This is a genomic window from Streptomyces sp. NPDC050703, assembly GCF_040654435.1.
GTDB lineage: Bacteria > Actinomycetota > Actinomycetes > Streptomycetales > Streptomycetaceae > Streptomyces.
Map to the genome: position 1 here is coordinate 281628 of NZ_JBFAHX010000001.1, position 56151 is coordinate 337778.

54 protein-coding genes and 1 riboswitch (2 of these 55 running past the window's edge) are annotated in these 56151 nt (G+C 72.9%); of the genes, 17 read left to right on the top strand and 37 right to left on the bottom strand.

The features are described from left to right. From sepF to rsmH, 14 genes are all read right to left on the bottom strand, one after another. A protein-coding gene (gene sepF / locus AB0I16_RS01315) for a cell division protein SepF (protein ID WP_363247207.1) crosses the window boundary here: on the bottom strand, positions 1–524 show its 5' portion. It extends 103 nt beyond the left edge of the window; only the first 524 of its 627 coding nucleotides appear in the window; its start codon is at positions 522–524; its stop codon lies beyond the left edge, outside the window. Between the two features lie 125 nt (positions 525–649). After that, positions 650–1369 (bottom strand): YggS family pyridoxal phosphate-dependent enzyme, encoded by a 720-nt coding sequence (locus AB0I16_RS01320; protein ID WP_363247208.1) that lies wholly within the window; start codon positions 1367–1369, stop codon positions 650–652. Positions 1370–1375: 6 nt separating this feature from the next. Then, positions 1376–2107: a peptidoglycan editing factor PgeF gene (pgeF, locus tag AB0I16_RS01325; RefSeq protein WP_363247209.1), complete on the bottom strand. Its 732-nt coding sequence runs from the start codon at positions 2105–2107 to the stop codon at positions 1376–1378. A 16-nt stretch (positions 2108–2123) separates the two neighbouring features. Then, the gene (gene ftsZ / locus AB0I16_RS01330) at positions 2124–3365 is read right to left on the bottom strand and encodes a cell division protein FtsZ (protein WP_363247210.1); all 1242 of its coding nucleotides are present in this window, start codon (positions 3363–3365) and stop codon (positions 2124–2126) included. Positions 3366–3640: 275 nt separating this feature from the next. Next, positions 3641–4432 carry an FtsQ-type POTRA domain-containing protein gene (locus tag AB0I16_RS01335; protein ID WP_363247211.1) on the bottom strand — a complete coding sequence of 264 codons (792 nt, stop codon included), beginning with the start codon at positions 4430–4432 and terminating at the stop codon, positions 3641–3643. A gap of 14 nt (positions 4433–4446) precedes the next feature. Then, a complete protein-coding gene (gene murG, locus AB0I16_RS01340; RefSeq protein WP_363247213.1) occupies positions 4447–5541 on the bottom strand; it encodes an undecaprenyldiphospho-muramoylpentapeptide beta-N-acetylglucosaminyltransferase in 1095 nt (364 codons plus the stop codon). A gap of 6 nt (positions 5542–5547) precedes the next feature. Further along, positions 5548–6858: a putative lipid II flippase FtsW gene (gene ftsW / locus AB0I16_RS01345; protein ID WP_363247214.1), complete on the bottom strand. Its 1311-nt coding sequence runs from the start codon at positions 6856–6858 to the stop codon at positions 5548–5550. Positions 6859–6906: 48 nt separating this feature from the next. Next, on the bottom strand, positions 6907–8340 hold the full coding sequence (gene murD / locus AB0I16_RS01350; RefSeq protein WP_363247215.1) for a UDP-N-acetylmuramoyl-L-alanine--D-glutamate ligase: 1434 nt from the start codon (positions 8338–8340) through the stop codon (positions 6907–6909). Beyond that, the gene (gene mraY / locus AB0I16_RS01355) at positions 8337–9407 is read right to left on the bottom strand and encodes a phospho-N-acetylmuramoyl-pentapeptide-transferase (protein WP_030783859.1); all 1071 of its coding nucleotides are present in this window, start codon (positions 9405–9407) and stop codon (positions 8337–8339) included. Before mraY ends, murD begins: the two co-directional genes overlap by 4 nt. Beyond that, positions 9404–10819: a UDP-N-acetylmuramoyl-tripeptide--D-alanyl-D-alanine ligase gene (gene murF, locus AB0I16_RS01360; RefSeq protein ID WP_363247216.1), complete on the bottom strand. Its 1416-nt coding sequence runs from the start codon at positions 10817–10819 to the stop codon at positions 9404–9406. The genes mraY and murF overlap by 4 nt, the downstream gene beginning before the upstream one ends. Positions 10820–10823: 4 nt before the next feature. Then, the gene (locus AB0I16_RS01365) at positions 10824–12476 is read right to left on the bottom strand and encodes a UDP-N-acetylmuramoyl-L-alanyl-D-glutamate--2,6-diaminopimelate ligase (RefSeq protein ID WP_363247217.1); all 1653 of its coding nucleotides are present in this window, start codon (positions 12474–12476) and stop codon (positions 10824–10826) included. A gap of 62 nt (positions 12477–12538) precedes the next feature. Beyond that, positions 12539–14500 carry a penicillin-binding transpeptidase domain-containing protein gene (locus AB0I16_RS01370; protein WP_363247218.1) on the bottom strand — a complete coding sequence of 654 codons (1962 nt, stop codon included), beginning with the start codon at positions 14498–14500 and terminating at the stop codon, positions 12539–12541. Positions 14501–14506: 6 nt separating this feature from the next. Beyond that, positions 14507–14995: a hypothetical protein gene (locus tag AB0I16_RS01375; RefSeq protein WP_363247219.1), complete on the bottom strand. Its 489-nt coding sequence runs from the start codon at positions 14993–14995 to the stop codon at positions 14507–14509. Positions 14996–15068: 73 nt separating this feature from the next. After that, positions 15069–16028: a 16S rRNA (cytosine(1402)-N(4))-methyltransferase RsmH gene (rsmH, locus tag AB0I16_RS01380; RefSeq protein ID WP_363247220.1), complete on the bottom strand. Its 960-nt coding sequence runs from the start codon at positions 16026–16028 to the stop codon at positions 15069–15071. A gap of 427 nt (positions 16029–16455) precedes the next feature. Here rsmH and AB0I16_RS01385 point away from each other — a divergent pair, with 427 nt between their 5' ends. From AB0I16_RS01385 to AB0I16_RS01400, 4 genes are all read left to right on the top strand, one after another. Continuing rightward, positions 16456–17013: a carbonic anhydrase gene (locus AB0I16_RS01385; RefSeq protein ID WP_363247221.1), complete on the top strand. Its 558-nt coding sequence runs from the start codon at positions 16456–16458 to the stop codon at positions 17011–17013. A 231-nt stretch (positions 17014–17244) separates the two neighbouring features. Further along, the gene (locus tag AB0I16_RS01390; protein ID WP_363247222.1) at positions 17245–18267 is read left to right on the top strand and encodes a MoxR family ATPase; all 1023 of its coding nucleotides are present in this window, start codon (positions 17245–17247) and stop codon (positions 18265–18267) included. Next, the gene (locus AB0I16_RS01395) at positions 18267–19634 is read left to right on the top strand and encodes a DUF58 domain-containing protein (RefSeq protein ID WP_363247223.1); all 1368 of its coding nucleotides are present in this window, start codon (positions 18267–18269) and stop codon (positions 19632–19634) included. The genes AB0I16_RS01390 and AB0I16_RS01395 overlap by 1 nt, the downstream gene beginning before the upstream one ends. A 55-nt stretch (positions 19635–19689) precedes the next feature. Further along, positions 19690–22158 carry a DUF3488 and transglutaminase-like domain-containing protein gene (locus tag AB0I16_RS01400; protein WP_363247224.1) on the top strand — a complete coding sequence of 823 codons (2469 nt, stop codon included), beginning with the start codon at positions 19690–19692 and terminating at the stop codon, positions 22156–22158. Positions 22159–22274: 116 nt separating this feature from the next. On the opposite strand, the gene AB0I16_RS01405 is transcribed toward AB0I16_RS01400, so the two are convergent. The 3 genes from AB0I16_RS01405 to AB0I16_RS01415 form a co-directional block, all read right to left on the bottom strand. Continuing rightward, entirely contained in the window at positions 22275–22685 is a 411-nt protein-coding gene (locus AB0I16_RS01405) for a DUF3040 domain-containing protein (RefSeq protein WP_198502398.1), read from the bottom strand. 275 nt (positions 22686–22960) lie between these two features. Further along, complete coding sequence (locus AB0I16_RS01410) at positions 22961–23797, bottom strand: methyltransferase (protein WP_363247225.1); 837 nt, start codon at positions 23795–23797, stop codon at positions 22961–22963. 98 nt (positions 23798–23895) lie between these two features. Beyond that, positions 23896–24444 (bottom strand): SAV_6107 family HEPN domain-containing protein, encoded by a 549-nt coding sequence (locus AB0I16_RS01415; RefSeq protein WP_363247226.1) that lies wholly within the window; start codon positions 24442–24444, stop codon positions 23896–23898. Positions 24445–24630: 186 nt separating this feature from the next. On the opposite strand from AB0I16_RS01415, the gene AB0I16_RS01420 reads away from it, so the two are divergent. From AB0I16_RS01420 to AB0I16_RS01430, 3 genes are all read left to right on the top strand, one after another. Beyond that, a complete protein-coding gene (locus AB0I16_RS01420) occupies positions 24631–25251 on the top strand; it encodes a TetR/AcrR family transcriptional regulator (protein ID WP_363247227.1) in 621 nt (206 codons plus the stop codon). 356 nt (positions 25252–25607) lie between these two features. After that, positions 25608–26222 (top strand): DUF4126 domain-containing protein, encoded by a 615-nt coding sequence (locus AB0I16_RS01425; RefSeq protein ID WP_363247228.1) that lies wholly within the window; start codon positions 25608–25610, stop codon positions 26220–26222. A gap of 57 nt (positions 26223–26279) precedes the next feature. Further along, complete coding sequence (locus AB0I16_RS01430) at positions 26280–27782, top strand: NAD(P)/FAD-dependent oxidoreductase (protein ID WP_363247229.1); 1503 nt, start codon at positions 26280–26282, stop codon at positions 27780–27782. Positions 27783–27825: 43 nt separating this feature from the next. On the opposite strand, the gene AB0I16_RS01435 is transcribed toward AB0I16_RS01430, so the two are convergent. The 5 genes from AB0I16_RS01435 to AB0I16_RS01455 all read right to left on the bottom strand — a co-directional run bounded on the left by AB0I16_RS01435 (position 27826) and on the right by AB0I16_RS01455 (position 32291). Next, positions 27826–28704 carry a hypothetical protein gene (locus tag AB0I16_RS01435; protein WP_363247230.1) on the bottom strand — a complete coding sequence of 293 codons (879 nt, stop codon included), beginning with the start codon at positions 28702–28704 and terminating at the stop codon, positions 27826–27828. Between the two features lie 51 nt (positions 28705–28755). After that, positions 28756–29673, bottom strand: coding sequence for a methylenetetrahydrofolate reductase [NAD(P)H] (gene metF, locus AB0I16_RS01440; RefSeq protein ID WP_363247231.1), 918 nt, complete (start codon positions 29671–29673; stop codon positions 28756–28758). 198 nt (positions 29674–29871) lie between these two features. Further along, positions 29872–30528, bottom strand: a complete 657-nt coding sequence (gene thiE, locus AB0I16_RS01445; protein WP_363247232.1) for a thiamine phosphate synthase — start codon at positions 30526–30528, stop codon at positions 29872–29874. A 109-nt stretch (positions 30529–30637) separates the two neighbouring features. Next, the gene (locus AB0I16_RS01450) at positions 30638–31003 is read right to left on the bottom strand and encodes an Rv2175c family DNA-binding protein (protein ID WP_363247233.1); all 366 of its coding nucleotides are present in this window, start codon (positions 31001–31003) and stop codon (positions 30638–30640) included. Between the two features lie 70 nt (positions 31004–31073). Then, positions 31074–32291: an FAD-dependent oxidoreductase gene (locus AB0I16_RS01455; RefSeq protein WP_363247234.1), complete on the bottom strand. Its 1218-nt coding sequence runs from the start codon at positions 32289–32291 to the stop codon at positions 31074–31076. Between the two features lie 130 nt (positions 32292–32421). Further along, positions 32422–32534, top strand: a riboswitch (TPP riboswitch). Here AB0I16_RS01455 and thiO point away from each other — a divergent pair. The 5 genes from thiO to AB0I16_RS01480 all read left to right on the top strand — a co-directional run bounded on the left by thiO (position 32532) and on the right by AB0I16_RS01480 (position 38249). Then, the gene (gene thiO / locus AB0I16_RS01460; protein ID WP_363247235.1) at positions 32532–33749 is read left to right on the top strand and encodes a glycine oxidase ThiO; all 1218 of its coding nucleotides are present in this window, start codon (positions 32532–32534) and stop codon (positions 33747–33749) included. It overlaps the preceding riboswitch by 3 nt. Next, the gene (thiS, locus tag AB0I16_RS01465; RefSeq protein WP_363247237.1) at positions 33746–33958 is read left to right on the top strand and encodes a sulfur carrier protein ThiS; all 213 of its coding nucleotides are present in this window, start codon (positions 33746–33748) and stop codon (positions 33956–33958) included. The genes thiO and thiS overlap by 4 nt, the downstream gene beginning before the upstream one ends. Positions 33959–33960: 2 nt before the next feature. After that, positions 33961–34755 (top strand): thiazole synthase, encoded by a 795-nt coding sequence (locus AB0I16_RS01470; protein WP_363247238.1) that lies wholly within the window; start codon positions 33961–33963, stop codon positions 34753–34755. Between the two features lie 100 nt (positions 34756–34855). Then, positions 34856–36811, top strand: a complete 1956-nt coding sequence (gene pknB, locus AB0I16_RS01475; RefSeq protein ID WP_363247239.1) for a Stk1 family PASTA domain-containing Ser/Thr kinase — start codon at positions 34856–34858, stop codon at positions 36809–36811. Between the two features lie 553 nt (positions 36812–37364). After that, a complete protein-coding gene (locus AB0I16_RS01480) occupies positions 37365–38249 on the top strand; it encodes a deoxyribonuclease IV (protein WP_363247240.1) in 885 nt (294 codons plus the stop codon). A 13-nt stretch (positions 38250–38262) separates the two neighbouring features. Here AB0I16_RS01480 and AB0I16_RS01485 read toward each other — a convergent pair whose 3' ends face one another. Next, positions 38263–38895, bottom strand: a complete 633-nt coding sequence (locus AB0I16_RS01485) for a sulfite oxidase-like oxidoreductase (RefSeq protein ID WP_363247241.1) — start codon at positions 38893–38895, stop codon at positions 38263–38265. Positions 38896–39059: 164 nt separating this feature from the next. Between AB0I16_RS01485 and bfr the strand changes: the two genes are divergently transcribed. After that, positions 39060–39539, top strand: coding sequence for a bacterioferritin (bfr, locus tag AB0I16_RS01490; RefSeq protein WP_363247243.1), 480 nt, complete (start codon positions 39060–39062; stop codon positions 39537–39539). A gap of 19 nt (positions 39540–39558) precedes the next feature. Here the strand turns inward: bfr and AB0I16_RS01495 are convergent, their stop codons facing one another. From AB0I16_RS01495 to AB0I16_RS01505, 3 genes are all read right to left on the bottom strand, one after another. After that, positions 39559–39810 carry a (2Fe-2S)-binding protein gene (locus tag AB0I16_RS01495; RefSeq protein WP_363247244.1) on the bottom strand — a complete coding sequence of 84 codons (252 nt, stop codon included), beginning with the start codon at positions 39808–39810 and terminating at the stop codon, positions 39559–39561. A gap of 135 nt (positions 39811–39945) precedes the next feature. Next, the gene (locus AB0I16_RS01500; protein WP_363247245.1) at positions 39946–41298 is read right to left on the bottom strand and encodes a class II 3-deoxy-7-phosphoheptulonate synthase; all 1353 of its coding nucleotides are present in this window, start codon (positions 41296–41298) and stop codon (positions 39946–39948) included. A 35-nt stretch (positions 41299–41333) separates the two neighbouring features. Then, positions 41334–42275, bottom strand: coding sequence for a DUF2867 domain-containing protein (locus tag AB0I16_RS01505; RefSeq protein ID WP_363247247.1), 942 nt, complete (start codon positions 42273–42275; stop codon positions 41334–41336). Between the two features lie 54 nt (positions 42276–42329). Between AB0I16_RS01505 and AB0I16_RS01510 the strand changes: the two genes are divergently transcribed. Continuing rightward, entirely contained in the window at positions 42330–42914 is a 585-nt protein-coding gene (locus AB0I16_RS01510) for a TetR/AcrR family transcriptional regulator (protein WP_363247248.1), read from the top strand. Positions 42915–43101: 187 nt separating this feature from the next. Next, a complete protein-coding gene (locus tag AB0I16_RS01515; RefSeq protein ID WP_363247249.1) occupies positions 43102–44964 on the top strand; it encodes an anthranilate synthase family protein in 1863 nt (620 codons plus the stop codon). Between the two features lie 7 nt (positions 44965–44971). On the opposite strand, the gene AB0I16_RS01520 is transcribed toward AB0I16_RS01515, so the two are convergent. The 5 genes from AB0I16_RS01520 to AB0I16_RS01540 all read right to left on the bottom strand — a co-directional run bounded on the left by AB0I16_RS01520 (position 44972) and on the right by AB0I16_RS01540 (position 50112). After that, on the bottom strand, positions 44972–45979 hold the full coding sequence (locus AB0I16_RS01520; RefSeq protein ID WP_363247250.1) for a 2-hydroxyacid dehydrogenase: 1008 nt from the start codon (positions 45977–45979) through the stop codon (positions 44972–44974). An 80-nt stretch (positions 45980–46059) separates the two neighbouring features. Further along, a complete protein-coding gene (locus AB0I16_RS01525; RefSeq protein WP_363247251.1) occupies positions 46060–47097 on the bottom strand; it encodes a 6-phosphofructokinase in 1038 nt (345 codons plus the stop codon). Positions 47098–47246: 149 nt separating this feature from the next. Next, positions 47247–47900: a response regulator transcription factor gene (locus tag AB0I16_RS01530; RefSeq protein WP_363247315.1), complete on the bottom strand. Its 654-nt coding sequence runs from the start codon at positions 47898–47900 to the stop codon at positions 47247–47249. A 199-nt stretch (positions 47901–48099) separates the two neighbouring features. Beyond that, the gene (locus tag AB0I16_RS01535; protein WP_363247252.1) at positions 48100–49299 is read right to left on the bottom strand and encodes a DUF5931 domain-containing protein; all 1200 of its coding nucleotides are present in this window, start codon (positions 49297–49299) and stop codon (positions 48100–48102) included. A gap of 72 nt (positions 49300–49371) precedes the next feature. Next, positions 49372–50112, bottom strand: coding sequence for a lysophospholipid acyltransferase family protein (locus AB0I16_RS01540; RefSeq protein ID WP_363247253.1), 741 nt, complete (start codon positions 50110–50112; stop codon positions 49372–49374). A gap of 136 nt (positions 50113–50248) precedes the next feature. Between AB0I16_RS01540 and AB0I16_RS01545 the strand changes: the two genes are divergently transcribed. Both AB0I16_RS01545 and AB0I16_RS01550 read left to right on the top strand, forming a co-directional pair. Then, entirely contained in the window at positions 50249–51028 is a 780-nt protein-coding gene (locus tag AB0I16_RS01545; RefSeq protein WP_363247254.1) for an alpha/beta fold hydrolase, read from the top strand. Beyond that, on the top strand, positions 51021–51761 hold the full coding sequence (locus AB0I16_RS01550) for a hypothetical protein (protein WP_363247255.1): 741 nt from the start codon (positions 51021–51023) through the stop codon (positions 51759–51761). The genes AB0I16_RS01545 and AB0I16_RS01550 overlap by 8 nt, the downstream gene beginning before the upstream one ends. A gap of 32 nt (positions 51762–51793) precedes the next feature. Here AB0I16_RS01550 and AB0I16_RS01555 read toward each other — a convergent pair whose 3' ends face one another. The 6 genes from AB0I16_RS01555 to AB0I16_RS01580 form a co-directional block, all read right to left on the bottom strand. Beyond that, positions 51794–52573: an endonuclease/exonuclease/phosphatase family protein gene (locus AB0I16_RS01555; RefSeq protein WP_363247256.1), complete on the bottom strand. Its 780-nt coding sequence runs from the start codon at positions 52571–52573 to the stop codon at positions 51794–51796. 71 nt (positions 52574–52644) lie between these two features. Continuing rightward, the gene (locus tag AB0I16_RS01560) at positions 52645–53598 is read right to left on the bottom strand and encodes an ROK family glucokinase (RefSeq protein WP_363247257.1); all 954 of its coding nucleotides are present in this window, start codon (positions 53596–53598) and stop codon (positions 52645–52647) included. 52 nt (positions 53599–53650) lie between these two features. Then, positions 53651–54124 (bottom strand): DUF5304 domain-containing protein, encoded by a 474-nt coding sequence (locus tag AB0I16_RS01565; RefSeq protein ID WP_363247258.1) that lies wholly within the window; start codon positions 54122–54124, stop codon positions 53651–53653. Positions 54125–54158: 34 nt separating this feature from the next. Continuing rightward, positions 54159–55319: an ArsA-related P-loop ATPase gene (locus tag AB0I16_RS01570; protein ID WP_363247259.1), complete on the bottom strand. Its 1161-nt coding sequence runs from the start codon at positions 55317–55319 to the stop codon at positions 54159–54161. Positions 55320–55403: 84 nt separating this feature from the next. After that, positions 55404–55841, bottom strand: a complete 438-nt coding sequence (locus tag AB0I16_RS01575) for an SRPBCC family protein (RefSeq protein WP_062781084.1) — start codon at positions 55839–55841, stop codon at positions 55404–55406. An 84-nt stretch (positions 55842–55925) separates the two neighbouring features. After that, positions 55926–56151: the end of a metallophosphoesterase gene (locus tag AB0I16_RS01580; RefSeq protein ID WP_363247260.1), read on the bottom strand. 545 nt of this gene lie beyond the right edge of the window; only the last 226 of its 771 coding nucleotides appear in the window; its start codon lies off the right edge, out of view; its stop codon occupies positions 55926–55928.

Consider the following 56151-nt stretch of genomic DNA (forward strand, 5'->3'; position numbering starts at 1 on the left):
TCAATGCTCCCATGGAGACCGAAGACGAGACCGGCGGCAAAGTCGACAAGTCGCTTCGCGTCCGTGTCGTCCATCTCGGTCAAGTTCATGATCACCGGAGTGCCCTCGCGGAAGTGTTCCCCGATGGTACGGGCCTCGTTGTACGTCCGCGGGTGCAGCGTGGTGATGCGGTAGGGCTCCCGCTCGGACACGACCTTGGGCATGATCACCGGTGCGTTCTTCTCCAGGCTCTGGCGTTCAGGTGTGATGGATGCCACGGGGGCGATTCGTGCCGGACGTCCGGATTCCGCGGCCAGCGAAGTGGCATGGGCCGCCGGCTCACGGGGCGCCGGAGGCTGCACCACTCGTACCGATTCGTCCCGTTGGGACTGGTGCGGCTGGCGCGGCGGGTCGTGCCGCCTGCGCTCCCGCTCGGGCTCCGGCTCGGGCTCGAACTCGTCATCGGGATCGAACCCCGGACCGTCGTACCCATCGTCCTCCACGAGGCCGAGGTAGACCGCCATCTTGCGCATCGCGCCGGCCATGCTCTGAGTCCTCCGCTCTGTGGTGGATCGGCTGTCGTCACCAACTGCCCGCGATCCACGAGGTATCCCCGCCGGATCAGCGGGAATGACCATATTTTCTGCTGTGGTCCGACTTCTTGGCGACGTTACCCGAGCCCGGGTCGGACTCCGAGTACCGCCGTACCGACGCGTACATGTGTCGCTCCCGCCGCTACGGCCTGTTCGAGGTCCGCGCTCATCCCTGCCGACACCATGTTCGCAGCCGGATGGGTCGCGCGCATGAGGGTTGAGAATTCCCTCAGCCGCTCGAACGCCGCCTGCTGCCGCCCGGCGTAGGGCCCGGTGAGCGGCGCGACGGTCATCAGACCGTCCAGCCGAAGCCCCGGCGCCGCGGCCACGGACGCGGCCAACTCCTCGATGCCACCGGCCCCGACGCCCCCGCGCTCACCGCGCCCGTGCTCATCGGCGTCGAGCGCCACCTGGATCAGGCAGCCGATCTCGCGCTCCGCGCGGACAGCGGCCGCCGAGAGGGCCGTGACCAGCTTGGGGCGGTCCACGGACTGCACCAGATCGGCATAACCGACCACGGAACGGACCTTATTGGTCTGCAACTGGCCCACGAAGTGCCAGGTGAGTGGCAGATCCGTGCACTGGGCGGCCTTGGGCGCCGCGTCCTGGTCGCGGTTCTCCGCGACATGGCGCACACCCAGTTCCGAGAGAATGCGCACATCACTCGCGGGGTAGGTCTTCGTGACCACGATCAGGGTCACTTCCTCGCGCTTGCGCCCTGCCGCGGCGCAGGCCGCGTCGATGCGCTCCTCGACCTGCGCCAGGTTCGCCGCGAGTTCGCTTCTACGGTCCGTCATGCCCTATCAGTCCAGCCAGACATAGCCCGCCAGACGACCGGTCGTGCGGTCGCGGCGGTACGAGAAGTGGTCACCGGATTCCAGCGTGCACGCCGGGGAACGCCCCCGGTCGCGCACCCCGAGCCGTTCGAGCTGGGCGTGCACCCCCGCGGTCACGTCGACCGCCGGCGTGCCCCAACTCGTCTCGGCGTACGCCGCGGGCTCGACGGCGGCGACTTCGGCGCGCATCGCTCCCGGGACTTCGTAGCAGCGCCCGCAGACGGCGGGGCCGGTGCGGGCGACCACGCGGGCCGGGTCCGCGCCGAGCTTCACCATCGCCTCCACGGCGGCGGGAACGACGCCCGCCACCATGCCGGGGCGCCCGGCGTGCGCCGCCGCGGCCACCCCGGCCACCGGGTCGGCGAGCAGGACGGGCGTGCAGTCGGCGGTCAGCACGGCGAGGGCGAGGCCCCTGCGGGCGGTGACCACCGCGTCGACGGCCGGGACCTCGGCGCCGTGGCCCCAGGGCCCGTCGACCACGGCGACGTCACGGCCGTGCACCTGGTTCATCCAGACCACGTGGCCGGCTTCGACGCCGAGGGACTTGGCGGCCAGGGCGCGGTTGGCGCGTACCGCCTCGGGGTCGTCGCCGACGGCGCCGCCGAGATTGAGCTCCTCGTACGGAACGGCGCTCACCCCGCCCCACCGGTCGGTGAAGGCGAAGTGCGCGCCGTTCGTGGTGCTGTGCTCGCTTATCACTTCGTGAAGTCCGCCATCACTTCAGGAAGTCCGGGACGTCCAGCTCTTCGGCCTGGCTGTCCTGGTAGGGCCGGGCCGGCGGCACCTGCGGGGGCGCCACCGGCGCGGACGGGGTCTCGCCGGCCGTCGGTGCCGTCTCCACGGGCTCCGGTGCCGACGGCTCCTCGCGCGGGGTCACGCTGCCGAGACCGCCGAAGGCCGGACGGGACGATTCGACGGGCCTGGCGGGCGTCGCCGCGGGCGGCGCGGGCTCCTCGCGCTTGGCGGGGCCGGAGGCCGAGCCGAGCACGGTGTCCCGCTTGGACGGCGGCTGCCCGCCGTCGAACCCGGCGGCGATGACGGTGACCCGGACCTCGTCGCCGAGCGCGTCGTCGATGACCGCGCCGAAGATGATGTTGGCCTCGGGGTGCGCGGCCTCGCTGACGAGCTGTGCCGCTTCGTTGATCTCGAACAGGCCGAGGTCGGAGCCGCCGGAGATGGAGAGCAGCACGCCGCGCGCGCCGTCGATGGAGGCTTCGAGGAGCGGCGAGGAGATCGCCATCTCCGCGGCGGCGACCGCGCGGTCGTCGCCGCGGGCCGAGCCGATGCCCATGAGCGCCGAACCGGCCTCGGACATGACCGACTTGACGTCGGCGAAGTCGAGGTTGATCAGACCGGGCGTGGTGATGAGGTCGGTGATGCCCTGGACACCGGAGAGCAGGACCTGGTCCGCCGACTTGAAGGCGTCGAGGACGGATACCTGCCGGTCCGAGATGGAGAGCAGCCGGTCGTTGGGGATGACGATGAGGGTGTCGACCTCTTCGCGCAGCTCCGCGATGCCGTCCTCCGCCTGGTTGGCGCGGCGGCGGCCCTCGAAGGTGAAGGGCCGGGTGACCACGCCGATGGTGAGGGCGCCGAGCGAGCGCGCGATGTTGGCGACGACGGGTGCGCCGCCCGTGCCGGTGCCGCCGCCTTCGCCGGCGGTGACGAAGACCATGTCGGCCCCCTTGAGGACCTCCTCGATCTCCTCGCGGTGGTCCTCGGCCGCCTTGCGGCCGACGGCCGGGTTGGCGCCCGCGCCGAGTCCGCGCGTGAGTTCACGGCCTACGTCGAGCTTGACGTCGGCGTCGCTCATCAACAGGGCTTGCGCGTCGGTGTTGATGGCGATGAACTCGACGCCCTTGAGACCGACCTCGATCATCCGGTTGATGGCATTGACACCACCGCCGCCGACACCGATGACTTTGATGACTGCGAGGTAGTTCTGCGGTGCTGCCACGTCGAAGGCCTCTCGCCTCGAGTTACGTGTCGCCGTTTCGCTCTGACGCGATGCGACGACTGATGCCGAATGGGACGGTCCGAACGCCGACCCGAACCCTAACGCTGAAGTTTAGGGTTACCAGTGTGCCTGTTCCCTGGACTCTTCCGAACAGGACACTAAGTCGACAAGTGGCGCACGTTCAACGAACACGCCGAACCTCCCGTTTTTCTTTTCACCCTATGTGATCAGCCGTAGCGCTGCCGAATCAGGGTGCTGGCCTGCGGTGACGGCCGTCAACTCGCTGCCGAGACAGGGGCGGTGGGGACGCTCACATCGAAGTGCCCGGCCTTCGGGGTCGCTTTCATCAGCGCCGTCAGCGAGGCGGCTTTCGCCCGGCCCTTCTCGCCACTGCCCCACTCGACGGTGCGGGCGCCGCTCAACTCCAGCGAGATGGAGTCGTACGAACGGACCTTGACGTTCCGTGTATCCCGGGCGACGGATTCCGGCAGGTCGCCCGCGACCCGGACCGCCTCGCGCAGCAGCCGGGCGGTGCCGAACCTGCGCAGGCTCGCCGCCCCGCTCTTCCGGTCGAGCGCCAATTCCAGGAGCGGGACGCCCTTGGGCGCGTGCTCGACCGTGGCGAATCGCACTCCCTTGGCGTCCACTTCGATGAACTTTCGGCCCTTTTCGATGAGGAGCACCGGTTTGCGTTCCGTCACTTCCAGGCCGATTCCATGCGGCCATGACCGGCTGACCACAACCGAGTCGATTCGGGGCAATGTCGAACGGAGCCGCTCCTCAAGGGCGCCCGGATCGACCGAAACCAGTGGGTCGTCGACGGGGGCGTCCGCCGCCTCGACGACCTGTCGGGGCGTCAGGACGTCGGTGCCCGAGACCTCCACCCGCTCAAGGCGCAGCCACGGCGAGCCGTAGAGCACCCAGACGCCCCCGGCCGCGACGAGGGCGACGAGGAGCAGGAGCACGACCAGACGGCGTGCGCGCGGCGGCAGTCGCAGCCGTGCGCGCTGCGGGCGGGGCGGGCCGGACTTCTTCTGCTGCCGTTCGGCGGTGGTCGGTCCGGCCACGGTCCCCTGCCTTCTCACGCGTTGCGGCGTGACGCAATCGCCTCGTACACCATGCCGACGAGCAGCTCGTCGGCGTCCCTGCGGCCGAACTCGGAGGCGGCGCGGGACATCTCGTACAGCCGGTGCGGGTCGGCCAGGACGGGCAGGACGTTGCCCTGCACCCACTCGGGCGTCAGTTCCGCGTCGTCGACGAGCAGTCCGCCGCCCGCCTTGACCACCGGCTGGGCGTTCAGCCGCTGTTCGCCGTTGCCGATCGGCAGCGGGACGTAGGCGGCGGGGAGCCCGACGGCGGAGAGTTCGGCGACGGTCATCGCGCCCGCGCGGCAGAGCATCATGTCGGCCGCGGCGTACGCGAGGTCCATCCGGTCCACGTACGGTACCGGGATGTAGGGGGGCATCCCCGGCATCTGCTGCACCTGCGGCAGTTCGTTCTTCGGGCCGACCGCGTGCAGGATCTGGATGCCCGCGCGCTGGAGCACCGGCGCGACCTGCTGGACGACCTCGTTGAGCCGCCGGGCGCCCTGGGAGCCGCCGGAGACGAGCAGGGTCGGCAGGTTGGGGTCGAGGCCGAAGGCGGCGCGCGCCTCCGGGCGGACCCGGGCCCGGTCGAGCGTGGCGATGGTGTGGCGCAGCGGGATGCCGATGTAGCGGGAGTTGCGCAGCTTGCTGTCGGGGGTCGCGACGGCCACCCCGTGGGCGTACCGCGAACCGATCTTGTTGGCCAGGCCGGGGCGCGCGTTGGCCTCGTGCACGACGATGGGCGTCCCGGTCCGTTTGGCCGCCAGGTAGCCCGGCAGGGCCACGTAGCCGCCGAAGCCGACGACGCAGTCCGCCTTCGTCCGCTCCAGGATCTGCTCGGCCGCCTTGATGGTGCCGCGCAGCCGTCCCGGGACGGTGATCAGCTCAGGGGTGGGCTTGCGCGGCAGGGGTACGGCCGGGATCAGCGCCAGTTCGTAGCCCCGCTCGGGTACGAGTCGGCTCTCGAGTCCACGCTCCGTGCCCAGGGCCGTGATGCCCACGGTGGGGTCCTGCCTCCGCAGGGCGTCCGCGAGGGCGAGCGCGGGCTCGATGTGGCCGGCGGTCCCCCCGCCGGCGAGTACGACATGCACCGAAATTCACCGCTCTCCGGACGAACGCGCCTTGACGCGCCGTCGCATCGTGTTCCATCTCACCCGAGGTTGCCGCATGGCCAGGGCCGCCTTCGCAGCGGGGTCCGATCGCGCGAAAGCGATGAGGAGCCCGACGGCGAACATGGTCGGCAGCAGGGCCGAACCCCCGTAGGAGAACAGCGGGAGCGGGACACCGGCGATCGGCAGCAGACCGAGCACCGCACCTACGTTGATCACGGCCTGCGCCGTGATCCAGGTGGTCACGCCTCCCGCGGCATACCGTACGAAGGGGTCCTCCGTGCGTCCGGCCACGCGGATACCCGCATAGCCTAGAGCCGCGAAGAGGGCGAGCACCGACAGTGTCCCTGCCAGGCCGAGTTCCTCCCCGGTGATGGCGAAGATGAAGTCGGTGTGCGGTTCCGGCAGTTGACCCCATTTTTCCACACTCGCGCCGAGGCCGGAACCGAAGAATCCGCCGGAGGCGAGGGCGTAGATGCCGTGCACGGCCTGCCAGCACTGGTCCGAGGGGCCGGGGTCCGTGGCGCCGATGCAGGCGAGCCTGGCCATGCGGTTGGGGCTCGTTTTGATGAGGATCACACCGATGAGGGCCGCGACGCCGAGCACTCCGGCGAAGAGCCGGGTGGGCGCGCCCGCCAGCCAGAGCAGTCCGAAGAGGATCGCCGTGAGAATGATCGCGGTTCCCATGTCGCCGCCGAGCATGATGAGGCCGAGCAGCATGAAGGCGACGGGGACGAGCGGCACCAGCATGTGCTTCCACTGGGTCAGGAGCCGCTTGTCGTATTTACGGGCCAGCAGGTCGGCACCCCACAGGACCAGGGCGAGCTTGCCGAACTCGCTGGGCTGGAGCTGGAAGGGGCCGCCCAGGTAGATCCAGTTCTGGTTGCCGTTGACGCTGCGCCCTATCCCCGGGACCTGGACGAGCACCATCAGGAACACCGAGACCGCGAGGATCGGATACGCCAGCGCCCTGTGCAGCTTGACGGGCATCCGCATCGCGACGCACAGCAGCCCGGTGCCGAGGACGGCGGCCACGAACTGCTTGCGGAAGAAGTACGACGCGGGCAGGTCGAGCTGCAACGCCTGGATCATCGAGGCCGAGTAGACCATCACCAGGCCGAGCACGGTGATCAGCAGGCTGCTGCCGAAAATCAGGTAATAGGCGGTCAACGGCCGGTCCCAGGCCCGCCGGAGCCTGGTGACGAGCCGTCGCGGCCCGCTCTCGCCCGGCGGGTGGGAGGCGCCTCTGGCGCGTACGGGAGCCGGTCGTTTGGCGACCCGCACGGAAGACCTGGCCACGTTCCCTCCCAAGGATGTGCCCGGCGCCCGCCGGACCTGCGGACCCGGTCAGGCGCGCGTGGAGCCGAGTTCGCGGACGGCGTCCGCGAACGCTTCACCACGCTTGTTGTAGTTGGTGAACATGTCCATCGACGCACAGGCCGGGGCCATGAGGACGGTGTCCCCGGACTCGGCGAGCTCCGCCGCCCGCCGTACCGCCTCGGACATCGCCCCAGTGTCGGTCCGGTCGAGGTCGACGACAGGGACCTCGGGGGCGTGTCGCGCGAGGGCTTCGCGGATGAGCGCCCGGTCGGCGCCGATCAGCACGACCCCGCGCAGCCGCCCCGCGGCCCCGGCGACCAGCTCGTCGAAGGTGGCGCCCTTGGCGAGGCCGCCGGCGATCCAGACGATCGACTCGTACGCCGCCAACGAGGCCTGGGCCGCGTGGGTGTTGGTGGCCTTGGAGTCGTCCACGTAGGCGACGCCGGCCACGTCGGCGACGTGCTCGATGCGGTGGGCGTCGGGGCGGAAGGCGCGCAGCCCGTCGCGGACGGCCGTGGCCCGCACGCCGAAGGCGCGCGCGAGCGCCGCCGCGGCCAGCGCGTTGGCGATGTTGTGCGGCGCGGGCGGGCGCACGTCGGAGATCTCCGCGAGCTCCTGCGCCTGCTTCTGGCGGTCCGGTACGAACGCACGGTCGACGAGGATGCCGTCCACGACGCCGAGTTGCGAGGGGGCGGGCGCGTTCAGCGTGAAACCGATGGCGCGGCAGCCCTCTTCGACGTCGGCCCCGCGGACCAAGTCCTCCGTCGACGGCTTGGCGGTGGCGTCGGCGTTGTAGACGCAGGCCACCTGGTTGCCCTCGTAGACGCGGCCCTTGTCGGCCGCGTAGGCCTCCATGGAACCGTGCCAGTCGAGGTGGTCGGGGGCGAGGTTCAGGACGGCCGCGGAGTGGGCGCGCAGGGAGGGCGCCCAGTGGAGCTGGTAGGAGGACAGCTCGACGGCGAGCACGTCGTACGCGTCGTCGCCCTCCAGGACCACGTCCACGATCGGGGTGCCGATGTTGCCGACGGCGGCCGTGCGCAGGCCCTCCGCGTCCAGGATCGACGCGAGCATCTGCGTGGTCGTCGTCTTGCCGTTGGTACCCGTGACGGCGAGCCAGGGCGCGGCGTCGGGGCCGCGCAGCAGCCAGGCGATCTCGACGTCGCCGACGACGTCCACGCCCGCCTCGGCCGCCGCCGCGAAGAGCGGCGCCGACGGCGGCCACCCCGGCGAGGTCACCACCAGGTCGGTGCCGGGCGGCAGGGTCGCCGCGTCCCCGAGGCGTACGGAGACGCCGTCGGCCCGCAGCGCGGCGGCGCGCTCCTCGTGCCCCGCCGACGAGCCGCCGTCCACGACGGTCACCGACGCGCCGAGGCCGGCCAGGGCGCGGGCGGCGCTGACGCCGCTCACGCCGAGGCCGGCGACGGTGATGTTCTTGCCCTGCCAGTCGGACCCAGTGGTCACTTTTCGGCTGCCCATCCCGCGTAGAAGAGTCCGAGGCCGACGATCACGCACATGCCCTGGATGATCCAGAAGCGGACCACGACAAGGACCTCGGACCACCCCTTGAGTTCGAAGTGGTGCTGCAGTGGCGCCATGCGGAAGACGCGCTTGCCGGTCAGCTTGAACGAGCCGACCTGGATGACGACCGACATGGTGATCATCACGAAGAGGCCGCCGAGGAGCGCGAGGAGCAGCTCCGTGCGGGAGCAGATCGCGAGGCCGGCGAGCGCGCCGCCGAGGGCGAGCGAGCCGGTGTCACCCATGAAGATCTTGGCGGGCGAGGTGTTCCACCACAGGAAGCCGAAGCAGGCGCCCATCAGCGCGGAGGCCACGACCGCCAGGTCGAGCGGGTCCCTGACCTCGAAACACGCCTGGGGGTTGGTCAGCGTCGTGGCGTTGGCGCAGGACTCCTGGTACTGCCAGACGCCGATGAAGGTGTACGCGCCGAAGACCATCACCGAGGCGCCGGTGGCGAGGCCGTCGAGGCCGTCGGTGAGGTTCACGCCGTTCGACATCGCGAGGATCATGAACAGCGCCCAGACCACGAACAGGACCGGGCCGATCGACCAGCCGAAGTCCGTGACGAACGACAGCTTGGTGGAGGCCGGTGTCTGGTTGCGGTTGTCCGGCCAGTTCAGCGCGAGCACGGCGAAGCCGATGCCGACGATGAGCTGACCGGCCATCTTCGCCTTGGCGCGGAGGCCGAGCGAGCGCTGCTTGACGATCTTGATGTAGTCGTCGAGGAAGCCCACGAGGCCCATGCCTGCCATCAGGAAGAGCACCAGGAGGCCGGAGAGCGTCGTCTCCGTACCGGTGATGATCTTCGTGAGGAAGTACGCGATGAGCGTGGCCAGGATGAAGGCGATACCACCCATGGTCGGCGTACCGCGCTTGCTGTGGTGCTCGCGCGGGCCGTCGTCCCGGATGAACTGGCCGTAGCCCTTGCGGGCCAGCAGCTTGATCAGCAGCGGGGTGCCGACCAGGGTCAGGAAGAGCCCGATCACACCCGCGAAGAGGATCTGCCTCATCGGCCGGAGACCTGCCCCTCAGAAGACCCTGCGGCGTCGTCGAGCAGCGCCGTGGCGACCTTCTCGAGACCGACCGACCTGGACGCCTTCACCAGCACGACGTCTCCTGGGCGCAGCTCGCTGCGCAGCAGGTCGATCGCCGCCTGTGCGTCGGACACGTGCACCGACTCCTCACCCCACGAACCCTCGTTGTATGCGCCCAGTTGGAGCCAGGACGCTTCCCTGCCCCCGACTGCCACGAGCTTGCTCACGTTGAGCCGGACGGCAAGGCGTCCGACCGCGTCGTGCTCGGCGAGACCCTCGTCCCCGAGCTCGGCCATGTGACCGAGCACCGCCCACGTACGACGTCCCTTGCCCATGGCCGCGAGCGCGCGCAGCGCCGCTCGCATGGACTCGGGGTTCGCGTTGTAGGCGTCGTTGACGACCGTCACACCGTCCGGGCGCTCGGTGACCTCCATCCGCCAGCGGGACAGCGTGCCCGCCTCGGAGAGCGCGAGGGCGATCTCTTCCACGGACATGCCCAGCTCATGGGCGACGGCGGCCGCGGCAAGCGCGTTCGACACGTGGTGCTCACCGTACAGCCGCAAGGTCACGTCGCTGCACCCGGAGGGTGTGTGCAGCGTAAAAGAAGGCTGTCCGGTGCCCGTGAGCCGGACATTCTCGGCACGTACGTCGGCGTCGTCGGCCTCGCCGAAGAGGATCACGCGGGCCTTCGTGCGCGAGGCCATGGCGCGCACCAGCGGGTCGTCGGCGTTGAGGACGGCGGCCCCGTCCGCGGGCAGCGCCTCGACCAGCTCGCCCTTCGCGATCGCGATCTGCTCGCGGCCGCCGAACTCGCCGATGTGGGCGGTCCCGACGTTCAGGACGAGGCCGATCCTCGGCGGCGTCAGTTCGGTGAGGTAGCGGATGTGGCCGATTCCGCGCGCCCCCATCTCCAGGACGAGGAAGCGCGTCTCGTCGGTGGCGCTCAGCGCGGTCAGCGGCAGACCGATCTCGTTGTTGAGCGATCCGGGCGTGAAGACCGTGGGTGCCTTGCGCCGGAGCACCTGCGCGAGCAGGTCCTTGGAGCTGGTCTTGCCGACGGAGCCCGTCAGCGCCACGAGGGTCGCGCCGAGCCGCTTCACCACGTGGCGGGCGAGGGCGCCGAGCGCGGCCTGCACGTCGTCCACGACGATGGCGGGCACGCCGACCGGCCGCGAGGCGAACACGGCGACCGCGCCCGCGGCGACCACGTCGGCCGCGTAGTCGTGGCCGTCGGCCCGCTCGCCGACGAAGGCGACGAAGAGGCTGCCGGGCGCCACTTCACGGGAGTCACGGACGACCGGTCCGGTCACCATGGTGGCCGGATCCGGTATGTCGTACGTCTGCCCGCCGACGACAGTGGCGATCTCGGCGAGGGAGAGGGCGATCACAACTTCATCCCTGGGTTTGCTCGATGGCTTCGCGAAGCACGAGGCGGTCGTCGAAGGGACGCACCACCCCGGCGATGTCCTGTCCCTGCTCGTGGCCCTTGCCCGCGACGAGCACGGTGTCGCCCGGCCGCGCGCGGACCACCGCCGCGCGGATCGCGGCGGCCCGGTCCTCGAAGACGGCGACGTCGCCGCGCTCGTGGGCCGGCACGTCGGCGGCGCCGGCGAGCATCGTGGCGAGGATCGCGAGGGGGTCCTCGCCACGGGGGTTGTCGGAGGTGAGTACGGCGGTGTCGGCGAGGCGGGCCGCGGCGGCGCCCATCGGCATCCGCTTGGTCTTGTCGCGGTCGCCGCCGCAGCCGAGCACGATGTGCAGCTTGCCCTCGGTGACCTTGCGCAGCGCGCGCAGGACCGATTCGACGGCGTCCGTCTTGTGGGCGTAGTCGACGACCGCCAGGTAGGGCTGGCCGGCGTCGACGCGCTCCAGGCGGCCGGGGACGCCGGGCACCGCGGCGACGCCGTCGGCGGCCTGCTGCGGGTCGATGCCCGCGACGGCCAGCGAGACGATCGCGGCGAGGGTGTTGGCGACGTTGAAGGGGCCCGCGAGCGGCGACTTGGCGGTGATCCGCTCGCCCTTGGGGCCGACCGCGACGAACGTCGAGTCGAGCGGTCCGACCTCGACGTCCTCGGCGCGCCAGTCGGCGTCGGGGTGGCCCTCGGCGGAGAAGGTGGTGACGGGCACCTCCGACTCGGTGATGAGCCGGCGCCCGTACTCGTCGTCGAAGTTGACCACGCCGAGGCGCGAGCGGCGCGCGGTGAAGAGCTGCGCCTTGGCCCGGAAGTAGTCCTCCATGTCGGAGTGGAACTCCATGTGCTCCGGGCTGAGGTTGTTGAAGACGGCGACGTCGAAGACGCAGCCGTCCACCCGCCCGAGCACCAGGGCGTGGCTGGAGACCTCCATCGCGACGGCCTCGACGCCGCGCTCGCGCATCACCGCGAACAGCGCCTGGAGGTCGGTGGCTTCGGGGGTCGTGCGCTCCGACTTGATGCGCTCGTCCCCGATGCGCATCTCGACGGTGCCGATGAGCCCGGTCGACCGCACGCCCTTGAGGCCGCCCTCGATGAGGTACGCGGTCGTGGTCTTGCCGGAGGTGCCGGTGATGCCGATCTGGAGGAGGTCGCGGCCGGGGTGGCCGTAGACCGTGGCCGCCAGTTCGCCCATGACGGCGCGGGGGCTGTCGACGACCAGGACCGGGAGGCCGGTCACCGCGGCGCGTTCGGCGCCGGTCGGGTCGGTGAGGATGGCCGCGGCGCCGAGGTCGGCGGCCTGCGCGACGAAGTCGGCCCCGTGCATGCGGGCGCCGGGCAGCGCGGCGTAGATGTCGCCGGGGCGTACCGCGCGGGAGTCGTGCGTGATGCCCGTGATCTCCGCGTCGCCCTGGACGTCGACGCCCAGATGGCCCGCGAGCTCCGTCAGTGAGGCCGCGGAGACCTGGTCAGGCCGCGGCGGTCCCGGGTATGTCACGGGAGCGCCCTTCTGGGTGTGTGGGGACTGATCAGCGTGTGGCACGGCGGTGAGCGTACCGGGCGGACCCCCCGCCAGGCGAAGCGGGCGGTGTGGCGGGGGCTGGTTCCCGGAAGCGGGAGTGATCGTTGTCACGGGCGGTTCCTGGTCGGTCTGCGGGACGGGCCCGCGGTTCGGTCCGCGGGCCGGTCCGCGGGTCAGAAGGTCACCGGCAGCCGGGCCGGGCCCTTGCCGGTGGGCGGCACTTGGAGCGTCTTGAGGGCGAACTCCATGACTTTCTTGTGGATGGGGCCGCAGATCTGGCCGCCGAAGTAGCTGCCCCTGGTGGCGTTCTGGATGGCGCAGTAGACGGTGACGCGCGGCTTGTCGGCCGGCGCGAAGCCGGCGAACGACGAGGTGTAGCCCTTGTAGCGGCCGGTCACGGGGTCGACCCGGTTGGCCGTGCCCGTCTTGCCCGCGACGCGGTAGCCGGGGATGCGGGCCTTGGTGCCGGTGCCCTCCTCGTCGTCGACCACCGACTCCAGCATCCGCGCCAGGGTCTTGGCGGTCCCCGCGCTCACCACGCGGTTCTTCTTCGGCTTCGGCGCGGGGGTGAAGCGGCCGTCGGGGCCCTTCGTGCCGCGCACGAGCGTGGGCTGTACGCGTACGCCGTCGTTGGCGATGGTCGAGTAGACCGAGGTCGCCTGCATGGCGTTGATCGAGAAGCCCTGGCCGAACGGGATCGTGTACTGCTGCGACGTCGACCACTTGTCTGCGGGCGCGAAGATGCCGGACGTCTCGCCGGGGAAGCCGAGCCCGGTCTCCCTGCCGATGCCGAACTTGTGCAGGTAGGAGTGGAGGACCTCGTTGGCCTCCTTCTGTGTCTTGCCCAGCTCTCCGGTGGCCAGGATGGTGCCGATGTTGGAGGACTTGGCGAGCACGCCGTTGAGCGTCAGGTGCCAGGTGGGGTGGTCGATGTCGTCCTGGAAGAGGCGGTCGCCGCGGTGCAGCCGGTTGGGCACGGTCACATGGGTGCCGGGCGTGGCCGCGTTCTCCTCCAGGACCGCCGCCATCGACATGACCTTGGCGGTGGAGCCGGGCTCGAAGGCGTCCTGGAGCGCGGCGTTGCCGAGCGCGGCCCCGTCGGCCCGCGAGAGGTCGTTGGGGTCGAAGCCGGGCGCGTTGGCCATCGCGAGGACCTCGCCGGTCTGCGTGTCCTGCACTATCACGTAGCCGCGGTCGGCCCCCGACTTCTCGACCTGCCGGCTGATGGCGTTCTGCGCGGCCCACTGGATGTCGCGGTCGATGGTCAGCTCGACGTCGGAGCCGGGCACGGCGGGTGTCTCCATGGAGCCCGCGGTCGGCACGCGCCGGCCGCCCGACTGGGCGTAGCGGACCTTGCCCTCCTCGCCCGCCAGCTCCTTGTCGAGCTTCTGTTCGAGGCCGCCCGCGCCCTTGCCCTCGGTGTTGACCCAGCCCAGTATCCCGGCGGCGAGTTCGTCGTTGGGGTAGACCCGCTTGCTGCTGGGGTCCGCGAGAACGCCGGCCAGCACGTTCGGCGAGCCGGGGTCGGCGCCCGCCTTCTCGGCGAGCGCCCCGCGCAGGTCCTTGATCTGCTTCCACACCTGGGGGGTCTGGCGGCGGGCCAGCAGGACGTAGCGCGTGTCGGGGGTCTTCAGCTTGGCGGTGATCCTGCCCGCGTCCATGCCGAGGATGGGCGCGAGGAGCGCCGCCGCCTGCTCGGGCGCGTCCTTGACCTTGGCCTCCTTCGGCGTGAACAGGGAGGGGTCGGCCGTGATGTCGTACGCGTCCACGCTGGCGGCGAGTTCGACGCCCGCGCGGTCGGTGATGCGCCCGCGCTCGGGCGTGAGGGTGTGGGTGAAATAGCGGTTCTTCTCGGCCTTGGCCGTGTACGCGTCGGCGTCGACGGCCTGCACCTGGAGCAGCCGTACGACGAAGGCGAGCATCACCAGGGTCAGGCCGAGGCTGACCATGCGCAGCCGGGGCCGCGGGCTGCCGAGGCGGATGGTGCGGGCCCTGCCCTTGGCCGCGGGGCGGCGGGCGGCGGGGCGCTTGCCCGGCGCGGGCCGCTTGCCGGACGCCGGGCGGCGGGAGGCCGCGGGGCGCACGGGCTTGGCGGGTCCTGGCACGCGACGCCGCGGGGGTTCCCTGTCGGACACTTGTCATCACCTGCCGGGGGGCGTCGTGGGGGCGGGCGGAGGTGCCGGGGCGGCCGGCCGCGGGGCGGGCGGGGCCGGTGCGGTGACGACCGGGGCGGGCGCTCCCTGCGGGCGGGGCGCGGGCGGTCCCGCGGCGGTGCCGGGCACGCCGCGCACGGTTCCGTCGGGGTCGAGGAAGGCGGGGTCGCCGCCGGGGACCATGCCCAGCTCGTCGGCGCGGCGCTGGAGTGCCTCGGGGGCCGCGAAGCCGTCCACCTCGCGCTTGAGCTGCTGCTCCTCCTCCGTGAGGTCCTTGGTCCGCTTCTTCATCTCGCTGAGCTGGAAGGAGCCCTCGTTGAGCGAGGAGTTCAGGATCAGCAGCATGATCAGGCCGCCGCCGAGGAGGAGGACGACGAGGAGGACGAAGGGGGCCCGCGCGGCCTGGGCGGCCGGGCCCTGCGGCAGCAGTCGCGCGAGGCGGGCGGCCCTGCCCCGCAGCTCGGGTTTCTTGCTCATGGAGCCTCCTCGCGGACTCTGCTTCGTGGGGCCTGGCCTCACGGCCTCTCGCGACGCGTACGGGCCTTGCGGCTCACCCGACGTCTTCGCGCACGCGCTGGGCGCCGCGCAGCCGGGCGGGCGCGGCCCTGCGGTTCTCCGCGACCTCTTCCTCTGTGGGCAGTTCGGCACCGCGGGTCAGGAGCTTGAGCCGCGGCTGGTAGCGCTCGGGGACCACGGGCAGTCCGGCGGGGGCGGTGTTCGCCGCACCCGCCGCGAACACCTGTTTGACCAGCCGGTCTTCGAGCGAGTGGTACGACAGGACGGCGATGCGGCCGCCGACGGCGAGCGCCTTCACGGCCGCGGGGACGGCCCGCTCCAGGACGCTCAACTCGCCGTTGACCTCGATGCGCAGGGCCTGGAAGGTGCGCTTGGCGGGGTTGCCGCCGGTGCGCTTGGCGGCCTGCGGCAGGGAGTCGCGGATCAGTTCGACGAGGCGGGCGCTGTTGGTGAACGGCTCCTTCTCGCGCTCGCGCACGACGGCGCCCACGATCCGCTTGGCCTGCTTCTCCTCGCCGTAGGCGCGCAGGATGCGCACCAGCTCACCGGGGGCGTAGGTGTTGAGGACCTCGGCGGCGCTGATGCCGGTCGTCTGGTCCATGCGCATGTCCAGGGGCGCGTCCTGGGCGTACGCGAACCCGCGGTCGGCCTCGTCGAGTTGCATGGAGGAGACGCCGAGGTCGAACAGGACGCCCTGCACGCGCGGGACGCCGAGGCGGTCGAGCACCTCGGGCAGTTCGTCGTAGACGGCGTGCACGAGGGTGGCCCGGTCGCCGAAGGGGGCGAGCCGCTCGCCGGAGAGGCGCAGGGCCTCCTTGTCGCGGTCCAGGGCGATGAGGCGGGCGGCGGGGAAGGTGGAGAGCAGGGCCTCGCTGTGGCCGCCGAGGCCGAGGGTGCAGTCGACGACGACCGCGCCCGGTTCGGCGAGCGCGGGGGCCAACATGTCCAGGCACCGCTGGAGCATCACCGGGACGTGTCGGCTGTTCTCGGTCAAGGGGCCCTCTCAGGTCCGGCGCGGCGCCGCCACGCACCGCCGGGTCCCCGCCCGCTCCGTGAAGGGGATGGCCCGCCGGCGCCGGGGAAGTGGCGTCAGCCGACCGGAGCGGGAGGAGGCCGAGCCGTACGTACGCGCCGCGCACGTGGGGGTTTCGGTGAACCCCCGGGATGTGCGGTCCAGCAGGGAGCAGGTCGCGTCTCCCGCTTCGCGTCACTTTAGTCCACCGTGTCTCCCGGTCAATCAACCGGGATGCGCGTCGCGGACCGTACCGGCGAAGGGGACGAAAGGGAGGAATCACTCGATCATCACCCGTACGGCGGCCCTCGGCGCACCCATGTGCGTTACCTCACAACAAGAGTCTTTGACGTTCTTTGTCCCTTCTCACGACGCACTTGGAGGGTCAGTGCGGACTAACGTCGTCACCATGTCGACTTCCGCATCTCCCTCGGGCCCCACTCCCGCAGAGCCGCTCGGCGACATAGCCGCCGGCACGGTCACCGACCGCCTGGTCGAAGCCAACAAGAAGTACGCGGCCGACTTCACCGACCCCGGCATGGACGCCCGGCCCGTCCTGCGGGTCGCCGTCGTGGCCTGCATGGACGCGCGCCTGGACCTGCACGAGGCGCTCGGCCTCGAACTGGGCGACTGCCACACCATCCGCAACGCGGGCGGCGTCGTCACCGACGACGTCATCCGCTCGCTCACCATCAGCCAGCGCGCCCTCGGCACCCGCAGCGTGGCCCTCATCCACCACACCACCTGCGGCCTCGAATCCCTCACCGAGGAGTTCCGGCACGACCTGGAGATGGAGGTCGGCCAGCGTCCCGCCTGGGCGGTCGAGTCGTTCCGCGACGTCGACCAGGACGTCCGGCAGTCCATCCGCCGCGTGCAGACCTCGCCCTTCCTGCTGCACACCGACGACGTGCGCGGATTCGTGTTCGACGTGAAGACGGGCCTCCTGCGCGAAGTCGAGCCCGCGTGACACCGTGCATGACTGACAAACAGTCGTAAGACCCGACAAATCGGCGCCAGTTATCCACAGGCGAGTGACACGACCCCGTATGCCCAACAACAATGCGGGGGTGGCACCACGCGGAACCATCACGCGTGGTGCCGGTGAATTCGGGGTGGACCGGGCCGCGCGCGACGAGCGGCCCGGAAATGGGGTAATCCCTGCTCCTTGCGAGCTTGGGGAAGGGCCGAGGAGGGCCGGGTGACGACCTATGACGATCGAGCGAGCCTCACTGATCTGACCACCACCGCGGAGCGTGTCCGCGGATCGGTGGAGAGTGTGATCGAGGGCAAGCCAGAGGTCGTTCGGCTCTCGCTGACCGTGCTCCTCGCCGAGGGGCACCTGCTCATCGAGGACGTGCCGGGCGTCGGCAAGACCATGCTGGCCAAGGCGCTCGCGCGGTCCATCGACTGCTCGGTGCGGCGCATCCAGTTCACGCCGGACCTGCTGCCGTCGGACATCACGGGTGTGTCCATCTTCGACCAGCAGCGCAGGGACTTCGAGTTCAAGCCGGGCGCGATCTTCGCGCAGATCGTGATCGGCGACGAGATCAACCGCGCCTCGCCGAAGACGCAGTCCGCGCTCCTCGAATCCATGGAGGAGCGCCAGGTCACCATCGACGGCCAGACCTACGAACTGCCCAGCCCCTTCATGGTCGTGGCCACCCAGAACCCGGTGGAGATGGAGGGCACCTACCCCCTCCCCGAGGCACAGCGCGACCGCTTCATGGCCCGCGTCTCCATCGGCTACCCGACCCCCGAGGCCGAGCTCCAGATGCTCGATGTCCACGGCGGCGTCTCGCCCCTGGACGACCTCCAGCCGGTGGCGCACGCGCACGAGATCGTGAAGCTCATCGACGCCGTCCGCACCGTCCACGTCGCCGACACCGTGCGCAGGTACGCGGTGGACCTGGTCGCCGCGACCCGCAGCCACCCGGACCTGAGACTCGGGGCGTCCCCGCGCGCGACGCTGCACCTGCTGCGCGCCGCCAAGGCCTCCGCCGCCCTCAGCGGCCGGGAGTTCGCCCTCCCCGACGACGTGCAGGCCCTGGCCGTCGCGGTCCTCGCGCACCGCCTGCTGCCCACGGCCCAGGCCCAGTTGAACCGCCGCACGGCCGAGCAGGTCGTCCTGGAGATCCTCCAGCACACCCCGGTCCCCGCCGCCGCCCCGCCCGCCCCCGGGCGGTACTTCGACCAGCAGCCGCCCGGCACCCGGAGGCTGTGATGGCGGCCGGGGGGCGGCCCGCGGGACCCGCCGACGACGACAAGGGCGGGCTGCGCACGGCTCTCGCGGGGCTGACCACCCGCGGGCGCTCCTTCCTCGCGGCCGGCGTCGCCGCCGCCATCTGCGCCTACGTCCTCGGCCAGAGCGACCTGCTGCGGGTCGGGCTGCTGCTCGCCGTGCTGCCGCTGGTCTGCGCCGTCGTCCTCTTCCGCACCCGGTACCGCGTGGCGGGCAGCCGCAGGCTCTCCCCCGCGCGCGTGCCCGCCGGGTCGGAGGCCCGCGTCCACCTGCGGATGGACAACGTCTCCCGGCTGCCCACCGGACTCCTGATGCTCCAGGACCGGGTGCCGTACGTCCTCGGTCCCCGGCCCCGGTTCGTGCTCGACCGCGTCGAGGCGGGCGGCCGCCGCGAGGTGTCCTACCGCGTCCGCTCCGACCTGCGTGGCCGCTATCCGCTCGGACCGCTGCAACTGCGCCTCTCGGACCCGTTCGGGATGTGCGAGCTGACGCGCTCCTTCTCGACGTACGACACCCTCACCGTCGTCCCGCGCGTGGCGGCGCTCCCCCCGGTGCGGCTCACCGGCGAGGCCAAGGGGTACGGCGACGGGCGCAACCGCTCGCTGGCCCTCGCGGGCGAGGACGACGTCATCCCGCGCGGGTACCGCCACGGCGACGACCTGCGCCGGGTGCACTGGCGCTCCACCGCGCGCTACGGCGAGCTGATGGTCCGCCGCGAGGAGCAGCCGCAGCGCGCCCGCTGCACGGTGCTCCTGGACACCAGGGGCGCGGGCTTCCACGGCGCGGGCCCCGACTCCGCCTTCGAGTGGGCGGTGTCGGGCACGGCCTCCGCCCTGGTGCACATGCTGGAGCGCGGCTTCTCGGTCCGGCTCCTCACCGACACCGGGGCGTCGGTGCCCGGCGAGGGCTCGGACGGCTTCGCGGGCGCCGGCCAGGAGTCGGCGGACGCGGCCGGGCTGATGATGGACACCCTCGCGGTGATCGACCACTCCGACGGCGCCGGGCTCTCCCGCGCCCACGACGTCCTGCGCGGGGGCAACGAGGGCCTCCTCGTCGCCTTCCTCGGCGATCTCGACGAGGAGCAGGCGGCGGTGGTCGCCAAGATGCGCCGGCGCAGCGGCTCCGCGGTCGCCTTCCTCCTGGACGGTACGGCCTGGGCGCAGGGCCCGGGCAGCGGCCCCTCCGAGGCCGGTGACGCGCGCGTGCGGATGCTGCGCGAGGCCGGCTGGACGGCCCTGCACGTGCCGCCCGGCGCGAGCCTGAGCGACCTGTGGCGCCAGGCGGACCACGCCCGCGCCGGCGCGGACCCCGCGCCCGCCGCGGGGACGACCACCGGCGGCCGGGCATGAGGGCCCTGCCGGGACCGACGGGTGAGCGGTCGCGTACGACAGTGGGGGGACGGTCATGAGTGGACGCGCGCGGCTCGCGGTCTGCGCCACGGCGGCCACGCTGATGGCGTCGAGCGCGCTGCTGCCGCTCGTCGAGCCCGCGACGTGGTTCCCGCAGGCGGTGTTCCTGCTGGTGCTGCAGAGCGGGGTGGGCGCGCTGGCCCGGCGGGCACCGCTGCCCAGGCCGCTCACCGTGGCCGCGCAGGCACTGGTGACGCTGCTGCTGCTCACCCTCGTCTTCGCCCGTCAGCAGGCCATCGCCGGGTTCCTGCCGGGTCCCGACGTGTTCCGTCACTTCGGGCTGCTCCTCGAAGCGGGCGGCGCCGACGTCGGCCGGTACGCGATCCCGGCGCCGCTCAGCGACGGCATCCGGCTGATGCTGGTCGGCGGCGTCCTGGTGATAGGCCTCGCGGTGGACGCCCTCGCGGTGACCTTCCGCACGGCGGCCCCCGCCGGGCTGCCGCTGCTCGCGCTGTACTCGGTCGCCGCGGGCCTCTCCGGCGACGGCGCCGGCTGGCTGTGGTTCCTGCTGGCCGCCTCCGGGTATCTGCTGCTCCTGCTCGCGGAGGGCCGCGACAGGCTCTCGCAGTGGGGCCGGGTGTTCGGCGGCGCGGCACGGGCGCCGGGGCGGGTCTCCGGCGGCATGGAGAGCAACACCGGGGTGATCGCCCCGGTCCGCACCGGACGCCGCATCGGCGCCCTGGCCCTCGGCATCGCGCTGGTGGTGCCGCTCGCGCTGCCCGCCCTCGACGGCGGCCTGCTGGGCGGCGACGGCGGGCCCGGGGGCGGCGGCTCGGGCGGCGGCGGGACGATCTCCGCGGTGAACCCGCTGGTCGCGCTCCAGGACAGCCTGAACCAGCCGGAGGACCGCGAGGTCATCTCCTACCGCACGAACGCCGAGCAGACCAACGACCAGTACCTGCGCATCGTCTCGCTCGACAAGTTCGACGGCACGACCTGGAAGACGACCGTGCGGCAGATCGAGGACGTGCCCTCGCCCCTGCCGACCCCCCAGGGTCTCGCCCCCGACGTGCGCAGGAGCGAGGTCGACACCAGCATCTCGGCCTCCGACAGCTACGCGCAGAACTGGCTGCCCATGCCCTTCCCCGCCAGCCGCGTGCAGATCGACGGCCGCTGGCGGTACGAACCCGTGGGCCGCGCCCTCGTCGGCGACCGGGGCCAGACCACGCGGGGCGCGAAGTACCAGGTCACGAGCCTGGTCGTGGAGCCCACCGCCCAGCAGCTCGCGAACGCCTCGGCGCCGCCCAGGGAGCTGCGGGAGGAGTTCACGGAGGTCCCCGACTCCCTGCCGGGCATGGTCGCGGACCGCGCCAGGCAGGTCACCAAGGGCGCCTCGAACCCGTACGAGCAGGCGGTCAAGCTCCAGGACTACTTCGCCTCCGACGGCGGCTTCACCTACAACACGCAGGTCAGGGCGGGCAGTGGCCCTTCCGCGATCCGGAGGTTCCTGGAGCAGAAGGAGGGCTTCTGCGTCCACTTCTCCTTCGCGATGGCCTCCATGGCGCGGACGCTCGGCATCCCGGCCCGCGTCGCGGTGGGCTTCACGCCGGGCTCCGCGCAGGCGGACGGCACCATGTCGGTGGGGCTGCGGGACGCGCACGCCTGGCCCGAGCTGTACTTCGAGGGCGTGGGCTGGACCCGCTTCGAGCCGACGCCCAACCGCGGCTCGGTGCCGGAGTACACCCGCTCCGACGTCTCCCCCGGCGACGCGAGCGACCCCGGCACCCCGGAGCCCGAGACCTCGGCCGAGCCCTCGGCGGCGCCTTCGGCGTCCGAGGGCTGCCCGCGCGACCTGGCGCAGCAGGGTGGCTGTGCCGGAGCCGTTCCGGAGGCCGCGGCCGGGGCGGGCGACGACGGGCCGCCCGTGGGGAAGATCGTGGCGCTCTCGGTCGCCGGACTGCTGCTGCTGTTCGCTTTCCTGTCGCCGCTGCTGTGGCGGACGCGGGTGCAGTCGGTGCGCCTGGCGCCGGGGCCGCACGGAGCCGCGCCGGGTGTCCGGGCCCGTGGGGGCGGTGGGCCCACGCCGGAGGCCGCGGCGGCCCGGACGCTCGCCGCCTGGCTTGAGGCGACCGACACGGCCTGGGACCACGGCATCCCGCCGGACGACTCCCTCACGCCACGCAAGGCCGCCGCCCGGATCGTCCGCATCGGCAGGCTGTCGGCGGAGCCCGCGGCGGCCGCGCACCGGCTGGCGACCGCGGTGGAACAGGTGCTCTACGCCCCCACCCCGCAGACCGTGCCGGGCCTCTCCGACGACGTGCGGCGGATACGCCAGGGGTTGCGCGCCTCGGCGACCCGTGCCGTCCGGCTGCGGGCGACGCTCGCCCCGCGTTCGACCGCTCGGGTGGTCTGGGCGGCCTCGGAACGCTGGTCGGCCCTGAGCGAGCGGTGGAGCGAGGGGATCACCAGGCGGTGGACGTCCCTGACGGGCAAGCTGCCGCGCCGGGCACAGCAGAGGGGCTGAGCGGAAGGGCTGAGCGGAGGGGCTGAGGGTACGCGTGAGGGGTGACCGCCACCGGGCGGTCACCCCTCACGATCAACACGACTGTTCAGCTGTTGCGACTCAGCCCGCCGGGCTCCTCACTGGCCGCCCTGCTCGTCGCGGCGGCGCTGCCAGCGCTGTTCAATACGGTCCATGACGGAGCGGCGCTGCCTTGTCTGCCGTCGGGCCTGGGGCCCGCCCTGCGCGGCGGCCGCGCCCTGACCCTGCTCACCGGGTTTCGGGGCCTTGCGCCAACCCGTGACGGCGAGGACCGCGCAGCCCAGCATGACGAGGAACCCCACCACGCTGATCCAGATCTGCTGGGCGACCATTCCGGCCATGAGAAGGGCGATGCCCACCAGGAAGCCCACGACCGCTTGGTAGACCCGCTTCCGGGTGTACGTACGCAGCCCGCTTCCCTCAAGCGCTGTCGCGAACTTGGGATCTTCGGCGTACAGCGCTCGCTCCATCTGCTCGAGCATGCGCTGCTCGTGCTCCGAGAGCGGCACGGAGTCCTCCTCATCGTGCAGTCGCCGGGGCGACCGGGGGTCCCCTTCAGGATAGGCAGGGAATCGCCCCCGTGAAACCCGCCCCTCTGCGCCAACTTCGCCAAACCGGACCTTCATGCCCCTCCGGCCCGCTGAAGCGTGCATTCCCCAGCAGCCGGACTGTCATGCAGGACGGTATGCCTCGATCATACGGCGCCGGTAGCCCGTTCGGGGGGCCTGTGGCGTACTCCATGTGCCGCTGCGCCCCTGATCAGCGGGGCGGCGGCCGGTGCGCCTCAGGCTCCGGCCGCCTCGCGGACCGCGCCGAGCACGTGCAGCTGGGTGGCCACGGAGTGGAAGGCGGGCAGCTCGGCCGCCGCGGCCTCCAGCTGGAGGAGGGCCTCCATGGCGCCGGGCTCGGTGTCCACGAGGACGCCGGGCACCAGGTCGGCGAAGACCCGGACACCGTGCACCGCGTCGACGCGGACGCCCGCGGCCTCGACGAGCGCGGTGAGCTGCTCGGCGGTGAAGCGGCGCGGCACGGGGTCGCCCTCGCCCCAGCGGCCCGCCGGGTCGGAGAGAGCCGTCCGGGCCTCCGTGAAGTGGCCCGCGAGGGCCCGCGCGAGCACGGCTCCGCCGAGTCCGGCGCCGAGCAGGCTGAGGACGCCGCCGGGGCGCAGCGCGTCGACGGCGAGGCGCACGCCCTCGGCCGGGTCGTCCACGTACTCCAGGACGCCGTGGCACAGGACGGCGTCGAAGCCGCCGCGCCCGACCACGTCGAAGAGGCCAAGCACGTCGCCCTGGACGCCGCGCACCCGGTCGGCGACGCCGGCCTCGGCGGCCCGGCGCTCCAGCGCGAAGAGCGCGTTCGGGCTGGGGTCGACGACCGTGACCCGGTGTCCGAGCCGGGCGACGGGCACCGCGAAGTTGCCGCTGCCGCCGCCGGTGTCGAGCACGTCGAGCTCGGAGCGCGACTCCCGGCCCGTGACCTTGACGCGGCGGTCGAGGGCGTCCTTCAGGACGTCCCAGACCACGGCAGTACGGAGAGAGGCGCGGGGACGCGAGGGGTCGGAGCGCAACGATGCCGTCTGCGGGTGGTGGTGGGAGACGGGCGGGCGCATCGGGTCCGACACGGCAGTTGACTCCTCGGCGCGTGGGGTGCGAACAACCCCCACCCTATTGCCTGCCGCCCGGTGCCCCGGTCACCCGTCCCGCACCGCGGGACGCCTCGTCAGCTCGCTTCGGGCGGCCCCTCTCCCGCCTCGGGCGGCTCCTGCCTCGGCTGGGGCAGCACGGGCTGGAGCACCAGCATCCGCTCGACGATGCGCAGGAACATCGTCACGTCCCGCAGCAGGTCGTCGGCGGCGCGGGCGGTGGCGGCGCCCTGGATGCCGGCCTCGGCGCGGGCCCTGCGGGCGGCGCCCGAGGCGAACAGGGCGCTCCACTCGGTCAGTTCGGGTGCTATCTCGGGGAGGACTTCCCAGGCGCTTCGGATGCGCTGCCTGCGGCGCGGGGTCGTCTCGGGCCGGCCGCGCGCGGCGAGGACGGCGGCGGCGGTGCGCAGGGCGGCGAGGTGGGCGGTGGCATAGCGCTCGTTCGGGGCGTCGAGGCGGGCCGCCTCCTCCGTCCCCGCGCGGGCCTGGGCGAGCAGTTCGAGGGCGGCGGGCGGGGCGGTCGCGCGGCGCAGGACGGGGTGGACATCGCTCGCCGGGCCGGTCAGTGAGGGAGCGGCCCCGACGGCGCGGTGCCGGCGCGCGGCTGCTGCGGAAGAGCTGGCCATGACGAACCTCCTGTCGTCGTGTGACGGCGCGGTGGCCGTATGTGCCCATAGTGGAGTACCCCACTGACAATCGGCTCTGACCTGGCATTTCCCCCTTTCTGAGGTGCGACGGCGAGGCCCGGCCCCGGCCCGGGGGCGCCCGGAGCCGGCGCTGTGGGCACGGGCGGACCTGTGAGAATCGGGGCCATGGACAGCAGCACAGCCGGCAGCAGGCGGGAGGCGACCCGGCGGAAGCTCTACGAGGCCGCCGTCACCCTCATCGCGGAACAGGGCTTCTCGGCCACGACGGTCGACGAGATCGCCGAGCGGGCCGGGGTCGCGAAGGGCACCGTCTACTACAACTTCGCGAGCAAGTCCGTCCTCTTCGAAGAGCTGCTCCGGCACGGTGTCGGCCTGCTGACCGCCTCCCTGAAGGAGGCGGCCGACGAGACGGACAGGGCGGGCGGCAGCAAGGTCGACGCCCTCGACGCGATGATCAGGGCGGGCCTCGCCTTCATCGACCGCTACCCGGCCTTCACGCGGCTCTACGTGGCGGAGCTCTGGCGGACCAACCGGGCCTGGCAGTCCACCCTCCTGGTGGTCAGGCAGCGGGCGGTCGAGGTCGTCGAGGACGTGCTGCGGGCGGGCGTCGGGAACGGCGAGCTGAGCGAGGAGATCGACATTCCGCTGACGGCCGCCGCGCTCGTCGGCATGGTGCTGGTCGCCGCCCTGGACTGGCAGGCCTTCCAGCCCGAGCGCTCGCTCGACGACGTGCACGCGGCGCTGTCCCGGCTGCTCCAGGGCCGGGTGAGCGGCACGCGCGCGTAGCGGGGGAGAGAGAAGAACAGCGCCGGTCCGGTGCCGCCCGTTCTCCCGGCGGCACCGGACCGGCGCCTCTCACATCCCCCGTGACCCCCGTGCGACCCCCGTGTGGTCGTCCCCCGAGTCACCCCCGTACCTCGCCCCCGCCCGGCGGCGGGAGGAGCGGCCAAGGGTGCGGCGCCGTTCCGCCGCCCCGTGTCGGCGGTACCGGCGCCACGCCCTTCTCCGTGGCCCTCACTCTTCCGTCTTTGCAGGTGGGGGCCCATCCGCATGCGTACTCATCTCTCCTCCTAGGTACGGATACTCATGCGTGCGCGCTCAAGCCCAGGCCGCTCGGCCCGCGACTGGTTACGATCACGTCCGTGTCCGTACTCCCCCTGGTGTTCACCAGCGGCTGGGCGAGCGGGATCAACGCGTACGCCGTTGTCCTGCTGCTCGGCGTCTTCGGCGCGACCGGCGTCAGCGACGAGGTCCCCGAGTCGCTCCAGCGGCCGGACGTCCTGATCGCCGCCGGGGTGCTGTTCCTCTGCGAGGCCGTCGCCGACAAGATCCCCTACGTCGACTCGGCGTGGGACTCCGTGCACACCGTGATCCGGCCGGTCTCCGGAGCCGTGGTGGGGGCGCTGCTCGCGGGGCAGAGCGGTTCGCTGCCCGATCTGGCCGCGGGGGCGGTCGGCGGCTCGACCGCCCTGGCGAGCCACGCGGTGAAGGCGGGCACGCGGATGGCGGTCAACACCTCTCCGGAGCCGCTCAGCAATGTCGTGCTGAGCGTCGCGGAAGACCTCGGGGTCGGCGGGATCATCTCCTTCGCGATGTTCTATCCGGAGGCCGCCGCCGTCATCGCGGGCGTGCTCCTGCTGCTCGGGCTCTTCCTCCTGTTCTTCCTCGTGTCCCGCATCCGCAGGTTCCTGCGGCGCAGGGCGCTGCGGCGTGAGGAGAAGCGGCTCGCGGGCCGGTCCGGACCGCCGCCCGGCTGATCACGGGGTCACGGGGCTCCGGCGGCGCTGTCGGTGGCGGCCGATAAAGTCCCTGGCATGGCACGGATTGTGGTGATCGGCGCCGGGATGGGCGCGATGACGGCCGCCGCCCGGCTCGCCGTCGCGGGCCACCGGGTGGTGGTGTACGAACGCGGGGAGACGTACGGCGGCGCGCTCGGCCGCTTCGAGCGGGACGGCTTCGCCTTCGACACGGGGCCTGGCCTGCTCCAGCTCCCCGCGGTCTACCGCGACGTGTTCGTCAAGACCGGCAAGGAGCCCCTGGAGAGTTGCGTCGGGCTCACCCAGGTCGAGCCCGCCGTGCGGCACGTCTTCGCGGACGGCACCGTGACCGACCTGCCGAACGCCTCGCGCGCGGGCATCGGCGAGGCCCTGGACAAGACGCTCGGAGAGGGCTCGGGGGCCCGCTGGGCGGCGTTCATGAACCGCGCGCGGGAGACCTGGGACCGCGCCCGCCGCCCCCTCCTGGAGGAGCCCCTCTTCGAGGACTGGCAGGTGCTCGGCGAGCGCGAGCCGTATCCCGCCGTGGTCCACAAGCGGCTGCTGCGCCGTGACCGCCGCGCGGCCACGCTCGGCGAGATCGGCGCTCTGGAACTGCGCGGTGACCCGCGGCTCGTGGCGCTCGTCGAGCACTTCGCCCTGGCGCACGGCCTCGACCCGCGCACGACCCCGGCGAGCGCGGCCGTCCTGCCGTACATGGAGCAGACCTTCGGCGTCTGGGCGGTGCGGGGCGGCATGCGCGCGCTGGCCCGCGCGCTGTACGAGCGGTGCGTGGCCCGGCGGGTCGAGTTCGTGTTCGGCGCCGCGGTGACGCGGATCGTGGAGAAGGACGGCCGCGCGGCGGGCGTCGAGCTGGCGGACGGCACGGCGCGGGAAGCGGACTTCGTGGTCGCGGGCGTCGCGGCCGGCGCGCTGGCCCGCATGGTGCCCGGCGGCGTGGACGTGCGGGCGCGGGGCGACGTGCCGGGCGGCTCGGGGACCCCGAGCCGCCTGACGGTCCTGCTGGCCCTGTCCGGCGGCCGTCCCGCGGCCGTCCCGCACCGCACGGTGGTGCACGCGGCGGACCGCGGGGCCGAGCTCGACCACCTCTTCGGGGAGCGGCCCGGTCTCGCCGCCGCCCCCACCGTCACGGTGCTGCGCCCCGACGACCCCGGCCTCGTGCCGGACGGCGCGCACGAGGCGGTGACCCTCACGGTGACGGTGCCCGCGCACCTGGAGGTCACCGCGGCCGAGGTGGAGCGGCTGATCGGCCACGCCGGGGCCGCCGTCCCCGGCCTGCGGGACCGGCTCCTGTGGCACGAGGTGCGTACGCCGGCCGACGTGGCCGCGGCCACGGGGGCCGACGGCGGTTCCGTGCCCGCTCCCGCCCTCGCGGCGGCCGACGGCAGGCTCCTGCACCCGGCCAACAGCACCCGGCTGCCGGGCCTGTTCGCCGTCGGCGGCTGGTCGCATCCGGGCGGCGGCCTGCCCCACGCGGGCATGTCGGGGGCGCTGGTCGCCGGGCTGATCGTCGAGGGGCCGGAGTTCCGCGGCTCGCAGTGAGCCGGGCCGCGCCCCCGGCGAGGGGCGCCGCCCGGCCGGGGCGTCAGTAGCGGTACTGCTGCTCGTCGTGGCCGGGGTGGGGCCCCGAGCCGTCGTGGCCGTCGCCGTGCCCGTACGGATACGGCTGCTGCTGCGGGAACTCCGCGCCGTACTGCCCGTCGACGGCGCGCTGCTGGGGCACCCAGACGCCGCCGGGCGGGGTGTCGTTGTAGACGTCGCCGAGCCCGCCGTAGGTGTCGCCGCCGTACGGGGCGTACTGCTGCCGGCCCGCGTAGGGGTCGTAGCCCTGGCCGGTGTCGTGGCCCTGGCCGCCGATGTAGGGGTCGGAGTACGCCGCGTACTGCTGCTGCGCGCTCTCTCCGTACGCGTAGCCCTGCTGGTCGTAGCCCGCGAAGGCCGCGGTGTCGTAGCCGTGGTGCTCGCTCTGGTGGGCGTCGCCCGCGGCCGGCGGCGGGGTGTGCGCCGCCTCGTCGTAGACGCCGTACTGTCCGGTGTCGTCGGGCAGCGGCTGCGGTTCGTAGACCCCCGGGTCGTGGGCGGGCGGCGGCGGGACCGGCTCGAACGGCTGGCCGGGAGTCTGCTCGTACTCCAGGTCGGAGACCTGGAGCGTCGGCTCCTGCGCGGCGGGCTGCCTGCCGGGCGCCTTGCGGCGCTTGTTCGGGCCGGGCTTGCCGCCGAGCGCCCAGCCGGTGGAGAAGCCCTTGCGGAACGACAGCGTCACGTACGTCTGGCCGGTGGCGAAGGCGATGGCGCCGAGCCCGATGACCCACACCGACGGCATGAGCACGCCGATGACCACGCAGAGGAAGCCCACGAACGCCAGGAGCCGCCAGCGCAGCCTGGCCTTGTACTGCAGCAGCACCTCTCCGAGCAGCCACAGCGCGACGCATCCGAACGCGATGTAGAGGACCGTCCAGCCCATTACGCCCCTCTCCCCTGCGGCCGCCGCCCGTGGGCACGGGGGTAGGGCCGCTCAGGCCCGTCGGTGCAGGCCCAGATTCTCGTAGATTTCCAGCGTCGCCGTGGAGTTGTTCAGCGTGATGAAGTGCAGCCCCGGGACACCTTCGGCCAGCAGCCTCGCGCAGAACTCCGTCGCGAACTCGATGCCAATGGAGCGTACAGCGGCGGCATCGTCTTTGACCGCGAGGATCCTCTCTTTCAGCGCGGCAGGAAAAACGGCGTTGCTGAGCTGGGGCAGCCGGTCGAGCTGGCGGACGTTGGTGACCGGCATCATCTCGGGGATGATCGGCGTGTCGCAGCCCGCCTCCTCGACGCGGTCGCGCAGCCGCAGGTACTCCTCGGGGTCGAAGAACATCTGCGTGATCGCGTAGTCCGCGCCGGCCCGGCACTTGTCGATGAAGTGCCGGGTGTCGCTCTCCCAGTCGGCCGAGCGCGGGTGCATCGCGGGGAACGCCGCGACGCCCACGCAGAAGTCGCCGGACTCCTTGATCAGCTCGACCAGTTCGGCGGCGTAGGTGAGGCCCTCGGGGTGCGCGACCCAGTCACCGAGCGGGTCGCCCGGCGGGTCGCCGCGGACCGCGAGCATGTTCCGGATGCCCGCGTCCGCGTACTGCCCGATGATGTTGCGCAGTTCGGCCACCGAGTGGTCGACGGCGGTCAGGTGGGCGACCGGTGTCAGGGTGGTGTCGGCGACGATCTGCTGGGTCTCCTTGACCGTGCCGGTGCGCGTGGAGCCGCCCGCCCCGTAGGTGACGGAGACGAAGTCCGGGGCGACCGCCTCGACCCGGCGCAGCGCGTTCCACAGATTCCGCTCGCCCTTCGGGGTCTTCGGCGCGGAGAACTCGAACGAGTACGTCGTCTTGCCGGTCGCGAGCATGTCGCGCACGGTGCGTGCGCGGTCAGTCCTGGTGGAAGCAGTGCCTAGGGCCATAGCGGCAGGTTAGCCAGGGGTTGGCGGTCGCCCAACCAGGGCCGGGAGATTTGACCGATTTGTCGACTTGTTGTCCACGGAATGGACAGTCCCGCCGGACAGCCGGTCCCGCCCGGACAGCCGGACCTGCCCGGACAGCCGGACCAGCCGGGCGGGCACGGAGAGGCCGCGCACGCGTCCGCCCGGACCCGCGCGTCCTTACCGGGCCGTGCGCAGCCGCTTCGCGAAGTCCGCCGCCGCCGCGCCCGGGTCGTCCGCCTCGGTGATCGCCCGGACGACGACCACGCGGCGCGCGCCGGCCTCCAGGACCTCGTCCAGGTTCGACGCGTCGATGCCGCCGATGGCGAACCAGGGGCGGTCCGTGCCCAGCGAAGCCGTGTGGCGGACCAGGCCGAGGCCGGGGGCGTGACGGCCCGGCTTGGTGGGGGTGGGCCAGCAGGGTCCCGTGCAGAAGTAGTCGACGCCGTCCTGGACGGCGGCCGCGGCGGCCTCGGACTCGGCGTGCGTGGAGCGGCCGATCAGCACGTCGTCGCTGCCACCGAGGATGGCGCGGGCCGCCGGGACGGGCAGGTCGCCCTGGCCCAGGTGCAGCACGTCGGCGCCGATGGCGTGCGCGACGTCCGCGCGGTCGTTGACGGCGAGGAGCTTGCCGTGCCGCCGGGCCGCGTCGGCGAAGACCTGGAGGTGTTCGAGCTCCTCGGCGGCCTCCATGCCCTTGTCGCGCAGCTGCACGATGTCGACGCCGCCCGCGAGGACGGCGTCGAGGAACTCGGGGAGGTCTCCCTGGCGCCTGCGGGCGTTCACGCAGAGGTAGAGCCGGGCGTCGGCGAGCTGGGCACGCTTGTCTACGGCCATGGAGAAGTCCCCCCGGGGGTTCGGTGCGGGGCGCGGGCCGCGTGGAGTGCGGCCCTCGCCCCGGACGGTGTGTGCGTTCAGCCGGCTCGGCGCCTGCCTCCGCGTCTGCTCAGACGGCGAGCGCCTGGGCGCGGCGCTTCACCTCCGTGCCGCGATTCTCGCTCAGGGCCTGCGCGGGGGTGCCGGGCAGGGACGGGTCGGGGGTGAAGAGCCACTCCAGCATCTCCTCGTCGGAGAAGCCGTCGTCCCTCAGGAGCGTCAGGGTGCCGACCAGGCCCTTGACGACCTTGTCGCCGTCGATGAAGGCGGCCGGCACCTGGAGCGTCCGGTTCTCACCGCGGCGTACGGCGATCAGCTGGCCCTCCTTGACCAGCTGGCGCACCCGGGTCACCTCGACGTCGAGCATCTCCGCGATGTCGGGAAGGTGGAGCCAGGCGGGGACGAGTGCGTCGGTCTTTGCGTCAATCTCGGTCACGTCACCTAGCGTATCTCCGGCCCGGGGGCCCGCGCGGATCGACTCCGGGCGCCCCTGGCCGGGCCCCCGGTCACCGTGCCGCCTTCTTCAGCGGGATCGACGGGTCCTCGACCAGCGCCGGGTCCAGGGGAAGCGCCGACTCGATGAGCTTGCGGCCCTGCGCCAGGTCCCTCGGGCGGCCCACCGCGAGGACCGCCGCCAGCGCGCCGTCCCTGAGCCAGCAGACCGACCAGGCCACGCCGGCCGGGTCACCGCGCCGGACCAGTTCGTCGCTCTCCGCGTGGTGGCCCGCGTACTGCACGAAGCGGCCGAACTGCTCCGACCAGAAGTACGGCACCGGGTCGTACGCGACGGGGGCGTCCCCGAGGATGTTCGCCGCCACCGTGCGCGGGCCCTGCAGGGCGTTGTCCCAGTGGTGGACCAGCAGGCGCTCGCCGTACCTGCCCGAGGGGAACGAGGAGCAGTCGCCGACCGCGTAGACGTCGGCCGCGGATGAGCGCAGGTGGTCGTCGGCGACGACCTCGCCGTGGGCGCCGAGCTCGATGCCGGAGCCGGCCAGCCAGCGCGTCGCGGGCCGCGCCCCGATGCCGACGACGACGGCGCCCGCGGGCAGCCGGGTGCCGTCGGACAGGAGTACGGCGCCCGGCTCGACGCGCTCCACGCGCGCGTGGGTGCGCAGCTCGGCCCCCGACTGCGCGTACCAGGCGGCCATGGGGGCCGCGACCTCGGCGGGCAGCGCTCCCGCGAGCGGGCGGCCGGCGGCCTCCACCACGGTGACGGAGCAGCCCGCCTCCCGCGCGGCCGTGGCGAACTCCGCGCCGATCCAGCCCGCCCCCACGACCACGACGTCGCGCTGCTCGGCGAGGACGGGGCGGAGCCGCTCGGCGTCGTCCAGGGTGCGCAGGAGGTGCACTCCGGGGGCGCCCTCCGTGCCCGGCAGCCGGACCGGTTCGGCGCCGGAGGCGAGGACCAGCACGTCGTACGGGACGGGGCCCGCCGCGGTGTCCAGTTCGCGCTCGCCGGTGCGCACCCCGGTGACCTCGACGCCGAGGCGCAGCCCGATGCCGAGGGCCTCGAAGTCGATGTCGAAGGCGGAGCCCTCCGCCTTGCCGAGCAGGACCGCCTTGGACAGCGGCGGCCTGTCGTACGGCTGGTGCGGCTCGGCCCCGACGAGGGTGACCGGGCCCGTGTGCCCCTGTTCCCGCAGGGCCACGGCGGTCTGCACGCCGGCCATTCCCGCCCCGACGATGACGACGTGCCGCTCTGCCTGCCTCCGCTGCTCACTCACCCGATCACTGTAGGACGCCGGGCAAGACCGCCTTCAGGGGCGGGCGGGGAGATCTCTGACACACCGTCACCGCCCGTGCGGGGGCGGCTCCCCTACTGCCGCGCCGGGCGACGGGCTAGGGTGGCCGGTGCAGAGCACTCGCGGGAGCCCGGGCGGACCGGGCTGAGAGGGAGGCTGGACGGCCTCCGACCGTACGAACCTGATCCGGGTCATGCCGGCGAAGGGAGGGGCTGGACGCCCATGCATCCACCTGTACCACCCGAGGGAGCACCGCGCCCCGCGGACGTTCTCGTCGTGGGCGGCGGCATCATCGGCCTGGTCACGGCCTGGCGGGCCGCGCAGCGCGGGCTCGCCGTCACGGTCGTCGACCCCGAGCCGGGCGGCGGCGCGGCGCAGGTCGCCGCCGGCATGCTGGCCGCCGTCACCGAGCTGCACCACGGCGAGCAGGCGCTGCTCGGCCTCAATCTGGCGTCCGCGCGCCGCTACCCCGACTTCGCCGCCGAGCTGACCGAGGCGAGCGGCCGTGACCTCGGCTACCGCACCTGCGGCACGCTGGCCGTCGCCCTGGACTCCGACGACCGCGCGCACCTGCGGGAGCTGCACGCCCTGCAGAGCCGGTCGGGCCTGGAGTCGGAGTGGCTGAGCGGCCGTGAGTGCCGGCGCCTTGAGCCGATGCTGGCGCCCGGCGTGCGGGGCGGGCTGCGGGTCGACGGTGACCACCAGATCGACCCCAGGAGGCTCACCGCGGCCCTGCTGACCGCCTGCGGGCGGGCGGGCGTGGTCTTCACGCCGCTCTGGGCCGAGCGCCTCGACGTGGCGGGCGACCGGGCCCGCGGGGTGGTCCTCGCGGACGGCACCACGCTGCACGCGGGCCAGACGGTCCTCGCGGCGGGCAGCCTCAGCGGGCGCCTCGCGGGCGTGCCCGAGGCCGTGCTGCCGCCGGTGCGGCCGGTGAAGGGGCAGGTGCTCCGCCTGACGGTGCCGAAGCCGTACGCGCCGTTCCTGAGCCGCACGGTGCGCGCGGTGGTGCGCGGCAGCCACGTCTACCTCGTACCGCGCGAGAACGGCGAGCTGGTCGTCGGCGCCACCAGCGAGGAGCTGGGCTGGGACACCACGGTCACCGCGGGCGGCGTGTACGAGCTGCTGCGGGACGCCCACGAGCTGGTGCCCGGCATCACCGAACTGCCGCTCACCGAGACCCGCGCGGGTCTGCGCCCCGGCTCCCCCGACAACGCGCCGATGCTCGGCCCGACGCGCCTGCCGGGGCTCCAGCTGGCCACCGGGCACTACCGCAACGGCGTCCTCCTGACGCCGGTCACCGGTGACGTCATGGCGCAGGCCCTGACCACCGGTGAGCTGCCCGATGAGGCGCGGCCCTTCACCCCGCGCCGCTTCGCCGAGCCCTCCGCGCCCTCTCCCGTCATCCCCACGCAGTCGTTTACGGAGCAACCCGCATGAGTACGCCGTTCGCCGTTTCCGTCAACGGGGAGGTGCGCGACGTGGCGTCGGGCACCACCCTCGACGCGCTCGTCGCCACCCTCACCAGCGCGCACTCCGGTGTCGCCGCCGCCCTCAACGAAACCGTCGTCCCGCGCGCGCGGTGGTCGAGCACGGCGCTCGCCGAAGGTGACCGCGTCGAAGTCCTCACCGCCGTCCAGGGAGGCTGACCATGGCCGACGACCCCTTCGTCATCGGCGGGCTCACGCTCTCCTCCCGTCTGATCATGGGCACGGGCGGGGCGCCGAGCCTCGATGTCCTGGAGCGCTCCCTCGTCGCCTCGGGCACGGAGCTGACCACCGTCGCGATGCGCCGCCTCGACCCGGGCGTGCAGGGCTCCGTGCTCTCCGTGCTCGACCGGCTCGGCATCCGCGTCCTGCCGAACACGGCGGGCTGCTTCACCGCGGGCGAGGCCGTGCTGACCGCGCGCCTGGCCCGTGAGGCGCTCGGCACGGACCTGGTGAAGCTGGAGGTGATCGCGGACGAGCGGACGCTGCTGCCCGACCCCATCGAGCTCCTGGACGCCGCGGAGACACTCGTCGACGACGGCTTCACCGTCCTGCCGTACACGAACGACGACCCCGTGCTCGCGCGCAGGCTCCAGGACGTGGGGTGCGCGGCCATCATGCCGCTCGGCTCCCCGATCGGCTCCGGGCTCGGCATCCGCAACCCGCACAACTTCCAGCTCATCGTCGAGCACGCGCGCGTGCCGGTGATCCTCGACGCGGGCGCGGGCACCGCGTCCGACGCGACGCTCGCCATGGAGCTGGGGTGCGCGGGTGTGATGCTCGCCTCGGCGGTGACGCGGGCGCAGGAGCCCGTCCTGATGGCGGAGGCCATGCGGCACGGCGTCGAGGCGGGGCGCCTCGCGTACCGGGCCGGGCGGATTCCGCGGCGGCACTTCGCGGAGGCGTCGTCGCCCGCGGAGGGCATGGCCAGGCTCGATCCGGAGCGGCCCGCGTTCTAGCCCCGGCAGTGGGCCTTCGCTGTCACAGCTCGGCTGCAGTCAAGGCGTGAGGGCGCCCGCCAGGGACGGGGTGTCGGCGGTGGCTCGTAGACTCCCCTGCGTGGACACGACCCTTCAGGACCCGCTCGTCGGGCAGCTGCTCGACAGCCGTTACCGCATCGACGGCCGTATCGCGGTCGGCGGGATGGCCACGGTCTACCGGGCCGTGGACACCCGCCTCGACCGTGTGCTCGCGCTCAAGGTGATGCACCCCGCGCTGGCGGCCGACGCCTCCTTCGTGGAGCGCTTCATCCGTGAGGCCAAGTCGGTCGCCCGCCTCTCCCATCCGAACGTGGTGGGCGTCTTCGACCAGGGCACGGACGGTGCGTACGTCTATCTGGCGATGGAGTACGTCGCGGGCTGCACCCTGCGGGACGTCCTGCGCGAGCGCGGCGCGCTCCAGCCGCGGGCCGCCCTCGACATCCTGGAGCCGGTGCTCGCCGCGCTCGGCTCCGCGCACCGGGCCGGGTTCGTGCACCGCGACATGAAGCCGGAGAACGTGCTCATAGGGGACGACGGCCGGGTCAAGGTCGCCGACTTCGGTCTCGTCCGCGCGGTGGACACCGTCACGAACACCACCGGCACGGTCCTCGGCACCGTCTCGTACATGGCGCCCGAGCAGATCGAGCAAGGCACGGCCGACACGCGCGTGGACGTGTACGCGTGCGGCGTCCTGCTCTACGAGATGCTCACCGGCGCCAAGCCGCACTCCGGGGACACCCCGGCCCAGGTGCTCTACCAGCACCTCAACGAAGACGTGCCGCCCCCGTCGGCGGCCGTGCCCGGCCTCCCGGCCGAGCTGGACGAGCTGGTCGCCGCCGCGACCGCCCGCACCCCGGACGTGCGCCCGGACGACGCGGTGGCGCTCCTCGCCCGGCTCAGGCAGGCGCGCGCCGGCCTCAGTGAGCAGCAGCTCGACGCGGTGCCGCCGCAGGCCCACGCGACCGGCCACGACAACGCCGAGGACCGTACCAGCGTGATCCCGCGCGCGGCGCGTTCCGTGCGGCTTCCGCTGCCGGCCGACGCCGACGAGGCGTACCCGCAGGCCCCGCTGAACCGCACCAGCGTCCTCGCCGCGCCGCCGGCCGAGCCGCCGGTGCCCGCGCGGGCCTCGCGTCCGCGGTTCGACCCGCGGCGCCGCACGGTCGCGGTGGTGGCCGCCGTCCTGCTGGTCCTCGGCCTCGGGGCGGGGATCTGGTACATCAACTCCGGGCAGTTCACCGAGGTCCCGCCGCTGCTGACGAAGACCGAGGCGCAGGCGAAGCAGCGCCTGGAGGAGGCCGGTCTCGACGTGAAGGGCGTCGAGCGCGAGTTCAGTGACACGGACAAGCGCGGCACGGTCATGGCCACGGACCCCGGGGCGGGCGAGCGCATCCGGCAGAACGGCAAGGTGACGCTGACCGTCTCGCGGGGCCCGGAGACGGTGAAGGTGCCGGACGTCAAGGACCTGCCGCTGGCCAGGGCCAGGCAGGAGCTGAAGAACGCGGGGCTCGCGCCGGGCATGGTCAAGAAGGTCTTCAGCGACGAGATCGAGAAGGGCTCCGTGGTGGGCACGGACCCGCGGGCCGGCTTCACCCGCAAGGCGGACTCCGCCGTCGCCCTCATCGTCAGCAAGGGCGAGGAGATCAAGGTCCCGGACGTGACGGGGTCCTCCCTCGACGACGCCAGGGAGGACCTGGCGGAGGACGGGCTCAAGGTCAGGATCGCGCCGGCCCGGGTGCACTCCTCCGACGTGGACAAGGGCGGGGTCGTCAAGCAGTCGCCCGCTCCGGACGCGTCGCGCGCCGAGGGCGACACGGTGACGCTGACGCTCTCCAAGGGGCCGGAGATGATCGAGGTCCCCGACGTGACCGGCATGAAGGTCGGCGAGGCCACGGAGGAGCTGGAGGGGGCGGGCTTCGAGGTGGACGAGGACCGGGGGCTGCTCGGTTTCTTCGGGGACACGGTGAAGGAGCAGTCGGTGGACGGTGGTGACGAGGCGCCCAAGGGGGCGTCCATCACGATCACCATCCGGTGAGGTTGCCGGCCTCTGGCCCGGCGGTTCCCTCTCGCCTGCGGCGGGCTCCCCGTCCCGGCCCGGGGGTGGGCGGCACTCGTCCGGTCTGCGGGTCGTGGGGGCTTGTCGCGCAGTTCCCCGCGCCCCTGACGGCAGCCCTCGCGCGCCGCGTCAGGCGGCTCGGCCCCTTCCGCGTCCCCCGCGGGGCTGCACGCCCCTGACGGCAACCGTCGCGCGCCGCGTCAGGCGGCTCGGCCCCTTCCGCGTCCCCTGCGGGGCTTCACGTGTCATTCCCGCCCACCAGTCAGTCGTGGCTTGTCGCGCAGTTCCCCGCGCCCCTGACGGCAGCCCTCGCGCGCCGCATCAGGCAGCTCGGCCCCTTACGCGTCCCCTGCGGGGCTGTACGCCCCTGACGGCAGCCCTCGCGCGCCGCATCAGGCAGCTCGGCCCCTCTCGCGTCCCCTGCGGGGCCTCGCGCGCCGCGTCAGGCGGCTCGGTCGCTTTCGCTGTCCCGGGGGCGTTGGTGCAGGTCGTGTGGTTCTCGGCGCTCTGTGGGCATGTCACCCTTGACTGTGTGAGCAGTGACAAGTCTTCCCGTGCCGTGTCCCGCAACCCCGTCGGGGGGCATGTCCCCGTGGCCGGCGGGCTGGCCTCCGTCGGGCTCGCCTACGCCCGTGGGATCGGCGCGGAGGCCGTCCAGGTGTTCGTCGCCAATCCGCGCGGCTGGGCGACGCCGGTCGGCAACCCCCAGCAGGACGAGGCGTTCCGCGAGGCCTGTGCCGCCGAGGGCGTCCCCGCGTACGTCCACGCGCCCTATCTGATCAACTTCGGCTCGCACACCGAGGCGACCGTGGAGAAGTCCGTGGACTCCCTGCGCCACTCGCTGCGCCGGGCCCGCGCCATCGGGGCGCTCGGCGTGGTCGTGCACACCGGGTCCGCGACCGGCGGCAGGGACCGCGCCGTCGCCCTGGCGCAGGTGCGCGAGCGCATGCTGCCGCTGCTCGACGAGCTGACGCACGACGACGACCCGTTCCTGCTCCTGGAGTCGACCGCGGGCCAGGGCGCCTCGCTCTGCTCCCGCACCTGGGACTTCGGCCCGTACTTCGAGGCGCTCGACGCCCACCCGAAGCTGGGCGTCTGCCTGGACACGTGCCACATCTTCGCCGCGGGCCACGACCTGGCGGGGCCGGGCGGCATGAAGCAGACCCTCGACCTCCTCGTGGACACGGTCGGCGAGGGCCGCCTGAAGCTCGTGCACGCCAACGACTCCAAGGACGTCGCGGGCGCCCACAAGGACCGTCACGAGAACATCGGCACCGGCCACATCGGCGAGGAGCCCTTCCGCGAGCTGATGCTCCACCCCGCCACGGAAGGCGTGCCCCTGGTCATCGAGACGCCCGGCGGCAAGGAAGGGCACGCGGCGGACGTGGCGCGGCTCCAGGGGCTCAGGGCTCCGTAGGGACCGCGGCGGCTCAGAGTTCGGGGCCGTCCCCGGGCTCCTCCTGGTAGGAGTAGCGCTGCTCGCGCCAGGGGTCGCCGACGTTGTGGTAGCCGCGCTCCTCCCAGAAGCCGCGGCGGTCGGCGGTCATGTACTCGATGCCGCGGACCCACTTCGGGCCCTTCCAGGCGTACAGCTGGGGCACGACGAGCCGCAGCGGGAACCCGTGCTCCGCGGTGAGCAGCTCACCGCCCTTGTGCGTGGCGAAGATCGTGCGCTCGGAGGCGAAGTCCGCCATCCGGAGGTTGGAGCTGAAGCCGTACTCCGCCCAGACCATGACATGCGTGGCGTCGGGGGCGGGCGGCGCGAGTCCGAGGAGCGTACGGGCCGGTACACCGCCCCATTCGGCGCCCAGCATGCTGAACTTCGTGACGCAGTGCAGATCGCCGACCACCGTCTCGTACGGCAGGGCGGAGAACTCCTCGTGCGTCCAGCAGTGCTTCGCGCCGTCGGCGGTGGCCCCGAAGACCCGGAACTCCCAGCGCTCGGGGCGGAACTTCGGCACCGGTCCGTAGTGCGTGACCGGCCAGCCGCGCTGCAGCCGCTGACCCGGCGGAAGCTCCGGCTCCGCCGCCTCTCCAGATGCGCGTTCCGCCGGCTGACCCATGCCTCCATCCTGACAGACCGGAAGCGGTGGGCGTGACCATACGAAGCCCGACAGATACGGATTCGGGCAACTCCTACTAAGCCTGCACTTACTGGACGGCCTCTGAACGCCGGTGCGAAGATGCCCGCTACCTGCCCAGTACCCGCGTGGAAGGAGCCTCTGCGATGCAGGGCGACCCCGAGGTCATCGAATTTCTCAACGAGCAGCTGACCGCCGAACTCACGGCGATCAACCAGTACTTCCTGCACGCCAAGATGCAGGAGAACTTCGGCTGGACGAAGCTCGCCAAGTACACCCGGTCCGAGTCCTTCGACGAGATGAAGCACGCGGAGGTGCTGACCGACCGGATTCTCTTCCTCGACGGTCTGCCCAACTACCAGCGGCTCTTCCACGTACGCGTGGGCCAGACGGTCACCGAGATGTTCCAGGCGGACCGGCAGGTCGAGGTGGAGGCGATCGACCGCCTCAAGCGCGGCATCGAGGTGATGCGCGCCAAGGGCGACATCACGTCCGCGAACATCTTCGAGTCGATCCTCGCCGACGAGGAGCACCACATCGACTATCTCGACACGCAGCTCGAACTGGTGGAGAAGCTCGGGGAGGCGCTCTACATCGCGCAGCTCATCGAGCAGCCCGACAGCTGAGAGCGCGGGCCGGGACGGGTCAGGCCGCCTCGTCCAGTTCCGAGAGGACGGGCTCGCCCTGGTCGGCCAGTTCCCTGCGGGGGCACGCGCCCCGGCCGAGGAGCGCCTGGATGCTCCGTACGCACGAACCGCAGTCCGTGCCCGCCTTGCAGGCGGAGGCTATCTGGCGGGGCGTGCAGGCACCGTCCGCCGCGTGCTGCTTCACCTGCGCCTCGGTGACCCCGAAGCAGTTGCAGACGTACACGCGGTTCACCTCCCGGACAGGACTCATCGGCGGCGCCGTCCCGATTGATCGGTGAGGCTAACCTAACCTTACCCATGTCCCCGGGTCCACAAAAGCCCCGATACGCCGGTGGGGCACGGATCACATCGATCCGTGCCCCACTGTCGCGTACGACGGGAATACCTACTGGTCGCGGTACATCTCCGCCACCAGGAACGCCAGGTCGAGCGACTGGCTGCGGTTCAGCCGCGGGTCGCAGGCCGTCTCGTAGCGCTGGTGCAGGTCGTCGACGAAGATCTCGTCGCCGCCGCCCACGCACTCGGTGACGTCGTCGCCCGTCAGCTCGACGTGGATGCCGCCCGGGTGGGTGCCGAGGGCCTTGTGGACCTCGAAGAAGCCCTTGACCTCGTCGAGCACGTCGTCGAAGCGGCGCGTCTTGTGGCCGGACGCGGCCTCGTAGGTGTTGCCGTGCATCGGGTCGGTGATCCAGGCGACGGTCGCGCCGGACGCGGTGACCTTCTCGACCAGCTCCGGCAGCTTGTCGCGGACCTTGTCTGCGCCCATGCGGACGATGAAGGTCAGCCGGCCGGGCTCACGGTCGGGGTCGAGGCGCTCGATGTACGCGAGGGCCTCCTCCGCCGTCGTCGTCGGGCCGAGCTTGATGCCGACGGGGTTGCGCACCTGGGAGGCGAACTCGATGTGCGCGCCGTCCAGCTGGCGGGTGCGCTCACCGATCCAGACCATGTGGCCCGAGGTGTCGTACAGACGGCCGGTGCGGGAGTCGACGCGGGTGAGCGCGCCCTCGTAGTCGAGCAGCAGCGCCTCGTGGGAGGCGTAGAACTCGACGGTCTTGAACTCCTCCGGGTCGGTGCCGCAGGCCCGCATGAAGTGCAGGGCGTTGTCGATCTCGCGCGCCAGCTGTTCGTAGCGCTGGCCGGAGGGGGACGACTTCACGAAGTCCTGGTTCCAGGCGTGGACCTGGCGCAGGTCGGCGTATCCGCCGGTGGTGAAGGCGCGCACCAGGTTCAGCGTGGAGGCGGAGGCGTGGTACATCCGCTTCAGGCGCTCGGGGTCCGGGACGCGGGCCTCTTCGGTGAAGTCGAAGCCGTTGACGGAGTCGCCGCGGTAGGTCGGCAGCGTCACGCCGTCGCGGGTCTCGGTGGGCTTGGAGCGCGGCTTGGAGTACTGCCCCGCGATGCGGCCCACCTTCACGACGGGCACGGACGCCGCGTACGTGAGGACGGCGCCCATCTGGAGCAGGGTCTTCAGCTTGTTGCGGATGTGGTCGGCCGACACGGCGTCGAAGGCTTCGGCGCAGTCGCCGCCCTGGAGCAGGAACGCCTCTCCCTTGGCGACGGAGGCCAGTCGGGCGCGCAGCTGGTCGCACTCGCCCGCGAAGACGAGCGGCGGATACGACGCGAGGTCCGCGATCACATCGCGCAGAGCCTCGGCATCGGGGTACTCGGGCTGCTGCGCCGCGGGCAGGTTTCGCCAGGTGTTGCCACCGGTTGCGGTGGTCTTAGCCGTTACGGTCACCCCCACCACATTACGGGGTGACGTCCGCCGTCCATTCACCCGCTCACCAAGTGAGACGGATGCGACACAGGTGAGTGCGCGCCTCCGTTTTCCCGTTCGGCCGCGGACGGTGCCGCGAGTGCCAGACCGCGGTGCACGCGCCGGAGCATCGTCCGCGCCATGAAGGGGTGTACGCGCCGCACCGTGCCCCAGTAGAGCCTGCCGCGCGCGGTGTCGGCGCGGACGGCCGTGCAGAGCGTGACGTGCCGCTCGTCGACCAGGACCGAGGCGCGTGCCGTCAGGCCCGGCGTCCGCCCCGAGCCGCTGACGTCCATCAGGAGTTCGCCGCCCTCCTCGGCGACGACGGGGAAGGCCCCGCGCAGGACGCCGGCCCAGGCCCGCGGCTCGCGCGGCAGGCCGGGCAGGAGCTCCATGCGGTAGGCGTCGCGGTAGCCGGGGTCGGGCACGGCTTCCCTGATCAGCCGGGCCGCCTCCGGGACCCCGACGCTCTCGGGGCGGGCCCAGCCGAGGCGGTGCAGCAGGCGGACGCGGGGGCTCCGGCGGGCGGGCGCGGCGAGGGTGCCGGTGGCGGCGCGCTCGATGTTGTCGAGGGTCTCCCCGACCATCGCCTCGTGCACGGGCCTGACGACGGTGGGCCACAGGAGGCGGTCCTTGCCGCGCAGCCGGGTGCGCAGGACGTGCCGCACACGGCAGCGGTGGGGGCCGGCCGGCTCGACGGAGACCTCGTGGAAGCCCTCGTCCGGCGCGGTGAAGGCGAAGCGGACGCGGCGGCCGGGCTCGTACGCGTCGACCTCGTAGCGGACCGGGCCGTGGCCGCCCCTCGCGCCGACCGCGAGCGGCCCGTCGAGGACCATCGCGGGCCAGACGGGGGTGGGGAAGAGCGGGTCGTCCGGGCCCGAGAGGCGGTCGAGCAGGGCCCCGACCACCGCGGCCGGGGCGTCGACCACGCGCTCGTGTTCGTTGCGTGCCGTACTCATCGCGCACCTCCATACGCTGGCGTATGGTCCGGAACCATACGGTAGCGTACGGTCATGGCGCAACGGCAGACGAAGACCCCGGCGAAGGCGCGGCTCTCCGCCGACGACTGGGCGGACGCCGCCCTGACGGCGATCGGGGAGGGCGGCACCGCCGCCGTCGCCGTGGAACCCCTCGCGGTCCGCCTCGGCACCACCAAGGGCAGCTTCTACTGGCACTTCTCCGGCCGGGACGCGCTGATCGAGGCCGCCCTCGACCGCTGGGCCGAGCTGCACACCGAGCGGATGATCAGCGAGGTGGAGGCCGAGCCCGACCCGCGCGGACGGGTCCGGCTGCTCTTCGCCGCGGCGATCACCTCCGCGGCCTCCGACCGCCTGGAGGTCTCCCTGCTCGCGACCGCCCAGGACCCCCGGGTCGCGGCCGCCCTGCGGCGGGTCACCGAGCGCCGGGTGGCGTACGTCGGCGAGCTCTTCGCCGGGCTCGGCTTCCCCGCGGCGGAGGCCGCGCGGCGCGGACTGCTCGCGTACAGCGTCTACCTCGGACACGTCCAGCTCGGCCACGCGGTGCCTTCCGTGGTGCCGAACGGCGACGAGCTCGGCACATATCTGGACGAAGCCCTGGACGCGCTGATGACGCCGTGACGATGCGCTAGGGTGCGGGACATGCACGCGCAGACGACGACGCGAAACTGGTGGTGGCCGGCTCAGCCGGCGGCCCACTGACTGCGCGTACCCACTGTCGCGAAGGCCGCCCGAGGGGCGGCCTTCCGTGTTCTCCGGACTCCCCGGAAGCGGGCCGTTCCTCTCCGAGTGAGAAGGAACAGAACCGATGCAGCTCACCGACCTGCTGACCGACGACCGCCCGTTCGCCCTGCTCCGCCGCCGCACACCGGGCCGCGACCACGACACCGTCGAGGTCCTGATCGGCCCTACGGGCACGTACGAGCGGCTCGCCGACATCCCCGAGGGCCTCGCGCTCGTGCCCTTCCGGCAGATCAGGGAGCGCGGCTTCGACGTCCGTGACGACGGCACGCCGCTGACCGTGCTCACCCCCGAGGAGACGTACGAGCTGCCCCTGGCGGAAGCGCTCGCCGCGCTGCCCGCGCACGAGGTGCGGGTCGAGGGCGGCGCCTTCGACGTGGACGACGCCGCGTACGCGGACATCGTGGGCCGGGTCCTGAGGGACGAGATCGGCCGGGGCGAGGGGGCCAACTTCGTCATCCGCCGGACGTACGAGGGCGAGATCCCCGGGTTCGGCCGTGCGGACGCCCTCGCGCTCTTCCGGCGGCTCCTGGTCGGCGAGCGCGGCGCCTACTGGACGTACGTCGTGCACACCGGGGAGCGGACGCTCGTCGGCGCCAGCCCCGAGGTGCACGTGCGGATGTCCGGCGGGACCGTCGTCATGAACCCCATCAGCGGCACCTACCGCTACCCCGCCGACGGGCCGACCCCCGAGGACCTGCTCGCCTTCCTCGCCGACGGCAAGGAGATCGAGGAGCTGTCGATGGTCGTCGACGAGGAGCTCAAGATGATGTGCACCGTCGGCGACAGGGGCGGCGTCGTCGTCGGACCGCGCCTGAAGGAGATGGCGCACCTCGCCCACACCGAGTACGAGCTGCGCGGCAAGTCCACGCTCGACGTGCGCGAGGTCCTGAAGGAGACGATGTTCGCGGCGACCGTCACCGGCTCGCCGGTGCAGAACGCCTGCCGGGTCATCGAGCGCTACGAGCCCCTCGGGCGTGACGGCGTCGGGCGCGGCTACTACGCGGGCGCCCTCGCCCTCGTCGGCAGGGACGCGGGCGGCGCCCAGACCCTGGACTCGCCCATCCTGATCCGCACCGCCGACATCTCCCCCGCGGGCCGGCTCCGGGTCCCGGTCGGCGCGACGCTGGTGCGCGGCTCCGACCCGGCGGGCGAGGTCGCGGAGACGCACGCCAAGGCCGCGGGCGTGCTCGCCGCGCTCGGGGTCCGGCCGGGGCGGCCCCGCGACGAGGCGGTACGGCCCGCCCTCGCCGACGACCCGCGCGTACGGGCGGCCCTCGACGGGCGGCGGGAGCGCCTCGCGCCGTTCTGGCTGCGGATGCAGGAGCGCGGCGACGCCCTGACCGGGCACGCGCTCGTGGTCGACGGCGAGGACACCTTCACGGCGATGCTCGCGCACCTGCTGCGCTCGTCGGGCCTGACGGTCACCGTGCGGCGCTACGACGAGCCGGGGCTGCGCGAGACGGTCCGCGCGCACGAGGGGCCCGTCGTCCTCGGCCCGGGTCCCGGCGACCCCTCGGACGCCGCCGACCCCAAGATGCGGTTCCTGCGCGCGCTGGCCGCCGAGGTCGTGCGCGGCCACCGCCACGGGGTCCTCGGCGTCTGCCTGGGGCACGAACTGCTCGCCGCCGAGCTGGGCCTGGACATCGTCCGCAAGGAGGTGCCGTACCAGGGCGCGCAGACCCCGGTCGACCTCTTCGGACGGACCGAGACCGTCGGCTTCTACAACAGCTACGTGGCGCGCTGCGACGACGAGGCCGCGGCCGAGCTGGCCGCCCACGGCGTGGAGGTCGGCAGGGACGCGGCGACGGGCGAGGTGCACGCCCTGCGCGGGCCCGGCTTCGCCGGGGTGCAGTTCCACCCGGAGTCGGTGCTCACGCTGCGCGGGACGGCGATCGTGCGGGAGCTGCTGGCCGGGGTGCTCGTGTAGGGGTCCGCTACCCGTCCGTGGGGGCCGCCGGGACGAGGACGTTCTCGTTGCGGCGGCCCGCCGCGTAGTCCAGGACGTTGCGCAGGGTGGTGTCGACGATCTGGCCCACCGCGTCCTCCGTGTAGTACGCCTGGTGCGAGGTGACCACCACGTTCGGGAAGGTCACCAGGCGGGCCAGGGTGTCGTCGGTGACCGCCTCCAGGGACTTGTCGAGGAAGAACAGGCCCGCCTCCGCCTCGTAGACGTCGAGGCCCACTCCGGTGAAGCGCCCGGTGCGCAGCTCCGCGACGAGGGCCTCGGTGTCGATCAGGCCGCCGCGGCTGGAGTTCACGAGGATCGCGTCGTCCTTCATCATCCGCAGCGCCGCCGCGCCGATGAGGTGCTGGGTGGAGGGGAGCAGCGGGACGTGCAGGCTGATCAGGTCGGCCTCGGCGAAGAGCCGCTCCCGCTCGACGTACTCCATGCCCAGTTCGAGGCAGGCGGGGTTCTCCCGCGCGTCCCAGCCGAGCAGCCGCATGCCGAAGCCGTGCGCGATCCGGGCGAACGCCTCGCCGATCTTGCCGGTGCCGAGCACGCCGACCGTGCGACCGCGCAGGTCGCGGCCCATCAGGCCGTCGAGGCGGAAGTCGAAGTCGCGGGTGCGGTTGCTCGCGCGGACGATGCGGCGGTTGACGGCCATGGCGAGGGTCCAGGCGAACTCGGCCACGGAGTACGGGGAGTAGTACGACACGCGGGCGACGGTCAGGCCGAGGCGCTCGGCGACTCTGAGGTCGATGTTGTTGAACCCGGTGGAGCGCTGGGCGATCATCCGCGTGCCGCCGTCGGCGAGGATCTGCAGGACCCGGTTGTCCAGCGTCGCGTTGACGCTGGAGGAGATGACCTCGTGGCCCGCGGCGATGGGGGCGGTGTCCTCGTTGAGGAAGACGTCGAGGCAGCGGATGTCGTGGTGCCCCTGGAAGGCCCTCTCGATCAGCGGCTTCTCGTCGGACTGCACGCCGAACGCGAGGATCTCCATGGCGCGAGTCTAGGTACCGTCTCCCGGGACGGCACCTTGAGCGGGTGCCGTCCCGGGGCAGGTCTCCGCGTTCGGGGCGCTCAGCCGAAGAAGACGCCGACTTCCTCGTAGAGCGCCGGGTCCACCGTCTTCAGCTTCGCCGTGGCCTCCGCGATCGGGACGCGGACGATGTCCGTGCCGCGCAGGGCGACCATCTTGCCGAAGTCGCCGTCCCGTACGGCGTCGATCGCGTGCAGCCCGAAGCGGGTGGCGAGCCAGCGGTCGAAGGCGCTCGGCGTGCCGCCGCGCTGCACGTGCCCGAGGACCGTGGTCCGCGCCTCCTTGCCGGTGCGGCCCTCGATCTCCTTGGCCAGCCACTCGCCGACGCCGGAGAGCCGCACGTGCCCGAAGGAGTCCTGCGTGCCGTCCTTCAGGACCATCTCGCCGTCCCTCGGCATCGCCCCTTCGGCGACGACGACGATGGGGGCGTACGAGGCCTTGAAGCGCGAGGTCACCCAGGCGCAGACCTGCTCCAGGTCGAAGCGCTGCTCGGGGATGAGGATGACGTTCGCGCCGCCCGCGAGGCCCGAGTGCAGCGCGATCCAGCCCGCGTGCCGGCCCATGACCTCGACGACGAGGACGCGCATGTGCGACTCGGCGGTGGTGTGCAGCCGGTCGATCGCCTCGGTGGCGATGCCGACCGCCGTGTCGAAGCCGAAGGTGTAGTCGGTGGCGGAGAGGTCGTTGTCGATGGTCTTGGGGACGCCGACGACCGGGATGCCGTACTCGTCGGTGAGGCGCGCGGCGACGCCGAGCGTGTCCTCGCCGCCGATCGCGATGAGGGAGTCGACCTCCTCCTTGGCGAGGGTGTCCTTGATGCGGCGCACCCCGTGCTCCTCCTTGAGGGGGTTGGTGCGCGAGGAGCCGAGGATGGTGCCGCCGCGCGGCAGGATGCCGCGGACCGCGGGGATGTCGAGCCGGACGGTGTCGCCCTCCAGGGGACCGCGCCAGCCGTCCCGGAAGCCGACGAAGTCGTAGTCGTACTCCTGCACGCCCTTGCGGACGACGCCCCGGATGACGGCGTTGAGCCCGGGGCAGTCGCCGCCTCCGGTCAGTACTCCGATTTTCTTGGCCCCCATGGAACCGTCCCTTCGCCGCAGTGACCTGACGCGGGTCACGCTAATGGTGATCCAGGTCACTCCGGGACGGTGCGGACGGTCAATTCCCTTTCGGGACAGAGGAGTTGATCACGGGCATTCACTCGTACGAGGGGTCATGCGTACGAGGGTCACGCGTCGTCGGCCCTGTCGATGCCCCGCTCGATCGCGTACCGCACGAGCTCCACCCTGTTGTGGAGCTGGAGCTTGCCCAGGGTGTTCTGGACGTGGTTCTGCACGGTGCGGTGCGAGATGACGAGGCGTTCGGCGATCTGCTTGTAGCTCAGGCCCTTGGCGACCAGGCGCAGGACCTCCGTCTCGCGGTCGGTGAGCCGCGGGGCCTTCGGGTCGTCGGGGGCGCCCGCGGCGGGCTCGGTCGCCAGCCTGCGGTACTCGCCGAGGACGAGTCCGGCGAGGCCGGGCGTGAAGACCGCGTCACCGACGGCCGTGCGGCGCACGGCGTCGGTCAGCTCCTCCGTGGAGGCGGACTTCAGCAGGTAGCCCGTGGCGCCGGACTTGACCGCCTCCAGGACGTCGGCGTGCTCGCCGCTCGCGGAGAGCACCAGGACGCGCAGCGCGGGGAGGGAAGCGACCAGCTCCTTGCAGACCTGGACGCCCGGCTTGAGCGGCAGGTTCAGGTCGAGGACCAGGACGTCGGGGGCCGTGGCCCCGGCCCGGCGCACCGCCTGCTCGCCGTCGCCCGCCGTGGCCACCACGTCGAGGCCCGCCTCCGCCAGGTCCCGGGCGACCGCGTCCCGCCACATCGGGTGGTCGTCGACGACCATGACCCTGATGCGGGCCGCCGCGTCGCCGTGCCCCGGCTCCGGTGCGCCGTCCCCGGCATCGGTGACGCCGGGGGTGTCCGTGGCGTCTGTGACGCCCGTCGTGCCCCGGGTCTCCGTGGCCGGTTCCCGCAGCCGCTGCTGTCGCTGTTCGCTCATCGTGTCCTTCGCCTTCCCCCGTGTTCGTGCCGCCCCGCGCCGCTCAGCGCGGGACCCTCATCTCCACTTCCGTGCCCTGGCCCGGCACCGAGATCAGCTCGGCGGTGCCCCCGATGTCCCGCAGCCGCCCGCGGATCGACTGGGCGACGCCGAGGCGGCCCTCCCCCTCGGCCTCCGCGAGACGGCCCTCGGGGATGCCGGGACCGTCGTCCCGTACGGTGACGATCACCTCGTCCGGCTCGTCCTCGACCAGGATCCAGGCGTGCGCACCGGGCCCCGCGTGGCCGCGCACGTTGTCCAGCGCGGCGCCGACGGCGGCCGCCAGCTCCCCCGCCGCGTGCGGCGGGAGCCGCACCGGGGCGCCCGGCTCGGAGAGCGTCACGCGCGACCCCGCGTGCACGGCGAGGAGCGGGCGCAGATCGCGGGGCGCCGCGCCGGCCGCCTCCTCGTCCGGCACCTCGACCGCGCGGACCAGGGCGCCGCGCGAGGCGTCCTCCGACGCGTGCGAGGCGGGCACCAGGCCGCCGGCGACCAGGCTGCGCAGCGCCACCTCCTGCTCGCCCGCGAGGCGGCCCAGCTCCGCGGCCTCGCCGCCGATGGCGGTGCCGCGCCGCTGCACCATGGCGAGGACCTGCAGGACGCTGTCGTGGATGTCGCGGGCGAGCCGTTCGCGCTCGCGGGTCGCCGCCTCGATCTCCAGAGCGCGGGCGAGGGTGCGCTCGGAGGCGCGGGCCACCTCCACCACGTAGCCGATGGCGATGGAGGCGATGCAGACCAGGACGACGTTGTGGACCGTGTCGCGGCTGAACGCCCCGCGCTGCACCACGTTGGCGACGCCCACGAGCAGCGAAGCGAAGGCCGCCCAGCGCCAGCCGCCCTTGATCGCGTACGCCAGGACGGCACCGGCGGTCCATATGGAGGGCAGCGTCGGGCCGCCGTTGACGATCCGCTCGTGCGAGTCGGCGAGCGGCGTCAGCAGGATGCCGACGAGGGCGACGGTCAGGTCGCAGACGAGGAAGCCCCGGGTGCAGCTCGCGGCGTTCGCGACGCGGGGCAGCGTGCCGAGCGTCCAGGCGGCGAGCACCGCGAAGTAGGAGACGGCCACCCAGGGGTGTTCGAGCTCCTCGTGCGCCGTCCAGAACAGTCCGATCGCGTACAGCATGGTCAGGACGCGGTAGCCGGTGAGCGCGCGCCAGAGCGGCTGCTCGACCGACATCCTCATGACCTTCTCGCGACGTGCCACGTCCCGTCCCCCCACGCTCCGCCCCCGCCGGCCGTGCCCCGCCGACCGTGCCCCGCCCCTGAACGGACGCGGCTAGGACGCCGGCCGTTCCTTCTCGGCCGACTTCTCGCTCGCCTTCGCGGCCTTCGCGGCCTCGGAGATCTGGCGCTTGGCGGCCGTCGCGTACATGTCGACGTACTCCTGGCCCGAGAGCTTCATGATCTCGTACATGACCTCGTCGGTCAGCGCCCGCAGCACGAAGCGGTCCTGCTCCATGCCCTGGTAGCGCCGGAAGTCCAGCGGCTCGCCGATGCGGATGCCGGGCCGCATCAGCTTCGGCATCACCTTGCCCGGCGGCTGGATCTTCTCGGTGTCGATCATCGCCACGGGGATCACGGGCGCCCCGGTGGCGAGCGCCACGCGCGCGAGGCCGCCGGGCTTGCCGCGGTAGAGGCGCCCGTCGGGCGAGCGCGTGCCCTCGGGGTAGATGCCGAAGAGCTCACCGCGCTCCAGGACCTCGATGCCGCTCCTGATGGCCGCCTCGCCCGCGCCGCGACCGCCGGAGCGGTCCACGGGGAGCTGGCCGACGCCCTTGAAGAAGGCGGCGGTGAGCTTGCCCTTCACTCCGGGCGAGGTGAAGTACTCCGCCTTGGCGATGAAGGTGACCTTGCGGTCGAGGACCGCGGGGAGGAAGAAGGAGTCCGAGAACGAGAGGTGGTTGCTCGCCAGGATGGCGGGCCCCTCGGCGGGGACGTTCTCAAGGCCCTCCACCCAGGGCCTGAAGCCGAGCTTCAGCGGCCCCCCGATGGCAACCTTCATTGCGCCGTAGATCAAACCGAGTGCCTCCTGTTTCTGTGGATCAGACCTTAACCCGGTGTGCGGTCAATGGGCCCGACGACCCTGGCCGGTGTCAGTCCGGTCGCGTACGGTGAAGTACTCCCCCATCTCACGCTCATGAAGGAGACCGAAGGTGCCGGTCCTCCCCGGAGCCGAGCCGTACCGCCACGAAGGCGGCGAGGTCGGCGTCCTGCTCTGCCACGGCTTCACCGGAACCCCGCAGTCGCTGCGCCCCTGGGCCGAGTTCCTGGCGGAGCGCGGTCTGACCGTCTCGCTGCCGCTCCTGCCCGGACACGGCACCCGCTGGGAGGACTTGCAGGTCACCGGCTGGCAGGACTGGTACGCGGAGGTCGACCGCGAGCTGCGCGGCCTCCTCGACCGGTGCGCGCGGGTCTTCGTCTTCGGCCTCTCCATGGGCGGTACGCTGTCGCTGCGCCTGGCCGCGAAGCACGGCGACGCGGTCGCGGGCCTGGTCCTGGTCAACCCGGCGAACAAACTGCACGGCCTCGCGCCGTACGCGCTGCCGGTCGTCCGGCACCTCGTGCGGACCACGAAGGGCATCGCCAGCGACATCGCCAAGGAGGGCTCGGTCGAGATCGGTTACGACCGGGTCCCGCTGCGCGCCGCGCACTCCATGCGCACGTTCTTCCGCCTCGTCGACGGCGAACTGCCGCAAGTGACCCAGCCCTTGCTGCTGCTCCACAGCCCCAGGGACCACGTGGTGCCCGCCGCCGACTCCGCCCGCGTCCTCGGCCGCGTCTCGTCCACGGACGTCACGGAGGTCCTGCTGGAACAGAGCTACCACGTGGCGACGTTGGACCATGACGCGGACCGGATCTTCGAGGCGAGTCATGCCTTCATCAGCCGGCTCGCCCCCAGCGTCGGCAAGGAAGGGACGGCCACCGGTGGCTGAGCACGAGGCTGACCGCGAGGAGAGCCGCGAGGAGCCCGAGGAGACCAAGGTGCCCCGCGACGGGGTGCCGCCGGACGGCACGGTTCCGCTGGACGGCAGGACATCGCGGGACGGCAAGGCAGCGCTGGACGGCAAGACGCCGCCGGACGGCGGCGTCCCGATCGACGAGGAGGCCGCCTGGCAGGCGATCGTCGCGGGGTACGGCGAGGAGCCCGCGGACCCGCCCGGCGCCAAGCCCTTCAAGTCCGTGGAGGACCTGGCCCTCCTGGAGCCGGAGTCGAACGGGCCGGCTCCCGCGCGGCCCGTCCCCGGCACGGACCCCGCCGAGCCGGGCACGAAGCCGGACCCCGGCAGCAAGGCGGAGACCGCGGAACCGGGCGCCGACAAGCCGCTCGGCAGCTCCGTCTCCTTCGCCCCGGGCGTCGGCGGCCCCCGGGACTACACCACCCCCGAGCCCTCCGAGGACGACTTCGACGCGGGCGACGAGGGCCACTTCGTGCCGCCGGAGCCGCCGCCGCTGCCCGAGGCCGACGTGACGGCCAAGTTCGCCTGGCTCGCGGTGCTCGGCGGCCCGCTGCTGATCCTGCTCGCCGTGCTCTTCGGCTGGCAGATGACGTGGTGGCTGACCACGCTCGGCATCGGCGGCTTCCTCGGCGGCTTCGCCACCCTCGTCATGCGGATGAACGCGGGCGACGAGGACGACGACGACCCGGGGCGCGGCGCGGTCGTCTGACCCCTCCTCCGCGCCCCCGGGGGCCCCAGGGGTCACCGGCCGGGGGCCGCGGGGGACGCGGGGACCCTGAGGGCGGCAAGGACCGGCAGGTGGTCCGTGGCCGCCCTCAGGTCTGCCTCCGTCACGCCGGGCAGCCCCGCCGGCACCCCGCAGCCGAGCACCTCGATGCCCGGGGTGGCGAGGATGGCGTCGATGCGCTGGTGGGGGTCGCCGGGCGTGGAGGTGTGCTCGCCGCCCCAGGGGCGGGTGGCCCAGCAGTCCTGGAGGGTCTCGGTGAGCCTGCGGAAGGTCCGCCCCCGCGGCCGCTCGTTGAGGTCGCCGCCCGCGACCGCGTGCTCGGCGCCGAGCCCCGCGAGCCGGTCGAGCAGCAGCCCGCCCTGCGCGTACCGCTCCTCGGCCTGGAGACTCAGGTGGCAGCTCAGCACGCCCAGCCTGGCGCGCCCGAAGCGGACGACGGCGGTCGCGAAGCCGCGCCGGTGCAGGCCGGGGGTGAGCGGAAGCAGGACGTCCTCGGTCCGCTCGACGGTGGCCCGCAGCGAGCAGAGCAGCGCGGGGCCCGCCGCCGTACCGCCGCCGGAGAGGATCACCAGGTCGGCGGCGCGCGCGAGGCGGGCGAGCTTCTTGCGCCAGCGGAAGAACCGGGGCGCCTCCTGGACCAGGACGAGGTCGGGCGCGCAGGCGGCGATCACGCGGGCGAGCGCGTCGGTGTCGTCCCGCATCGAGCGGATGTTGTAGCTGAGCACCCGGATGACGGCCGAACCGTCCTCTTCGGTGCGGGAGTTGGGGAGTGCGGCCAGCGGACTCGTCGACATGGCGATCAAGATACGACAGTGCCCGCCGCTCCCTCGCGGGGCACGGCGGGCACGGTCGGATGAACCGGGTCTCACATGACGGGGTCGGGCTCCCGCGCCAGGTCGGCGGCGCCCACCAGGCCCGCCTTGTTGCCGAGCCGGGCGGCGATGACCTCGGCCTGGGGGCGCCAGGCGGCCCCGACGAGCCAGCGCTTGAAGGACTTGCGGATCGGGTCGAGGACCAGGTCGCCCTCGTCCGAGAGGCCGCCGCCGACGATGAACGCGGACGGGTCGAACAGCGACGCCAGGTCGGCGAGGCCGGCGCCCGCCCAGCGGGCCAGCTCGCGGTAGGAGTCGATGGCGACCGCGTCGCCCTGCCGCGCGGCCATCGAGATGTGCTTGCCCTCGATGCCCTCGGGGCTGCCGTCGCCGAGCGACAGGAGGTACTCGGCGCGCTCGGGGGTGGCGTTGGCCCGCTGGCGGGCGTACCGCACGAGGGCGCGGCCCGAGGCGTACTGCTCCCAGCAGCCCTGGCTGCCGCAGCCGCAGAGCAGGCCGTCCGGGACCATGCGGATGTGGCCGAACTCGGCGGCCACGCCGAAGTGGCCGCGGCGCAGCTTGTTGCCGATGATGATGCCGCCGCCGAGGCCGGTGCCGAGGGTGATGCAGATGACGTTGCGGTGGCCCTTGCCGCCGCCGAACTTGTACTCGCCCCAGGCCGCGGCGTTGGCGTCGTTCTCCACGACGACCGGGAGCCCGACGCGCTTCTCGACCTCGTCCTTGAGCGGCTCCTGCCGCCAGTCGATGTTGGGCGCGAAGTAGACCGTGGAGCGCTGGCGGTTGACGTACCCGGCGGCGCCGATGCCGACGCCGACGATCTCGTGACCGGCCCGCGCGCCCTCCACGGCGGAGGCGATCGCGTCGACGATGGCCTCGGACGTACCAGGGGTCGGCACCTTGAACGTCGAGAGGATGTTGCCTTCCTCGTCGACCACTCCGGCCGCGATCTTGGTGCCGCCGATGTCGACGCCGATGGTGAGTCCCATGAATCCCTCAGTTCGATCGAGCCCCGCTACGGCCCACCGTACCCGAGGGGGGTCAGTCCAGATCGATGTGTTCGCCTGCCGGCGGCCCCTCGTTCCCGCGGTCCCCGCCGGGCGCCGGGTCGCCGGTGGTCCCTCGCGCGCCGCCGCGGGTCCAGCGCCCCTCCTGGCCGCCGGCCGCCGAGCGGTAGGCGGCGAGCAGTTCGGAGCCGGCCGCGGCGAGGTGGTCGAAGACGTCGGGGTTGCGCTCGATGACCGGTTCGACGACGGCCTTCGCCTCCCTGACGACCTGCTTCAGGGTCTGCTCGACGGCGCCCTGGGCAACCGCGCCGAGCAGCGGCGCCTGGAGCCCGGAGAGCTTCTCCGAGACGGCGTCGACCAGCTTGCGCAGCTCCTCGGCCGCCGAGCCCGGCGGCTGTCCGTACTGCTCGCGGCGGCGGGCCTTCTCCGCCGCCAGGTCCTCGGCACACGCCTTCGCCCAGGCGTCGGCGTCGACTTCGGGGGCTTCGCGCTCCGTGGCATCGCTCATACCACTCGACGTTACCCGAATGGCCGTAGCCCGTTCACCGTCCGCGCGGCCACAGGTCCGGGTCCGGCGTGAAGCGCACCCGCAGCTCGCCCTCGCGCAGCCCGGCGCCCGCGACGGTGCAGCGGCGCAGCGCGGACGGGAGGGTCAGGACGCGGCGGAAGGGGCCCGCGGTGACGACGAGGCTGTCGCCGCGCCGGACCAGGCCGAGCTGCTCGCGCACGGCGCCGGGCAGGGGGATGTGCCAGACGTAGGTGTCGCCGCCGTCGTCGGCGGTGGTGCGGGTGACGGGCCACTCGGCGGGAGCGGCGGCCTCGGCCGGCGCGGGCACGCCGAGGGCGGCGAGGTCGTCGGCGCCGCGCGGGTCGCGGCCCAGGTGGCGGACCCTGCGGACGTGGCCGTACGTGGTCTCCCACTCGGCCAGCGTCTTGTCCTGCTGGGCGCGGAGGGCGGCGAGCCAGGTGTCGGCGGAGGCGTCGGGCAGGACCCGGTTGGCGAGGAGGAGGTCGGTGCGCAGCCCGTAGAGGGCGAGTCCGGTGGTGGTCTCCGCGACGGCGCCGGCGCCCGCGGGCCCCGGCTCGGCGACCAGGCGGACGGTGGTGGCGGGGTCCTCGATCACGGCCTGGGCGGCGGCGAGCTCGCTCTCCCAGCGGGCGGCGGTCTCGTACAGGAGGGCCGCGGGCATGGGGACGCCCGCGAGGCGGCCGAGCACGGGGCGCAGGGCGCGGGCGGCCTGCCGCTCGGGCGGCAGCAGCCTGCGCAGGTAGCGGCGGAGCTGTTCCGGCAGGGCGAGGACGGCCAGGGCCTTGGGGGCGGGCGGCAGATCGACGACCACGGTGTCGTACGTGTCCGCGCGCGCGGCGTCGCGCAGGGCGCGCAGCAGGGCAAGCTCCTCGGCTCCGGGCAGCGGGGTCAGCTCGTCGCCGTCGATCCGCTCGGCGCCGAGCAGCTCGAACGCGGGGGCGGCACGTTCCTGCAGGGTCAGCAGGTCGTCCCGGAAGCGGTCGTCGGGGGCGAGGCGCCACGCGGTGAGCCCGGGGTGCGCGTCGGGCCCGCCGAGGACCGTCCCGAGCGTGTCCCCGCGGTCGGCGGAGAGCACGAGGACCCGCTGCCCGGCCGCCGCCGAGGCGAGCGCGGCGGCGGCGGCGACGGTGGTCCGCCCGGAGCCGCCGGGGCCGGTGACGAGAAGGGTGCGCATGGGGGTGAACGGTACGTCAGGGCGGAGCGGCGGCCTCAGCCCCTCCGGCCGCCCGGGGACCGGGCGGTCGCGGACCGGCCGGGCCTACTTCCCGGACTCCACCCTCTTCTTCAGCCCCGCGAGGGCCCGGTCGATGATGACCTTCTCTGCCTTGCGCTTGATCATACCGAGCATGGGGATCTTGACGTCCACGGTCAGCCGGTAGGTGACCTGCGTGCCCGAACCGGCGGGCTTCAGGAGGTAGGAGCCGTCGAGGGAGCGCAGCATCTGCGACTTGACGAGGGTCCAGCTCACCTCGTCGTCGCCGGTCCAGGTGTAGCCGAGCGTCTGGTCGTCCTTGATCGCGCCCGCGTCCATGACGAGGCGGACCTCCTTGGCGCGGCCCTGCTCGTCGGTGGCCAGGACCTCGGCCTCCTTCACCTCGCCCGTCCAGTCGGGGTACCGCTCGAAGTCGGCGATCACCCCCATGACCTCGGCCGGTGCCGCCTCGATCGTGATGCTCGAGCTGGTGTGTTCGGCCATGGCCGTGGCTCCTCCAGATGCGGTCCGGTACGGGGGGTGCCCGAGGTGGTGTCTACCGCGTGAAGGCTACCGCGCGCCCCGCGCTCACCACTCCAGGGCCCAGGGCCTGCCCGACCCGGCGAAGTGCCCGACGTTCACGCACTCCGTGGCGCCGACGCGCATGCGCCGGACCAGCGGCTGATGGACGTGGCCGAAGAGCGCGTACCGCGGCCGGGTCCTGCGGATCGCGTCGAGCAGCGCCCGGCTGCCGCGCTCGAAGCGGCGGGCCACGGTGTCGTAGAGCAGTTCGGGCAGGTCCGGCGGGATGTGC

What these genes read in the sequence shown, in the direction of transcription:
- AB0I16_RS01320 (WP_363247208.1), bottom strand. Translation starts at nt 1,369, where the DNA reads ATGACGGACCGTAGAAGCGAACTCGCGGCGAACCTGGCGCAGGTCGAG.
- mraY (WP_030783859.1), bottom strand. Translation starts at nt 9,407, where the DNA reads ATGAGGCAGATCCTCTTCGCGGGTGTGATCGGGCTCTTCCTGACCCTG.
- AB0I16_RS01375 (WP_363247219.1), bottom strand. Translation starts at nt 14,995, where the DNA reads ATGAGCAAGAAACCCGAGCTGCGGGGCAGGGCCGCCCGCCTCGCGCGA.
- AB0I16_RS01385 (WP_363247221.1), top strand. Translation starts at nt 16,456, where the DNA reads ATGTCGACTTCCGCATCTCCCTCGGGCCCCACTCCCGCAGAGCCGCTC.
- AB0I16_RS01395 (WP_363247223.1), top strand. Translation starts at nt 18,267, where the DNA reads ATGGCGGCCGGGGGGCGGCCCGCGGGACCCGCCGACGACGACAAGGGC.
- AB0I16_RS01400 (WP_363247224.1), top strand. Translation starts at nt 19,690, where the DNA reads ATGAGTGGACGCGCGCGGCTCGCGGTCTGCGCCACGGCGGCCACGCTG.
- AB0I16_RS01415 (WP_363247226.1), bottom strand. Translation starts at nt 24,444, where the DNA reads ATGGCCAGCTCTTCCGCAGCAGCCGCGCGCCGGCACCGCGCCGTCGGG.
- AB0I16_RS01420 (WP_363247227.1), top strand. Translation starts at nt 24,631, where the DNA reads ATGGACAGCAGCACAGCCGGCAGCAGGCGGGAGGCGACCCGGCGGAAG.
- AB0I16_RS01430 (WP_363247229.1), top strand. Translation starts at nt 26,280, where the DNA reads ATGGCACGGATTGTGGTGATCGGCGCCGGGATGGGCGCGATGACGGCC.
- AB0I16_RS01435 (WP_363247230.1), bottom strand. Translation starts at nt 28,704, where the DNA reads ATGGGCTGGACGGTCCTCTACATCGCGTTCGGATGCGTCGCGCTGTGG.
- metF (WP_363247231.1), bottom strand. Translation starts at nt 29,673, where the DNA reads ATGGCCCTAGGCACTGCTTCCACCAGGACTGACCGCGCACGCACCGTG.
- thiE (WP_363247232.1), bottom strand. Translation starts at nt 30,528, where the DNA reads ATGGCCGTAGACAAGCGTGCCCAGCTCGCCGACGCCCGGCTCTACCTC.
- thiO (WP_363247235.1), top strand. Translation starts at nt 32,532, where the DNA reads ATGCATCCACCTGTACCACCCGAGGGAGCACCGCGCCCCGCGGACGTT.
- thiS (WP_363247237.1), top strand. Translation starts at nt 33,746, where the DNA reads ATGAGTACGCCGTTCGCCGTTTCCGTCAACGGGGAGGTGCGCGACGTG.
- AB0I16_RS01470 (WP_363247238.1), top strand. Translation starts at nt 33,961, where the DNA reads ATGGCCGACGACCCCTTCGTCATCGGCGGGCTCACGCTCTCCTCCCGT.
- AB0I16_RS01485 (WP_363247241.1), bottom strand. Translation starts at nt 38,895, where the DNA reads ATGGGTCAGCCGGCGGAACGCGCATCTGGAGAGGCGGCGGAGCCGGAG.
- bfr (WP_363247243.1), top strand. Translation starts at nt 39,060, where the DNA reads ATGCAGGGCGACCCCGAGGTCATCGAATTTCTCAACGAGCAGCTGACC.
- AB0I16_RS01495 (WP_363247244.1), bottom strand. Translation starts at nt 39,810, where the DNA reads ATGAGTCCTGTCCGGGAGGTGAACCGCGTGTACGTCTGCAACTGCTTC.
- AB0I16_RS01505 (WP_363247247.1), bottom strand. Translation starts at nt 42,275, where the DNA reads ATGAGTACGGCACGCAACGAACACGAGCGCGTGGTCGACGCCCCGGCC.
- AB0I16_RS01510 (WP_363247248.1), top strand. Translation starts at nt 42,330, where the DNA reads ATGGCGCAACGGCAGACGAAGACCCCGGCGAAGGCGCGGCTCTCCGCC.
- AB0I16_RS01515 (WP_363247249.1), top strand. Translation starts at nt 43,102, where the DNA reads ATGCAGCTCACCGACCTGCTGACCGACGACCGCCCGTTCGCCCTGCTC.
- AB0I16_RS01520 (WP_363247250.1), bottom strand. Translation starts at nt 45,979, where the DNA reads ATGGAGATCCTCGCGTTCGGCGTGCAGTCCGACGAGAAGCCGCTGATC.
- AB0I16_RS01525 (WP_363247251.1), bottom strand. Translation starts at nt 47,097, where the DNA reads ATGGGGGCCAAGAAAATCGGAGTACTGACCGGAGGCGGCGACTGCCCC.
- AB0I16_RS01530 (WP_363247315.1), bottom strand. Translation starts at nt 47,900, where the DNA reads ATGGTCGTCGACGACCACCCGATGTGGCGGGACGCGGTCGCCCGGGAC.
- AB0I16_RS01555 (WP_363247256.1), bottom strand. Translation starts at nt 52,573, where the DNA reads ATGTCGACGAGTCCGCTGGCCGCACTCCCCAACTCCCGCACCGAAGAG.
- AB0I16_RS01560 (WP_363247257.1), bottom strand. Translation starts at nt 53,598, where the DNA reads ATGGGACTCACCATCGGCGTCGACATCGGCGGCACCAAGATCGCGGCC.
- AB0I16_RS01565 (WP_363247258.1), bottom strand. Translation starts at nt 54,124, where the DNA reads ATGAGCGATGCCACGGAGCGCGAAGCCCCCGAAGTCGACGCCGACGCC.
- AB0I16_RS01570 (WP_363247259.1), bottom strand. Translation starts at nt 55,319, where the DNA reads ATGCGCACCCTTCTCGTCACCGGCCCCGGCGGCTCCGGGCGGACCACC.
- AB0I16_RS01575 (WP_062781084.1), bottom strand. Translation starts at nt 55,841, where the DNA reads ATGGCCGAACACACCAGCTCGAGCATCACGATCGAGGCGGCACCGGCC.